Source organism: Pseudodesulfovibrio karagichevae (assembly GCF_041414475.1).
GTDB lineage: Bacteria > Desulfobacterota > Desulfovibrionia > Desulfovibrionales > Desulfovibrionaceae > Pseudodesulfovibrio > Pseudodesulfovibrio karagichevae.
In genome coordinates this window covers 1-57,671 of sequence record NZ_JBGLYH010000013.1, presented here as the reverse complement: position 1 = coordinate 57,671, position 57,671 = coordinate 1, and the positions used below count along the sequence as shown (strand labels likewise).

General features: G+C 64.0%; 44 protein-coding genes and 2 tRNA genes. 24 read left to right on the top strand and 22 right to left on the bottom strand.

Annotation, left to right across the window (positions count from 1 at the left end):
* The first annotated feature begins 22 nt into the window (after positions 1-22).
* Positions 23-98 (top strand) — tRNA-Lys (locus AB6M95_RS06730).
* A 247-nt stretch (positions 99-345) separates the two neighbouring features.
* Here the strand turns inward: AB6M95_RS06730 and mdoH are convergent.
* The 5 genes from mdoH to AB6M95_RS06705 all read right to left on the bottom strand — a co-directional run bounded on the left by mdoH (position 346) and on the right by AB6M95_RS06705 (position 6,770).
* Complete coding sequence (gene mdoH, locus AB6M95_RS06725; RefSeq protein ID WP_371385971.1) at positions 346-2,442, bottom strand: glucans biosynthesis glucosyltransferase MdoH; 2,097 nt, start codon at positions 2,440-2,442, stop codon at positions 346-348.
* An 8-nt stretch (positions 2,443-2,450) separates the two neighbouring features.
* Positions 2,451-2,822 (bottom strand): hypothetical protein, encoded by a 372-nt coding sequence (locus tag AB6M95_RS06720; protein WP_371385970.1) that lies wholly within the window; start codon positions 2,820-2,822, stop codon positions 2,451-2,453.
* Positions 2,806-4,365, bottom strand: a complete 1,560-nt coding sequence (locus tag AB6M95_RS06715; protein ID WP_371385969.1) for an OpgD/OpgG family glucan biosynthesis protein — start codon at positions 4,363-4,365, stop codon at positions 2,806-2,808. The genes AB6M95_RS06720 and AB6M95_RS06715 overlap by 17 nt, the downstream gene beginning before the upstream one ends.
* Positions 4,366-4,698: 333 nt before the next feature.
* Positions 4,699-6,072 (bottom strand): HAMP domain-containing sensor histidine kinase, encoded by a 1,374-nt coding sequence (locus AB6M95_RS06710; RefSeq protein WP_371385968.1) that lies wholly within the window; start codon positions 6,070-6,072, stop codon positions 4,699-4,701.
* On the bottom strand, positions 6,072-6,770 hold the full coding sequence (locus AB6M95_RS06705; RefSeq protein ID WP_371385967.1) for a response regulator: 699 nt from the start codon (positions 6,768-6,770) through the stop codon (positions 6,072-6,074). The genes AB6M95_RS06710 and AB6M95_RS06705 overlap by 1 nt, the downstream gene beginning before the upstream one ends.
* A gap of 148 nt (positions 6,771-6,918) precedes the next feature.
* Here AB6M95_RS06705 and AB6M95_RS06700 point away from each other — a divergent pair, with 148 nt between their 5' ends.
* From AB6M95_RS06700 to AB6M95_RS06690, 3 genes are read left to right on the top strand one after another with little or no spacing between them, the layout of a single operon-like run.
* Positions 6,919-8,370: an efflux transporter outer membrane subunit gene (locus AB6M95_RS06700; protein WP_371385966.1), complete on the top strand. Its 1,452-nt coding sequence runs from the start codon at positions 6,919-6,921 to the stop codon at positions 8,368-8,370.
* A gap of 2 nt (positions 8,371-8,372) precedes the next feature.
* Positions 8,373-9,611 carry an efflux RND transporter periplasmic adaptor subunit gene (locus AB6M95_RS06695; RefSeq protein WP_371385965.1) on the top strand — a complete coding sequence of 413 codons (1,239 nt, stop codon included), beginning with the start codon at positions 8,373-8,375 and terminating at the stop codon, positions 9,609-9,611.
* The gene (locus AB6M95_RS06690; RefSeq protein WP_371385964.1) at positions 9,604-12,777 is read left to right on the top strand and encodes an efflux RND transporter permease subunit; all 3,174 of its coding nucleotides are present in this window, start codon (positions 9,604-9,606) and stop codon (positions 12,775-12,777) included. The genes AB6M95_RS06695 and AB6M95_RS06690 overlap by 8 nt, the downstream gene beginning before the upstream one ends.
* Positions 12,778-12,843: 66 nt before the next feature.
* Here AB6M95_RS06690 and thiE read toward each other — a convergent pair whose 3' ends face one another.
* The 10 genes from thiE to fdnG all read right to left on the bottom strand — a co-directional run bounded on the left by thiE (position 12,844) and on the right by fdnG (position 28,626).
* Positions 12,844-13,482, bottom strand: coding sequence for a thiamine phosphate synthase (gene thiE, locus AB6M95_RS06685; protein WP_371385963.1), 639 nt, complete (start codon positions 13,480-13,482; stop codon positions 12,844-12,846).
* Entirely contained in the window at positions 13,479-14,294 is an 816-nt protein-coding gene (thiM, locus tag AB6M95_RS06680; RefSeq protein ID WP_371385962.1) for a hydroxyethylthiazole kinase, read from the bottom strand. The genes thiE and thiM overlap by 4 nt, the downstream gene beginning before the upstream one ends.
* Entirely contained in the window at positions 14,291-14,593 is a 303-nt protein-coding gene (locus AB6M95_RS06675; protein WP_371385961.1) for an MTH1187 family thiamine-binding protein, read from the bottom strand. The genes thiM and AB6M95_RS06675 overlap by 4 nt, the downstream gene beginning before the upstream one ends.
* Positions 14,594-14,924: 331 nt before the next feature.
* On the bottom strand, positions 14,925-18,431 hold the full coding sequence (nifJ, locus tag AB6M95_RS06670) for a pyruvate:ferredoxin (flavodoxin) oxidoreductase (RefSeq protein ID WP_371385960.1): 3,507 nt from the start codon (positions 18,429-18,431) through the stop codon (positions 14,925-14,927).
* Positions 18,432-18,810: 379 nt separating this feature from the next.
* Positions 18,811-20,193 carry a rhodanese-like domain-containing protein gene (locus AB6M95_RS06665; protein ID WP_371385959.1) on the bottom strand — a complete coding sequence of 461 codons (1,383 nt, stop codon included), beginning with the start codon at positions 20,191-20,193 and terminating at the stop codon, positions 18,811-18,813.
* A gap of 91 nt (positions 20,194-20,284) precedes the next feature.
* On the bottom strand, positions 20,285-21,331 hold the full coding sequence (locus tag AB6M95_RS06660; protein WP_371385958.1) for a hypothetical protein: 1,047 nt from the start codon (positions 21,329-21,331) through the stop codon (positions 20,285-20,287).
* Between the two features lie 367 nt (positions 21,332-21,698).
* The gene (locus tag AB6M95_RS06655) at positions 21,699-23,771 is read right to left on the bottom strand and encodes a bacteriohemerythrin (RefSeq protein WP_371385957.1); all 2,073 of its coding nucleotides are present in this window, start codon (positions 23,769-23,771) and stop codon (positions 21,699-21,701) included.
* Positions 23,772-23,932: 161 nt separating this feature from the next.
* Positions 23,933-24,730, bottom strand: a complete 798-nt coding sequence (locus AB6M95_RS06650) for a formate dehydrogenase accessory sulfurtransferase FdhD (protein WP_371385956.1) — start codon at positions 24,728-24,730, stop codon at positions 23,933-23,935.
* A 108-nt stretch (positions 24,731-24,838) separates the two neighbouring features.
* Positions 24,839-25,573 (bottom strand): 4Fe-4S dicluster domain-containing protein, encoded by a 735-nt coding sequence (locus tag AB6M95_RS06645; RefSeq protein ID WP_371385955.1) that lies wholly within the window; start codon positions 25,571-25,573, stop codon positions 24,839-24,841.
* Positions 25,574-25,584: 11 nt separating this feature from the next.
* A complete protein-coding gene (gene fdnG / locus AB6M95_RS06640; RefSeq protein WP_371385954.1) occupies positions 25,585-28,626 on the bottom strand; it encodes a formate dehydrogenase-N subunit alpha in 3,042 nt (1,013 codons plus the stop codon).
* A 578-nt stretch (positions 28,627-29,204) separates the two neighbouring features.
* Here fdnG and AB6M95_RS06635 point away from each other — a divergent pair.
* On the top strand, positions 29,205-29,537 hold the full coding sequence (locus AB6M95_RS06635) for a zinc ribbon domain-containing protein YjdM (protein ID WP_371385953.1): 333 nt from the start codon (positions 29,205-29,207) through the stop codon (positions 29,535-29,537).
* Between the two features lie 95 nt (positions 29,538-29,632).
* Here the strand turns inward: AB6M95_RS06635 and AB6M95_RS06630 are convergent, their stop codons facing one another.
* From AB6M95_RS06630 to AB6M95_RS06610, 5 genes are all read right to left on the bottom strand, one after another.
* The gene (locus AB6M95_RS06630; protein WP_371385952.1) at positions 29,633-30,922 is read right to left on the bottom strand and encodes a TRAP transporter large permease; all 1,290 of its coding nucleotides are present in this window, start codon (positions 30,920-30,922) and stop codon (positions 29,633-29,635) included.
* A gap of 4 nt (positions 30,923-30,926) precedes the next feature.
* The gene (locus AB6M95_RS06625) at positions 30,927-31,406 is read right to left on the bottom strand and encodes a TRAP transporter small permease (protein WP_371385951.1); all 480 of its coding nucleotides are present in this window, start codon (positions 31,404-31,406) and stop codon (positions 30,927-30,929) included.
* 105 nt (positions 31,407-31,511) lie between these two features.
* Positions 31,512-32,579, bottom strand: coding sequence for a DctP family TRAP transporter solute-binding subunit (locus tag AB6M95_RS06620; protein ID WP_371385950.1), 1,068 nt, complete (start codon positions 32,577-32,579; stop codon positions 31,512-31,514).
* Between the two features lie 511 nt (positions 32,580-33,090).
* Complete coding sequence (locus AB6M95_RS06615; RefSeq protein ID WP_371385949.1) at positions 33,091-33,771, bottom strand: substrate-binding periplasmic protein; 681 nt, start codon at positions 33,769-33,771, stop codon at positions 33,091-33,093.
* Between the two features lie 324 nt (positions 33,772-34,095).
* Positions 34,096-34,171: transfer RNA gene (locus AB6M95_RS06610), tRNA-Asn, on the bottom strand.
* A gap of 278 nt (positions 34,172-34,449) precedes the next feature.
* Here AB6M95_RS06610 and lysS point away from each other — a divergent pair.
* The 12 genes from lysS (at position 34,450) to AB6M95_RS06550 (ending at position 49,949) form a co-directional block, all read left to right on the top strand.
* Positions 34,450-35,958: a lysine--tRNA ligase gene (lysS, locus tag AB6M95_RS06605; protein WP_371385997.1), complete on the top strand. Its 1,509-nt coding sequence runs from the start codon at positions 34,450-34,452 to the stop codon at positions 35,956-35,958.
* Positions 35,959-35,963: 5 nt separating this feature from the next.
* Positions 35,964-37,193 (top strand): lipoprotein-releasing ABC transporter permease subunit, encoded by a 1,230-nt coding sequence (locus AB6M95_RS06600; protein WP_371385948.1) that lies wholly within the window; start codon positions 35,964-35,966, stop codon positions 37,191-37,193.
* Complete coding sequence (locus AB6M95_RS06595; RefSeq protein ID WP_371385947.1) at positions 37,186-37,869, top strand: ABC transporter ATP-binding protein; 684 nt, start codon at positions 37,186-37,188, stop codon at positions 37,867-37,869. Before AB6M95_RS06600 ends, AB6M95_RS06595 begins: the two co-directional genes overlap by 8 nt.
* Complete coding sequence (gene bamA / locus AB6M95_RS06590) at positions 37,859-40,582, top strand: outer membrane protein assembly factor BamA (RefSeq protein WP_371385946.1); 2,724 nt, start codon at positions 37,859-37,861, stop codon at positions 40,580-40,582. The genes AB6M95_RS06595 and bamA overlap by 11 nt, the downstream gene beginning before the upstream one ends.
* Positions 40,583-40,618: 36 nt before the next feature.
* Complete coding sequence (locus AB6M95_RS06585) at positions 40,619-41,134, top strand: OmpH/Skp family outer membrane protein (protein ID WP_371385945.1); 516 nt, start codon at positions 40,619-40,621, stop codon at positions 41,132-41,134.
* Between the two features lie 4 nt (positions 41,135-41,138).
* Positions 41,139-42,179 (top strand): UDP-3-O-(3-hydroxymyristoyl)glucosamine N-acyltransferase, encoded by a 1,041-nt coding sequence (gene lpxD, locus AB6M95_RS06580; protein WP_371385944.1) that lies wholly within the window; start codon positions 41,139-41,141, stop codon positions 42,177-42,179.
* The gene (gene fabZ / locus AB6M95_RS06575; RefSeq protein ID WP_371385943.1) at positions 42,172-42,630 is read left to right on the top strand and encodes a 3-hydroxyacyl-ACP dehydratase FabZ; all 459 of its coding nucleotides are present in this window, start codon (positions 42,172-42,174) and stop codon (positions 42,628-42,630) included. The genes lpxD and fabZ overlap by 8 nt, the downstream gene beginning before the upstream one ends.
* Entirely contained in the window at positions 42,630-43,439 is an 810-nt protein-coding gene (gene lpxA, locus AB6M95_RS06570) for an acyl-ACP--UDP-N-acetylglucosamine O-acyltransferase (RefSeq protein ID WP_371385942.1), read from the top strand. The genes fabZ and lpxA overlap by 1 nt, the downstream gene beginning before the upstream one ends.
* Before the next feature lie 16 nt (positions 43,440-43,455).
* Positions 43,456-44,295 (top strand): LpxI family protein, encoded by an 840-nt coding sequence (locus AB6M95_RS06565; RefSeq protein ID WP_371385941.1) that lies wholly within the window; start codon positions 43,456-43,458, stop codon positions 44,293-44,295.
* Positions 44,296-44,427: 132 nt separating this feature from the next.
* The gene (locus AB6M95_RS06560) at positions 44,428-45,327 is read left to right on the top strand and encodes a damage-control phosphatase ARMT1 family protein (protein WP_371385940.1); all 900 of its coding nucleotides are present in this window, start codon (positions 44,428-44,430) and stop codon (positions 45,325-45,327) included.
* Positions 45,320-48,475, top strand: a complete 3,156-nt coding sequence (locus AB6M95_RS06555; RefSeq protein WP_371385939.1) for an AsmA family protein — start codon at positions 45,320-45,322, stop codon at positions 48,473-48,475. Before AB6M95_RS06560 ends, AB6M95_RS06555 begins: the two co-directional genes overlap by 8 nt.
* Positions 48,476-48,560: 85 nt before the next feature.
* A complete protein-coding gene (locus AB6M95_RS06550) occupies positions 48,561-49,949 on the top strand; it encodes a YhjD/YihY/BrkB family envelope integrity protein (RefSeq protein WP_371385938.1) in 1,389 nt (462 codons plus the stop codon).
* A gap of 9 nt (positions 49,950-49,958) precedes the next feature.
* Here the strand turns inward: AB6M95_RS06550 and tgt are convergent, their stop codons facing one another.
* Both tgt and nth read right to left on the bottom strand, forming a co-directional pair.
* A complete protein-coding gene (gene tgt, locus AB6M95_RS06545) occupies positions 49,959-51,077 on the bottom strand; it encodes a tRNA guanosine(34) transglycosylase Tgt (protein ID WP_371385937.1) in 1,119 nt (372 codons plus the stop codon).
* The gene (gene nth, locus AB6M95_RS06540; protein ID WP_371385936.1) at positions 51,077-51,712 is read right to left on the bottom strand and encodes an endonuclease III; all 636 of its coding nucleotides are present in this window, start codon (positions 51,710-51,712) and stop codon (positions 51,077-51,079) included. The genes tgt and nth overlap by 1 nt, the downstream gene beginning before the upstream one ends.
* Before the next feature lie 119 nt (positions 51,713-51,831).
* Here nth and cutA point away from each other — a divergent pair, with 119 nt between their 5' ends.
* The 7 genes from cutA (at position 51,832) to AB6M95_RS06505 (ending at position 57,428) form a co-directional block, all read left to right on the top strand.
* Complete coding sequence (gene cutA / locus AB6M95_RS06535; RefSeq protein ID WP_371385935.1) at positions 51,832-52,152, top strand: divalent-cation tolerance protein CutA; 321 nt, start codon at positions 51,832-51,834, stop codon at positions 52,150-52,152.
* A gap of 71 nt (positions 52,153-52,223) precedes the next feature.
* Positions 52,224-53,159, top strand: a complete 936-nt coding sequence (locus AB6M95_RS06530) for a carbohydrate kinase family protein (protein WP_371385934.1) — start codon at positions 52,224-52,226, stop codon at positions 53,157-53,159.
* Between the two features lie 30 nt (positions 53,160-53,189).
* Positions 53,190-54,272: a phosphotransferase family protein gene (locus tag AB6M95_RS06525; protein ID WP_371385933.1), complete on the top strand. Its 1,083-nt coding sequence runs from the start codon at positions 53,190-53,192 to the stop codon at positions 54,270-54,272.
* Between the two features lie 3 nt (positions 54,273-54,275).
* Positions 54,276-54,863, top strand: coding sequence for an adenylyl-sulfate kinase (locus AB6M95_RS06520; RefSeq protein WP_371385932.1), 588 nt, complete (start codon positions 54,276-54,278; stop codon positions 54,861-54,863).
* A 72-nt stretch (positions 54,864-54,935) separates the two neighbouring features.
* Entirely contained in the window at positions 54,936-56,282 is a 1,347-nt protein-coding gene (gene miaB / locus AB6M95_RS06515; RefSeq protein WP_371385931.1) for a tRNA (N6-isopentenyl adenosine(37)-C2)-methylthiotransferase MiaB, read from the top strand.
* Positions 56,276-56,770: a bifunctional nuclease family protein gene (locus AB6M95_RS06510; protein ID WP_371385930.1), complete on the top strand. Its 495-nt coding sequence runs from the start codon at positions 56,276-56,278 to the stop codon at positions 56,768-56,770. Before miaB ends, AB6M95_RS06510 begins: the two co-directional genes overlap by 7 nt.
* A 7-nt stretch (positions 56,771-56,777) precedes the next feature.
* Complete coding sequence (locus tag AB6M95_RS06505) at positions 56,778-57,428, top strand: histidinol phosphate phosphatase domain-containing protein (RefSeq protein ID WP_371385929.1); 651 nt, start codon at positions 56,778-56,780, stop codon at positions 57,426-57,428.
* Positions 57,429-57,671 lie beyond the last annotated feature (243 nt).

Below are 57,671 nucleotides of genomic sequence, written 5' to 3'. Positions count from 1 at the left end.
ACGAACAACGCCGCGACCGAGTGGGTCACTAGCTCAATTGGCAGAGCAGCGGACTCTTAATCCGGAGGTTCAAGGTTCGATTCCTTGGTGACCCACCACTCGAAAAACACACCCCGTCAGCAATGGCGGGGTTTTTTCGTTTCGGGCCTTTTCCAAAGGCGATGCGGTGGGTTATGGCCATCGGTATTCTCGTCGTCTTGTCAGGGGTTGAACGCTTCCGGTCCCACGCAGCAGGGTGCGGACGGGCTTTTCGGCGCAACACCCATCTTACCCCACCCCGGCGTCAGGTCAATGGGATGATACTTCCTTGAGGAACGGACCGGATGATACCCGGTCCGGGATTGCTCAGGCCTGCTTCAGCCACGCCTTGCGCACGGCGTCGCCGTCGGCGGTCCAGGCGCGGGTGTGGACCTCCAGGAGGGAGTCCGGGTCGTGCAGCAGGCATTGCTTTTCGCCTGCGGACAGGGCCTTGGGTCCGGCCTCCAACACCTTTTCCACCAATCGCGCACTCCGGGCGCGGGCGGTCTCGCCCGGGTTGCGCTTGTGGCGCAGGAGCAGGGCGCGGCGCAGGCCGTTGACGCCCGGGTCGAGCAGGGCGCGCAGGAAGCCCGATTCGCGCGGCAGGTCCAGCGGCACAGGCGTCGCCTCCATCTCCGCGGTGTAGCGGACCACGTCCCGGATTTCCTGGTCCGGGAAGGTCTCTTCGGGGATGAGCAGCAGTCGCTTATCGCGCAGCCAGCGGCCCGGTCCGTCGCTGCTGGTCAGGACCGACAGGGGCATGGAGAAGACGATGGGCAGGACGATGGGCGCGATCCACCAGAAGAAGCGCGGGGCGTAGAGCAGTACGACCCCGCCCCAGAGCAGGCCGAAGAGCACGCCGGTGCCGTGGAAGCGCAGGGACTCGCCCCAGGTGGTCGCCCGGTCGTCGCGCTGCTGCGAGCCCCAGCCGATCTTGCGCCCGAGCAGGGTGATGCACACGAACTTGCTGTGGAAGAGCATGCGGATGGGGGCCAGCAAGGCGGAGAAGGCGACCTCGATGACGATGCTGCCCATCAGCCGCAGCGGTCCGCCGAACAGCCTGGAGTTGCGCGTCTTGAAGACGATCAGGAGATAGCTCAGTACCTTGGGGAAGAACAGGAGCACGCCCGTGGTGCCGAGCAGGACCAGTGCCCAGAGGGGCTGCCACACCGGCCAGGCCGGGAACAGGGAGCGAGTGGCCGCGAAATAGCTCGGCCCGACCACGGCTTGGCTCACGGCCTCGATCGAGGAGAGCATCAGGAACAGGAACCACAGCAGGGCCGAGGCGTAGCTCATGGCCCCGTTGAGAAAGAGCACCCGGTGGGCCGGGAAGAGCCCCTCGGTGAACAGCAGGCGCAGGTGTTGCAGGTTGCCCTGGCACCAGCGCCGGTCGCGCTTGAGTTCGGAGAGCAGGTTGGGCGGGCACTCCTCCCAGCTGCCGGTCAGGTCGAAGGCCAGCCAGACCTCCCAGCCCGCGCGGCGCATGAGCGCGGCCTCCACGAAGTCGTGGCTGAGGATGTCGCCGCCCAGCGGCGGCTTGCCCGACAGCCGGGGCAGTCCGCAGTGGCGCATGAACGGCTCCACGCGGATGAGGGCGTTGTGTCCCCAGTACTGGGCGTCGCCCAGCTGCCAGAAATGCAGCCCGGCCGCGAACATGGGCCCGTAGGCGCGGTTGGCGAACTGTTGCAGCCGTCCGAGCAGGGTGTCCCGGCCGAAGCAGGCGGGCGCGGTCTGCAAGATGCCGATGCGCGGCCGCCGCTCCATGATGTGGACCATGTCGTTCAGGGTGTCGCCGCGCATGACGCTGTCCGCGTCGAACACGGCCATGTACTTGTACTCCCGGCCGTGGCGGCGGCAGAAGTCGGCCACGTTGCCGCTCTTGCGTTTCAGGTTGACCTTTCTGTTGCGGTAGAAGATGCGCCCCTGTGCGCCCAGTTCCTCCACCAGCCCGGCCCAGGCGGCCTCCTCCTCCATCCATTTGTCCGCGCTGCCGGAGTCGCTCAGGATGTGGATGTCGAACTGGTCCGCCCCCGGCGTGCGTTGCAGCGAGAGATAGGTGGTCTTGACCCCGGCCATGACCCGGGGGGTGTCCTCGTTGCAGATGGGGAAGAGCACGGCCGTGCGGGCCGGTTCGCCCGGCTCAAGCGGCTCGGACAGGGCGTGGCTGGCCGCGAACCGGTCGTAGCGGCGCATGATCGTGAACCAGCCCATGATGGCGGTCCAGAACCCCACGGATATCCAGGCGAACAGGATGGAGTAGACGATGATGATGGCCAGTTCCAGCAGGGTGGATCCCTTTTCGGGCAGGACCGAGCCCACGTAGGCGCTGGCCAGGGCCGACGGGATCAGGATGAGCAGGGTCAGGACCAGGCGCCGTTTTCCGGTGGAGAATTGCAGGCGGGAATCCCGCGGGTCGCGTTGCATCGGGTGCCTCACTGGGAAATGTTCAGCAGGAGCGTCAGGGCCAGCAGGAGCCCGACCACGGCCAGCCAGCCCCACTGGGCCAGGAAGCCGCCCAGGCCGGAGCGCGGGCGGCCCAGGTACTGGCCGGGCATGTGGCTGCGCTTGATGGGCGGATGGTCCGGCGGAAACGTCTCGGGACCGGAGGCAGGCAGCCGGGAGAGCAACGCGTCCAGGGCCTGTTCCGGCGTGACTCCGGCGGGCAGTTCCCGCAGGGTTGAAAGGACCAGCTCCAGGCGCGCCTCCGTGGACATGGGGAGCTGCTCCGCGTAGGCCAGCAGGCAGCGGGCGGCCCGCTCGCGCGAGCCGTCCATGTCATGGCCTCGGTCAGGGGCGATAGGCATAGTTCCAGGTTTCCGTCAGGGTGGTGTCGTTGATCTTGAGGAACGCGCGCAGGTCCACGGGCGGCTTGCGCTTGGGCAGGACCTTTTCCAGGGCCGAGGGGGCCTGGTTGGGCCGGACCACGAAGGACAGCCGCCAGCCGCCGGTGTGCTCGTTCTTTTCCACGTGCTGTTCGGAGACGACCGCGCCCGGTCCGCAGGTGACAACGCCCTCCACCTTGGAAGGCGGCAGCAGGAGATTCAGTGCCTTGCTCCGGAAATCGACGACGAAGCGCTGACCGCCGTTTCCGGCGTCGCCGGCCCGGGTGGCCTCCACATAGCCCAGCGGCGGGTGAGTGAAGCCGCCGCTGTTCCACATCAGCTTGTACTCGTAGGTCTGCGGCACGCCCACGGGCAGGGCGTCCCTGGGGCTCCAGAAGGCCACGATGTTGTCGTGGATGTCCTGGTTCGTGGGAATGTTGATCAGCTCCACGTGGCCGAAGCCCCAGTCGCCCACGGGCTCCACCCACAGGCTCGGACGGCGCTCGTAGGCGGCTTCGAGGTCCTGGTAGTGGTTGAACTCGCGGTCCCGCTGGATGAGGCCGTAGCCGCGCACGTTGTCCGCCTGGAAGGCGTTGATGTCCAGGTTCTCGGGGTTGTCCAGGGGCCGCCAGAACCATTCGCCCGAGTCGTTCTTGATCAGCAGGCCGTCCGAGTCGTGCACCTCGGGGCGGAAATCCCGGACCTTGCGCTCGTCCGTGTTCTCGCCGAACAGGAACATGCTGGTCAGGGGGGCGATGCCTATCTTGTTCACCGGCATGCGCAGGAACAGGGTGGCGGTGACGTTCATGGTGGTGGTCTTGCCGCCCTGCACGACGAAGGTGTACGCGCCGGTCAGGCTCTTGCTGTCCAGCAGGCCGTGCACGGTCAGGCTCGCGCTCTTCCGGCCCGGCTTCTCGATCCAGAATTCCTTGAAATAGGGGAACTCCTCGCCTTCAGGCAGGGCCGTGTCCACGGCCAGGCCCCGGGCCGACAGGCCGTAGACCTGGTCGTCGGCCATGGCCCGGAAATAGCTCGCGCCCAGGAAGGTCGCGATTTCATGGAACCGCTTCGGGCCGTCGCCTGGGCCGTCGATGCGGAATCCGGCAAACCCGAACTTGGCCGGAATCTGCTCCGGCAGGGTGTGGTTGTTGCCGTAGTCGAACATCGCGAGATCAAAGGGGACCGGCTCGACCACACCCTTGTCCACGACGTTGACGGCCACCAGCCTGTCGTAAAACATGCCGGGATGGAAGAACTGCACGTTGAAGGGCAGTTTCTCCTTCTTCCACAGGGCCTTTTCCGGGCGGTAGGTGATGTCGCGCCAGGCGTCGTAGTCGAGGTCGAGCAGGGACTGGGGCACCTCGCCCTGGGCCGGGGCGAACGGGGCCTGGCTCAATTGCCGGGCCTTGTCCACCACTACCTGGCGGGTGAATCCTTCGGGTTGATCGGTCTTGGCCGGTTCCGCGTGCAACGTGCCGGGCAGGGCCTGGATGAGCAGGACAAGGACCGGAAGCAGGAGGCGCAAGCGCCGGAGTGTGTGCCTGGATGAACGTATTGTATGTGGCATGGTTGTTGGTACGTTTTTCTCTTTTTGTTTGTTCCCGGCCAGAGCTTTAACCGAGCCGCAAAGAAAAAGACAGTACGCGATGCAAATTGTATTATCAATTTTGAAGCGTCCATTTGCACAAGGTATTTTTTTTCTGAATATTCAATGTGTTGGCGAGATAAATGGCAAAATATAAATTGAATCGGCATGTGGCGCCGGGGAAAATTGATAGACGGTCTCTATGAGGGGCGGCGTGACGGCCGCGGAAAGGGACCGGCGGCCCCCGCAACGGGTGCGGCGCGTGCCGGAAAATCAGGCGAGGGGCAGCCGGATGGTCATGCGGAAGCCTTCGCTGACGCTGGCCGCGCCGATGGTCCCGCCGTGGTCCTCGACGATCTTGCGGGCAAATGCCAGACCGAGCCCGTTGCCCTCCACGTCGTCGTAGCCCAGCCGCCGGAAGGGCGCGAACAGGGCCTCCAGCTCCTCCTCGCTCAGGGCGGGGTAGGCGTTGGTCACCCGGATGGTCAGGGCTTCGCCGTCGGCCTCGCAGCGGATGTCCACCGGGCCGTTGTCCGGGCTGTACTTGACCGCGTTGGACAGGACGTTGTCCAGGACGATGCGCAGGTCCTGCCTGCGGCAGCGGTAGGGCGGAACCGGAGCAAGGCGCAGCCCGAGCCGGATGGCCCGCTCGCCCGCGAGCGGCCCGACCCGTTCGGCGGCCTCCTTGATCATCTCGTTCATGTCGACCATGTCCTCGCGCGGCGGGGGCTCCTGGAGGTCGAACTTGGACAGCCTGAGGATCTGGTCGATGAGGGAATCCATGTGGTCGATCTCCTCTTCCATGCGCCGGACGTGCTTGGCCAGGCCGTCCGTGCGGCCCGCCTCCAGCCGTTCGCGGACGATCTGCTGGGACACGCGCATGCGCGCCAGGGGGGAGCGCAGCTCGTGGGACAGGTTGGCGGTCAACTCGCGCCCGCCCCGGATCATCTTTTCCAGGCTGTTGGCCATGTGGTTGAAGGTCCGGGCCAGGGTGCCCATCTCGTCCTTGCGCCTGTCGTCCACGCGCGGGGAGAAGTCGCCCCGGGCCAGCTTTTGCGCGGACCCGGTCATCTGGACCATAGGCCGGGTTATGCGCCGCGACACCGGGATGAGCAGCAGGGCGGCCACCGTGGCCATGAGGGCCAGCCCCTCCATGAACCAGACCTCCTCGTTGTGGGTGATCCATTCGTTGAGCAGGTGCACGGTCATGGTTCCCATCGGTGTCTTGAGCGGCCCGTAGGAGTATATGGACCCCTGATCGCCCTTGCGGACGAAATAGATGTGGTCGCCTGCGGGCGTGGTCAGCCTGAGGTCCATCTCCTCCTCGCCGGTCAGGGGCATGGCCTTGTAGGAGCGGGCCACGGTCTCGCCCTGTTCGTTGGTGATCCACGCCTCGCCGTTGAAGGCGTTGGCGTAGATGCCCAGGATGCGGCCCAGGCGGTCCCGGAGCTCCGGGGAGAGCCTGTCGGCCCCGTCGATCTCCATCTCGAGAATCTGCTGGAGGGCTTCGCTGCGGTCCAGCGCGTGCCGGGCGAAGGGCGGGCGCATGTGGCCCATCTTGAGCAGCCCGCCGATGCCCACGATGGCCACCGCCTGGACGAGGACGAAGGCGAAGAGAATATTGAGGTACAACCGGCTGACTTTCATCATTCCCCCATGAACATGTAGCCCGTGCCCCAGACGGTCCTGATCCGCTTGGCGTGGGCCGGGTACGGTTTGAGCTGGGAACGCAGCTTGCTGATGTGCACGTCGATGGACCGGTCGTAGGCCGCGAAGTCCTTGTCCCAGACCATGTCCATGAGTTCGTCGCGGGTCAGGGCGCGGTCCGAGTGGGTCATGAGCGCCTGGAGCAGGCGGAACTCCGTGGGGGCCAGTTCGATCTCGTCGTGGTCGACGACCAGGACCTGCCGGGAAAGGTTCAGGATGAGGCCGCCCGCGCGGATGGCCGTGGCGTCCGCCTTGCGCTCCCCGCAGGATTCCACCCGCCGGAGCACGGCCTTGATCCGGGCCAGCAGCTCGCGCGGGTTGAACGGCTTGGCCATGTAGTCGTCGGCCCCGAGTTCGAGTCCGACGATGCGGTCCGTGTCCTCGCCCTTGGCCGTGAGCATGATCACAGGGGTGATGAATTCGGCGCGGATGTCGCGCAGAACCTCGAGCCCGTCCCTGCCCGGCATCATCACGTCCAGGATGATGACGCTCGGATTGAGCGAACGGATGGTTTCCACCGCCTTCATGCCCGAGGGCAGGGCGGCCGTTGAGAAATCGTATTCCTCCAGGTATTCCGCCACCAGTTCGCGCAGCTTCTGGTCGTCATCAATGATCAGCACCGGGCCGTTGTTCTTCATGATTTGTCCTTACCCGCATGTCCCTTTGATTGGAAAGGCTCCCGGGCCTCGTTTTACAATCTTTAACAACTTTTAGCATCCTCCCCAATATTCTGCCGAACATTTTCCCGTAGTTTCGTCTCAAGTGAAACCATCCATGGAGAGCAACGTGAAAGGCAGAACAGTAACTACGGCCGTCCCGGCCATCCTCCTTCTGGCAGTGCTCCTCGCGGCCTGCTCGCCCTTCAGGCCGGACGCCCGCACCGAACCGGCGGCTCCGCTGCCCACCGGGTACACCCTCTACTCCGCACAGCCCGTCGAGACCGGCAAGTGGTGGGAAGCCCTGGGCAACGCCGAGCTGAACCACCTGGTGGAGACCGCCCTGACCGCCAATTTCGACCTGGAGCAGGCCTGGGCCAGGCTGCGCCAGGTCCGGGCGGTGGCCGTGCAGTACTCGGCGGGCAAATATCCGACTCTGGACGCCACCGGCGACTACAAACACACCCGGTCCTACACCAAGGGCGCCAAGGACGGCGCAACGACCTCGGAGACCCACGCCGTCGGCCTGGAGGCGGGGTATGAGCTTGACCTGTGGGGCCGCGTCGAGGCCGAGGCCAAGGGCGGGGAACTGGACTACCGGGCCTCGCGCGAGGACCTGAACGCCTCGGCCATGACCGTGGCCGGGGAGGTGGTCTCCCGCTGGCTGGAGATCCAGTCTCAGCGGCGCAAGGAGCGGATCGTCGAGGAGCAGATCAAGACCAACCTGACCTATCTCGAACTCATCGAACTGCGCTTCCGCAATTCCATTTCCACGGCGCTGGACGTCTACCAGCAGCGCCAGAACCTGGCCAAGGTCAAGGCGCTGCTGCCGCCGATCAAGTCCCAGGAACAGTTGCTCCTCAATGAACTGGCCTTGCTCATGGGCAGGCCCGCCGGTTCCGTGACCCTGGCCGAGGCCGAGGTGCCGGAGCCCAGGGAACTGCCCGGCCTGGGGCTGCCCGCCGACCTGTTGGCCAATCGGCCCGACGTGCGCTCGGCCGGGCTGGCCCTGTCCTCGGCTGACTGGTCCGTCGCCGCGGCCAGGGCGGACCGGCTGCCCTCCCTGACCCTGGCCGGGACCGGACAGTTCACCGGGGCCCAGCTCGGGACCATCTTCGACAATTGGATTCTGACCCTGGCCGGGGCCGTGGTCGGGCCGATCTTCGACGGCGGCTACCGCAGGGCCGAGGTGGACAAGGCCAGGGCCGTGGTGGACGAGAAGCTCGGCGCCTACAAGTCGACCGTCTACACCGCCTTCAAGGAGGTCGAGGACGCCCTGGCCGAGGAGAAGTGGCAGAAGGAATACCTGGACGCGCTCTCGGCCCAGCTCGAGGCGTCCCGCGTGAGCCTGCGCGAGGCCGTGTCCCGTTATGCCCAGGGGCTGGACGACTACCTTCCGGTCCTGAGCGCGCTGATGTCCGTGCAGGAGCTCGAGGTGACCATGGCCACGGAGCGGACCAACCTGATGCTTTATCGCGTAGCCCTGTACCGCGCCCTGGGCGGCACCTGGACCGATTCCCTGGCCGATCCCTCGCTTGCGGCCGATGATGCAAACACCGAACAGACAGGAACCAAGGGGTAACCATGAACCTTTACTTTAACAAAATGCGCGCCATATTCAGCCTCAAGGCGCTCGTCCCTCTGGCCATCGTCGTCGCGGCCGGTGCGGGGTCGTACTTCACCCTGGTCTCCGCGCCCAAGGCCAAGATGCGGCCGTCCCAGGTCATCCGCCAGAGCGTGAAGACCAGGCCGATGGCACGGACCGACCACCGCGTGCTGGTGGACGTCATGGGCACGGTCACGGCGGCCCGCGAAATCGACCTCCAGTCCCAGGTCTCCGGCAAGGTCGTCAAGGTCAGCGACAACTTCGTGCCCGGCGGGTTCTTCGAGGCGGGCGAGGACATCCTGAACATCGACGCCAAGGACTATGAACTGGCCCTGCGTGAGGTCGAGGCCGAAGTCACCGAGGCCGAGTACGCCCTCAAGGTCGAGCAGGGATACCAGAAGGTCTCGGCCCGCGAGTGGGCCCTGTTGCAGGAGGCCGGACAGTACACCGAGGCCGAGGCGGACCTGGCCCTGCGCAAGCCGCACCTGGCCAAGGCCAATGCGGACCTGCGCGCGGCCAGGGCCAAGCTCGAACAGGCCCGCATCGACCTGTCGCGCACCCGGGTCATCGCGCCGTTCCCGGCCATGATCGAGTCCAAAGACACGGACCTGGGCGCGGCCGTGGCCGTGCAGGGGAGCCTGGCGACCCTGGTGGGCACCGATGAATTCTGGATCCAAGCCTCGGTGCCCGTGGACCGGCTGGGTTGGATCAACCTGCCGTCAGCGAACCGGCCCGAGGGATCGAAAGCCACGATCATATCCGGCGGCGGGGCGGGCGAGAGCGTGCGCGAAGGCCGGGTTGTCCGGCTGCTGCCGTCCCTCGAGGACGAGGGACGCATGGCCAGGGTGCTCATCGCGGTCAGGGACCCGCTCAACATCGAGGGCCGGCCGGGCGTGAAGCCGCTGCTGCTCGGCAGCTACGTCTCGGTCAAGATCGAGGGCGACGAGCTCAAGGGCGTGTTCGCCGTTCCCAGGGCCGCCTTCCGCGACAACAGCCAGGTCTGGGTGCTGGCCGACAACGGCGCCCTGGACATCCGGACCATCGACCCGGTCTGGAAGGACGAGGAGAACATCGTCATCAGGGAAGGGCTCGCGCCGGGCGAGAGGATCGTCATGACCGACCTGGCCGCCCCGGTCCAGGGCATGCTCCTCAAGGCCGTGGACGACGAGAGCGAAACGGCCGGGCAACTGGCCGCCGGGGAGGCCGACAATGGCTAACGCGTCGCAGGAAAACGGCAAGGGCCCCATCGCCTGGATGGCGGGCAATTCCGTGGCCGCCAACCTGCTCATGGTCGTCTTTCTGGTGGGCGGGCTCATCTTCGCCCTGCAGATCAAACAGGAGGTCTTCCCCGAGTTCTCCCTGGATACGGTATCCATCGCCATCTCCTATCCTGGGGCCAGCCCCTCGGAGGTGGAGCAGGGGTGCGTCCTGGCCATCGAGCAGGCCGTGCAGGGCCTCGACGGCGTGAAGGAGGTCACCTCCACGTCCTCGGAGGGCACCGGTAGCGTGGTGGTAGAGGCCCTGGAAGGGGCGGACCTGCAGAAGCTCACCCAGGACATCAAGACCGAGGTGGACCGCATCACCTCCTTCCCGGAGGAGGCCGAGGACCCGGTCATCTCCGAGGTCTCCCACCAGCGCCAGGTCCTGTCGGTCATGATCTCGGGCGACCAGCCCGACACCACCCTGCGCGAGCTGGCCGAACAGCTGCGCGAGGAGTTGATCAGCCACCAGGGCGTCACCCAGGCCGAACTGGCCGAGGTCAGCGACCTGCAGATATCCATTGAGGTGCCGCAGAGCCGCCTGCGGGCCCACAACCTGTCGCTGGGCGAGGTGGCCGAGCGCGTGGGCGAGGCCTCGGTGGACCTGCCCGGCGGGGCCATCAAGGCCCGGTCCGGCGAGGTCCTGGTGCGCATGAAGGACCGCCGCGACTACGGCCGCGATTTCGCCCGCATCCCGGTGGTCACCGGCAACGACGGCACCCAGGTGCGCGTGGAGGACCTCGGCAAGGTCATCGACGGGTTCGAGGACGACGACATCGTGACCACCTACAACGGCAAGCGCGCCGTGCGCGTGGACGTGTACCGCGTGGGCGACCAGACGCCCATCTCCGTGTCGGACGCGGTCAAGGACGCCCTTGAAACGTTCAAGGCGCGCCTCCCCTCGGGCGTGTCCGTGGACATTCTCAACGACATGTCCGAGGCCTACGCCCAGCGCATGGACCTGCTGCTCGGCAACGGCTACCTGGGACTGGCCCTGGTCTTCGGCTTCCTGGCCCTGTTCCTGGAGCCGAGGCTCGCCTTCTGGGTGGCCATGGGCATCCCGACCTCGTTTCTGGGCAGCTTCCTGATCCTCTCCCTGCTGGGGGTGAGCATCAACATGATCACCATGTTCGCCTTCCTCATCGCGCTGGGCATCGTGGTCGACGACGCCATCGTGGTCGGCGAGAACGTGTTCACCATGCGGCAGGAGGGCATGCCGCCGCTCCAGGCGGCCATTGCCGGGGCCAGGCGCATCGGCATGCCCGTGGTCTTCAGCGTGCTGACCAACATCGCGGCCTTCGTGCCGCTGCTGTTCATTCCCGGCGTCATGGGCAAGATATTCTGGTCCATCCCGGTGGTGGTCATCGCGGTCTTCGCCATCTCGCTCATCGAGTCCCTGTTCGTCCTGCCCGCGCACCTGTCCCATCTGGGCGGCGAGAGGAGCCGGATCATGGCCTGGGTGACCGGATACCAGGAGAAGGTGGCAAGCGGGCTGTTGCGCTTCATCCGCAACGTCTACCGCCCCTTCCTGGATTGGTGCCTGCACTGGCGCTACGTCACCGTGGCCTTGGGCGTGGCCCTGCTGCTCCTGTGCACGGCGTTCGTCATGAGCGGCAGGCTCGGCTTCACCCTCATGCCCAAGGTGGAGTCCGATTATGCCTACGCCACGGCCGAGCTGCCCTACGGTTCGCCTGTGGAAAAGACCGAGGCGGTGCGTGACCGGCTCCTGGCCGCCGCCCGCAAGGTGGCCGCCGAGAACGGCGGCGACAGGCTGGTCGTCGGCATGGACGCCAAGATCGGCGGGGCGGGAAGGGATATCTCCGGCCCGCACGTGCTCAAGATCAAGGTCTACCTGTCCGCGGCGGACATCCGTCCCGTCTCCACTCAGGAGTACGTGGACAAGTGGCGCAAGGAGGTGGGCGACATCGTCGGCCTGGAGCTCCTGTCCTTCGCCTCGGACAAGGGCGGGCCCGGCGCGGGCGACGCCCTGGAGTTCGAGCTCAGCCATTCGGACACCACGGTTCTGGAGCGGGCGGCCCGCGAATTGGCCAGCACCCTGGAGCAGTACCCAAGGGTCAAGGACGTGGACGACGGGTTTTCGCCCGGCAAGGACCAGCTCGACTTCACCATGAACCCGGCGGGCCGGGCCCTGGGCCTGACCGCCCAGGACGTGGCCAGCCAGGTGCGCGCCGCCTATTACGGCAAGGAGGTCCTGCGCCAGCAGCGCGGCCGCAACGAGGTCAAGGTGGTGGTCCGCCGTCCCGAGAGCGAGCGGGTGTCCGAGTACGATCTGGAAGAGCTGATGCTCAAGACGCCCGGTGGCAAGGAAGTGCTGCTGCGCGACGTGGTCGACGTGAAGCGGGGCAGCGCCTACACCTCCATCAACCGCACGGAAGGCCGCCGGGTGCTTTCGGTCACGGCGGACGTGGAACCGCAGGACCAGGCCACCCAGGTCATGCAGTCGGTCCTGGCCGAGGTCATCCCCAGGCTCAAGGCCGAGTATCCGGGGCTGTCCTGCCGCATGCAGGGCAAGCAGGCCGACATGACCGAGTCCACCAACACCCTGTTCAAGGGCCTGCTCCTGGCCATGCTCGCCGTGTACGCCCTGCTGGCCATCCCATTCAAGAGCTACGTCCAGCCGCTGATCATCATGGTCAGCATCCCGTTCGGCGCGGTGGGCGCGATCCTCGGGCACATGGCCTTCGGCTACTCCATCAGCCTGATGAGCCTGCTCGGCATCGTGGCGCTGTCCGGGGTGGTGGTTAACGACTCGCTGGTGCTCATCGACTGCGCCAACGAGTTTGCGAGGGCGGGCAAGTGCGCCCACGACGCGGTGCTCGACGCGGGCACGGCCCGGTTCCGGCCCATCCTGCTGACCACCCTGACCACCTTCAGCGGCCTGGCCCCGATGATCCTGGAGACCTCCCGGCAGGCCCGGTTCCTCATCCCCATGGCCCTGTCGCTTGGCTTCGGCATCCTGTTCGCCACCCTGATCACTCTGATCCTGGTCCCGTCCCTGTACATGATCCTGGAGGACATCCAGCGCAAGCTGCATATCCTGGCCTTCAGGCGGCCGCCGTCGGCGACCCGTGAGGCACCGAGGGAGCTGGCCGAACAAGAATGACGCGGCCCCCCGAGGGAGGCCGCGCATACACCCCGATATGCGGGGTGCAAGTGAAGGGGGGCGGTCCTACCGCGCCCCTTCCTTCATGGCGTAGACCAGTTCCCGCGCGGCCTCGGCGGGCGAGGGCGCGGAGCAGATGGCCGAGACCACGGCGACGCCGGACACGCCCGAACCGGCCACGGCCCGGACGTTGTCGCGCTGCACGCCGCCTATGGCCACCAGCGGTATGGAGGACAGCCCCATGGCGCGCCGGAGTCCGTCCGGCCCCCACGGCGAGCCATGGACGTCCTTCTTGGTCCGGGTCGGGTAGACCGGACCGATGCCGATGTAGTCCACCGGACGGTTCTGGGCGTCCAGGAGTTCGGCCTCTGTCTCCACGGACAGGCCGAGAATGGCGTCCGGACCCATGATCCGGCGGACGTCCTCGGGGAGCATGTCCGACTGGCCCACGTGCACGCCCTCGACCCCGGCGGCCAGGGCCACGTCCACGCGGTCGTTGATGAGCAGGGGGATGGACAGGGGCTTGAGCAGCCTGTGCAGGGCTCGGGCGAGCTCCACGAACTCGCCGGTGTCTGCCTCCTTCTCGCGCAGCTGGACCATGGTGCAGCCGCCCTCGGCGGCCTGGGCCACGACCTTTTCCAGGGACCGGCCCATACAGAGGCTGCGGTCGGTCACGAGATAGACGAGCAGATCCTGCGGTCTCATGATCTCACCACCTTGAGCCGCGCCCGCACTGTGGCTTCGTCCAGGAGATAGAGGGCGTCGTGGAGGTGCATCTGGAGGCTGCCGGGGCCGGGCGAGACCTCGGCGGCCTGTTCCCCGGCCATGTTCATGACTGCGGCGGTGTCCACGGCGGCCTGGAAATAGTCGTGCTGGACCGCGGCGAACGCCCCGGCCAGGGCGGAGCAGGTGCAGCCGAGCCCGGTCACGCGCGGCATCATGGCCGATCCTCCGGCCAGGCGCATTTCGCGGCCTTCGCCGATCACCAGGTCGGTCTCGCCGCTGACCAGGACCACGCAGCCGTAGCGCTCGTTCAGGTCCTTGGCCGCGTCCTCGGCCTCGTCCACGCCCATGGAGGTGTCCACGCCCTTGGGACGGCCGTCCTCACCGGCCAGGGCCATGATTTCCGAGGCGTTCCCCCGGACGATGTCCGGGTGGTACTTCTCGAGAAATTCCAGGCAGGTGTCCGTGCGCAGCCGGTTCACTCCGGCGGCCACGGGGTCGAGCACGATGGGCATGTTCATGTCATTGGCCTGGGCCATGGCCACGTGCATGCCGACCACGTAATCGTCGGCCAGGGTGCCGATGTTGACCACCAGGGCCCCGGCCAGGTCCACCAGGCCGGGCAGGTCCTCGGCCACGTGGTTCATGGCCGGGGAGGCTCCCAGGGCGAGCAGGGAGTTGGCCGTGTTGTTGGTGACCACGTAGTTGGTGATGTTGACGATCAGCGGCGCCTGCTTGCGGACCGCCTGGATGTCCTTCCAGACCTTGCGGATCAATGTCTCGGGAGCGCTCATTTCAGCAGCTCCCCGACGCTGTCCACCTTGCCGCGCATGCGCCCGGCCCCGCCTTCCCTGGAGTCCACGGTCAGGTTCAGGTAGACCCGGCCGCATTCCTTGCGCATGTCGTCGTGGCACTGCTTGATGGTCCGCACGATCTCGTCGAATTCGCCTTCGAGCACGGTGCCCATGGCCCCGAGTTCATAGGGCAGCCCGGATTCCCGGACGATCTCGATGGTCCGGGCCACATAGGGAGCGAAGGAGCCCTGGTCGGGCCGCTCCAAGGGAAACAGGCTGAAGGTGGCTACACAGCTCATGACATTACTTCCTTGTTGATGCGTTCAATAAAGGCCGCTCTGGGGCGGCCGACAGGGCCAGGATTGACCCATTCATGCATAACGTCAATGCCCGAAGCCCGGTAATTTCCCATTCCATGATCACGAAGCCCTGATTATCGCGTCCGCATCCCGCGAATGCGGCCTCAAAAAGTTTAGGAAGTAAAGGGGTATAGGGTCCTGGAGAAGGGGGATCGCTGCTATCCTCATCCGTAAGATTCGAAGACTCGCCAACGGCTTGGAGGCCCGGAGGCAAAAAAAGGCCGGAGCGTTCGCTCCGGCCTTTTTATTGATTGCGATGAACGCGGGTCGGCTATTCCTTGCAGTCTTCGCCTGCCATGTGCTTGAGGGTCTCGTAGCGCTTGTTGTAGCTGGCTTCGATCTCTGCCCGGTATTCCTTGGAGAACTCGGGGTAGAACCGCTCCAGCATGGCGTAGCGGTTTTCGCCGGACAGGAACTCCTGGAGGGTGCCGTCGGGCGCCTTGGATTCCAGGATGAACGGGTTCTTGCCCTCGTCGGCCAGCTGCGGGTTGTAGCGGTAGAGCGGCCAGTAGCCGGAATCCACGGCCAGCTTCTGTTCCATCTGGGTCTTGCCCATGCCCTTCTTGATGCCCTGGTTGATGCACGGGGCGTAGGCGATGATCAGGGACGGGCCGGGGTAGGCCTCAGCCTCCTTGACGGCCTTGAGGAACTGCTGCTTGTTGGCGCCCATGGACACGGAGGCCACGTAGACGTAGCCGTAGGTCATGGCCATGCGTCCCAGGTCCTTCTTGTTGGTCGTCTTGCCGGCCGCCGCGAACTTGGCGATGGAGCCGAGCGGGGTGGCCTTGGAGGACTGGCCGCCGGTGTTGGAGTACACTTCGGTGTCGAGGACCAGGACGTTGATGTCCTTGCCGGAAGCCAGCACGTGGTCCAGGCCGCCGTAGCCGATGTCGTAGGCCCAGCCGTCGCCGCCGAACACCCAGATGGACTGCTTGGTGAACAGGTCGGACATGTCCAGGATTTCCTTGAGGGCCTTTTTGCGCGTGCCCTTGAGGGCCTTTTTGAGGGCCTCGCCGGCGGCCTTGGATTCCTCGGGGTCGTCCATGACCTTGGCCCACTTGTTCAGCTTGGTCTTGAGCGCGCCTGTCTCGGCCTTGGCGGCCTCCTTGCAGAGCGCGGCCAGGTGGGTGCGGCGCTGGTCCGTGGCCATCTCGATGCCGTAGCCGAACTCGGCCGCGTCCTCGAACAGGGAGTTGCCCCAGGCCGGGCCGTGGCCGTCGGGATTGACGCAGTACGGAGCGGTGGGGGCGGAAGCGCCCCAGATGGACGAACAGCCGGTGGCGTTGGCGATGACCATGCGCTCACCGAAGAGCTGGGTGATGACCTTGACGTACGGGGTCTCGCCGCAGCCCGCGCAGGCCCCGGAGAACTCCATCAGCGACTTGCGGAACTGGGAGCCCTTGACCGTGTCGCGGCCAAAGACGTCCTTGTAGGAGACGGTGTCCGAGAAGTCGAAGTTGGGCACCTGGACCTCGGTCTGGGTGGCTATGGGCTTCATGACCAGGGCCTTTTCCTTGGCCGGGCAGATGTCGGCGCAGTTGCCGCAGCCCAGGCAGTCCAGGGAGTTGACCTGGAGGCGGAAGTGCATGCCCTTGATGTCCTTGCCCACCGCGTCGATGGTCTCATAGGTGGCCGGGGCCTTCTTCATCTCCTCGTCGGTGGCCAGCACGGCGCGCAGGGCGGAGTGCGGGCAGACAAAGGCGCACTGGTTGCACTGGATGCAGTTTTCCTTGATCCACTCGGGCACCAGGATGGCCACGCCGCGCTTCTCGTATTTGGAGGTGGCCGAAGGCATGGTGCCGTCGTGGGAGAAGACCGACACGGGCAGGGAATCGCCCTTCTGGGCCAGGACCGGGCGCATGACGTTCTTGACGTAGTCCGGCTCGCGGCGGTTGGGGGCCTTGTCGTCCTTGAGGGTCTTCCAGGCGTCGGGCACCGGAATCTCGACGATGGCGTCGGCGGCCGCGTCCACGGCGGCGCAGTTCATGTCCACGATCTTCTGGCCCTTCTTTCCGTAGGCCTTGTCGATGCCGTCCTTGAGCAGGGCCACGGCCTTCTTGAAGGGGATGACGTCGGCCAGCTTGAAGAAGGCGGTCTGCATGACCATGTTGATGCGTCCGCCGAGGCCCGCCTCGCCCGCGATTTTGACCGCGTCCACGGTGTAGAACTTCAGGCCCTTTTCGGCGATGGTCCGGCGCATGGCGGCGGGCAGTTTCTTGTCCATCTCCTCGGCGGTCCAGGGACAGTTGAGCACGAAGGTGCCGCCGTCCTTGATGCCTTCGAGCACGTCATAGAGGTTCACGTAGCTCGGGTTGTGGCAGGCGATGTAGTCCGCGTTCTGGACCAGGTAGGTGGACTGGATGGGCTTCTTTCCGAAGCGCAGATGGGAGATGGTGATGCCGCCCGACTTCTTGGAGTCGTAGGCGAAATAGCCCTGGGCGTAGAGGTTCGTGTTGTCGCCGATGATCTTGATGGCCTGCTTGTTCGCGCCCACGGTGCCGTCGGAGCCCAGGCCCCAGAACTTGCACTGGACCGTGCCTTCGGGGGTGGTGTCCACGCAGTCGCAGTCGAACAGCGAGGTCATGGTCACATCGTCGGTGATGCCGACCGTGAAGCCGTTCCTCGGCCGGTTCAGGGAGTTGTAGACCGACTCGACCTGGGCCGGGGTGAAGTCCTTGGAGCCCAGCCCGTAGCGGCCGCCCACGATGACCGGGGCGTTGCGCTTGCCCGCGTAGGCGGCGCAGATGTCGAGGTACAGGGGATCGCCCAGGGAACCGGGTTCCTTGGTGCGGTCCAGGACCGCGATCTTCTTGACGGTCTTGGGGATGGCGGCGAGCAGGTGCTTGACCGAGAAGGGCCGGTACAGCCGGACCTTGACCAGGCCGACCTTCTTGCCCTGCGCGTTGAGGTAGTTGACGGTCTCCTCGATGGTCTCGCAGCCGGAGCCCATGGCGATGATGATGCGGTCCGCCTTGGGATGGCCCACGTAGTCGAACAGCTTGTAGCGGCGGCCGGTGATCTTGCCGACCTGCTTCATGGCGTTGGTGACGATGTCGGGGATGGCGTCGTAATAGGTGTTGGTCGCCTCGCGGCCCTGGAAGTAGATGTCCGGGTTCTGGGCCGTGCCGCGAACGTCCGGGTGCTCGGGGTTCATGGCCCGTTTGCGGAACGCGGCGACCTTGTCCATGTTCAGCAGGGGCAACATGTCCTCGTAGTCGATGACCGCGATCTTCTGGATCTCGTGGGAGGTGCGGAAGCCGTCGAACACGGAGAGGAACGGGACGGACGCCTCCACGGCGGACAGGTGGGCCACCAGGGAGAGGTCCATGACCTCCTGGACGGAGTTGGAGAAGAGCATGGCGAAGCCGGTCTGGCGGGTGGCCATGACGTCCTGGTGGTCGCCGAAGATGGACAGGGCGTGGGCCGCGATGGCGCGGGCGGACACGTGGAAGACGCCGGGCAGCAGTTCGCCGGAAATCTTGTACATGTTCGGGATCATCAGGAGCAGCCCCTGGGAGGCGGTGAAGGTGGTGGTCAGCGCGCCCCCGGCCAGGGAGCCGTGTACCGCGCCCGCCGCGCCCGCTTCGGACTGCATCTGGCGGATCTGCACGGTCTGGCCGAAAATGTTTTTCCGTCCATGGGCCGCCCATTCATCGGCGATCTCGCCCATGGGCGTGGACGGGGTGATGGGGTAGATGGCGGCCGTCTCGCTCATGGCGTAGGCCACGTGCGCGGCAGCGGTATTGCCGTCCATTGTTTTCATGGTCTTCTTGGGCATTTGCTTCTCCAAGTGTTTTGATTTGACCTGTATCTGCCTGGGGACATATTGCGGGTCTCGACGCTCGATTCCCGTGCGGTCCATGCGGACCGGATCATGCATGAATATTCACGCTCCATCATAGTTGTTTCGCGATTTATGAAGCCGGGGTCAAGTCCTTTGCCCTCCGTTCCCCGAGCAATCGACGCCATTTACCGAATATTCGGGGCCGCCGCAGGACGGATGCCGGTTTTATGATAGAATTCATAGCGTTGGCCGGTGGGGTTTCATGGCGCTCGATCGGGTGCTTTGGCAATCGCATACCCGGGCGCGTGTCACAGCGGGAGACGGCCGAAAAAAAGGCCCCGGTGTTTCGGGGCCTTTTTCCTCTTTTTCGGCATTATTTTTCGGTTTTGAATCCGGCGCGGCTCCAGGCGATGTAGCCGCCGGCCAGGCTGCGGACGTCCCAGTAGCCGTGCTTCTGCAGGTAGGAGGCGGCGATGTTGGCGCGATAACCCGCCGCGCAGTAAAGCAGGTGGTGGGTGTCCTCGTCGAGATCGAACTTGCCGTCCAGAATATCCACGAGCGGGATATGCCTTGCGCCGGGGATGTGGCCGTTCTCCCACTCGACCGGGGTGCGCACGTCGATCAGGCTGATCGCCTTGCCTTGCTCCTGGACGTTTTGCAGGACCTGGGCCGAGTCGATGGCCAGGGAATCCACCGCGCGGCCGCTGTAGACCCAGGCCTGGATGCCGCCGGACAGGTAGCCCAGGATGTTGTCGTAGCCGATGCGGTGCAGTTCCACGCGCATGCGCTCGTAGTCGTCGCGGGTGTCCACCACCAGGAGGATGTCCGCGTCCGGCTCCACGGTCATGCCCACCCAGTTGGCCAGGCTCGGCTCGAAGCCGATGTTCAGGGAGCCGGGGATGTGGTACCCGGCGTAGGCCGCCGCGTCGCGCACGTCGATGACCACCGCGCCGTCCTGCATCTTCTCCTCGAACTTGTACGGGTTCATGGCCAGGTCCAGGGGGCAGCGTTCGAGCAGGGGCGCGCCCGAGGCGTTGGTGGAGATGATGTGGGTGAAGGACTTGGGCCGGGCCGGGAAGTTCTGGCTCATGGCCAAGTGGAAGTCCTCGAATTTGTCGAAGCCGAGCATGGGATTGTGGCGGCGTTCGAAGCCCAGGGTGGAGCTCGGTTTGGAGGACATGCCGCGCCCGCACAGGGACCCCGCTCCGTGGGCCGGGAAGACCTCCAGGCTGTCCGGGAACTGGGCGAACTTGACGTACAGGGAGTTCCAGAGGTTCTCGACCTGCTCGTAGAGCCTGGCCCCGCCCACCAGGTCGGGCCGCCCGATGTCGCCCACGAACAGCACGTCGCCGGTCAGCAGCATCCACGGCTCGTCGCCGCGCGTGGTGTCCGTGACCAGCAGGGACAGGGCGTCCGGGGTGTGGCCGGGGGTGAAAAGCACCTCGAGTTTGGCGTTGCCCACGGTCAACTGCTGGCCTTCCACCAGGGGGGTGAATTCGTAGTCCACCGGGGAGGTTTCGTAGACCATGATGTCGCAGCCGGTCTGCGACTTCAGTTCCTGCGCGCCGGACACGTGGTCCGCGTGCACGTGGGTATCGATGACGTGGACTATCCTCATGCCTTCCTCGCGGGAGATGTCCAGGTAGTCCTGCACGTCCCGCTTGGGGTCCACAACAACCATCTCACCGGCGGCGGGGCAGCCGATGACGTAGGAAAAGCAACCAAGTCCGGGGGTGGTGATCTGTTTGAAGTACATTGAGAGCTCCTTGGTGAATTCTCTTCTTGCTACGGCAAGGATAAGCACAAAGAATGTTCAATGCAACATGTGATCAAGTATTCGGGTACTCCTACTTGAGCTCCTCGGCCTTGGCCCGGAAGCGTCCGGCCAGGTCGTCCATCAGGTCGGCGGCGGTGCCGAACGCCTTCAGCTTCTCCTCGGGTTGGCCCAGCGTGCGGCGGTAGGCCCACTGGGAGAGATAGAAGAGCTCGGACTCGGGGCACGACTGGCAGACCTGCCTGAGGTGGGTGACGATCTCGGCCCGGGTCCGCTCGCGGAACAGGATGGCCTGCTTGAGTCGGTCGCTGGCCTCGCCCGTGGCCTTGCCGTCGGCCATGGCGGCCTGGAGCTGGCCGTTGGCCCGTTCCACGGCCTTGGCCGCGCGGCGGTACTTGCCCGCCATCTCGACGATGGACGGATCGTCGGCAAAGGCGTGGAAGACCTCGGCGGTGCCCTCAATGCGGCGGGCGTTGAGCCGGAGCATGACCTTGATCTCGTCGGTGGTCAGGGTCCGGTTCTCGGTGGTCTTGCCGACCACGTATTCGCGCTCGGTGTTGGCCGCGGTGTCCACCAGGTGGACCATGAAGGCCGGGGCGTAGATATCGTACAGGGTCTTGAGCATGGTCGGCGTGAAGGCGTAGTCGTAGACCGCCTTGCGCGAGCCATTGATGTCGTTGCCGGATACGGCGAAGCCGTCCAGCTCGCGGCCGTAGTAGCGGTTCAGGGCCACGGCCGTGGCCAGGGAGTCGGGCTTGCCGTTGGGGCCGCGCGGCTGGAAGCGATGCAGCAGGAAGTCGGCCAGGGATTCCACGAAGGTGAAGGTGACCACCTTGTCCTCGGAGACCTCGATGGTCTTGGGCTCCTGGGGCTTCTCGGGTTCGGCGGCGGGCGGCGGCGTGACCGTCTCGGGCTTGGCCGTGGAGGCCGAATAGTCGGGCTTGGCCTCCTGGCCCTTGTCCACCCAGTCGGGGGCCTTGGCGGGCTCGGTCGCGGGTTCGGCGACCTCCTGCCGCACGGCGGAGGGTTCTTCATTGTTCCGGTTCAGGATGAAAAAGGCGCCGACGGCGAGCAGTACGGCGCAGGCGATGAGTATGAGGGCGGTCCGGTTCTGTTTCATGACCATGCCTCCCGGCAGGGGGTGTTGGTTGGCCTTCGTGGGTAAGGCGTACTCGATGTCCTTGTCGGCGCGGGCCGATGCCGTTTCGACGGGAACCCGCCCCGTCGAGCCCAAGGCTACCCCGAGCGCCCGTTTTGGGCAATGCCTCTTTGGGCCCGGCGGCCCGACCTTCAGACGGTCCGGGCCGGAGCCATGAGGGGACGGCCTGCCCCTTCCTCGCTGCGGACGTCACGGCGCGACAGGTTGCGATCTCTGGCAACCTCTTGATCTTTAAGAGTATAGTTTTGGATAAGGCGACGGCATGATGGAAGAAGGCCGTCGGCTCCGGACCACCATGGGCGGCCCGGAGCCTTCGGCCAAGGATGGGCTAGGTGTCGTTCTCCATGGCTTCCTTGAGGAAGGGGACGTAGCGGTGGTCCACGCCCTTGATGTGGTTGGTCAGCCAGTCCTTGAGGAAGAAGAACAGGTCGCGGCTCATGCCGGTCTGTCCCGCCTTGAATTGTTCGATGAACGCCGTGGTGTCGCTCAGCAGCTTCCGGTGCACGGCCTTGTGCTGATCGGTCTCGGGGTAGCCGTACTTGTCGAACAGGGTCTCCTCCTGTTCGAAATGGAAGACGGCATAGTGGCCCAGTTCGTCCAGTATTTCGCCGAGCACGGCCTTGCCCTTGCCCTGCTGCATGGCGCTGTTGAGGCGGTTGATCAGGCCGATCAGTTCCTGGTGCTGTTCATCAATGAGTTCGATGCCGGTGGCGATGGAATCGTCCCAGACAATGAGCGGCGGGGTCTCGTCGAGTTCCACGGGGGCTCCGCGCAGCGGCCGGGCCGGTTTGAGGGCGGCCGCCACGGCGGGTTTGGGCGCGGGTCCCTTGACCGCCCGGGGGGCCTCCCCGGCGGGCCTGTAGGCCGGTTCGGCCGGGGGCAGGGGCTCCCTGCGCGGCTTGAACACCCGGGGCGGCGCCGGGCATTCTTTGTCGCCCTCGGTCCTGAAGAACAGCAGCTCCTGGCGGAGGCCGGACGCTTCGCCGGACAGCTCCTCGGTGGTCTCGGACAGTTGGCGGGCCATCCGCGCGGTGTCCTGGATGCCTGAATCCAGGTCCCGGACGGCCTTGCCGACCATCTCGGTGTCGCGGTGCTGCTCGGAGCTGGAGGCGTTGATCTCCTCGATCATGGCGGCGGTCTTTTCGATGTCGGGCACCAGCAGCTTGAGCAGGTCGCCCGCCTGGTTGGAGATGTCCACGGTGTCGGCGGAGAGCTCGCCGATCTCCTTGGCCGCCTGGCCGGACCGCTCGGCCAGCTTGCGCACCTCGGAGGCGACCACGGCGAACCCCTTGCCGTGCTCCCCGGCCCGGGCCGCTTCGATGGCCGCGTTCAGGGCCAGGAGGTTGGTCTGCCGGGCGATTTCCTCGATGACCGTGATCTTGCCCGCGATGGTCGTGATGGCCTCCAGGGCCGTGCCCACGGATTCCCCGCTCTGCCGGGCGTCCGTGGCCGCCTTCATGGCCAGATGGTGGGTCTCCATGGAATTGCTGGCCGTGGTGGCGATGTTGGTGCGCATCCCCTCCATCAGGGAGGCGATCTCGCTGACCGAACCGGCCTGGCGCGTGGCGTTCTGGGCCAGGGTGGCGGCCATATCGTTCAGCCCGGCACTTCGTTCGGCCATGGTCACGGTGGAGTCCTTGGCCTGGCTGACCACGTCCTTGAGCCGTTCCTCCATGGAGGTCAGGGCGCGGGCCACCAGCCCGATCTCGTCATTCTGGTCGTTGACGCAGACCTGGGTCAGGTCGCCCTTGCAGATGATGTCCATGGCCGAACTGAAGGTGTGCAGCGGCCGGACGAGCTTGCGCTGGATGGCCAGGAAGCTGATCAGCGTGGTCAGGAGCATGATGGCGATGCCGATGACCTGCGACAGGAGCAGGACGTTTACGCGGCTTTCCGACTCCGCCTGCATCATGGTCACGGCCTGGTTCATGTTGACCAGCACGGCCAGGCTCTGCTTGTTGAAGTCGCCGCCCAGAGTCTGGTGCTCCAGTATGGCGTCAATGGCGGCGCTGTATGGTTCCCACAGCGCCTGCACCTTGAGCAGCTGGGTCCTGACGGCTTCGGACGGGGAGGGCAGGTCCCGCTTCTCGCCGTCCGGGTCGGCGGTGACCGGGGCCGGGCCCGAGTCGGCCAGGGCGGCCAGGGTCTCCCGGAACAGGCGGGAGGTGGCCTTCACCTGTTTGCCGATCTCAGCGCCGTCCCGGCCCGCGCGCCGCTCTTCGAGATAGAGCAGGGCCTCCTTGGCCATCTTCTGGCTGAGCATGCGCTGGCGGCCCGCCAGGTTGATGACCAGCCCGTCGTGATTCTGGGCCGAGGTGATGACCACGGTGGCCACGAACATGGCCAGGCCAACGGCCAGGAGCAGCCCGATGGCCGAATACAGCTTGACTCGTAGACTCATCCTTTCCTCCTGTGGCAAACGGCCGGCGAAATGCCGGTTGCCTGCCTGATCATGGATTTAGGATAGAACGCTACCAGAAGAATATCGGTTGTGTGATTATAATTCCCGTAGCGGGAAAGCGGGAAATTTGGATGGGCGGGAGAAGGGAGCGGGAGGGGGCGTCAGGGACGGAGCCGCCAGCCGTTGGCGTAGACCGTGAAGCCGTGCGCGCTGATGCGCCCGATGAGGGTGATGCCGTGTTTTTCGGCCAGTTCCATGCCCGCGCTGGTGGCTGCGGAAAAGCCGCACAGGACCGGAATCCGGGCCGTGGCCGCCTTGTCCGCCAGGTCCGAGGCCAGCCGGGAGGTGAGCATGGCGATTTCCACCCCGGCCAGGAGGCGGTTCTCCAGGGCCAGGCCCACGGCCTTGTCGAAGGCGCAGTGGCGGCTGACATCCTCGCCGTAGGCCAGCAGTTCGCCGTCCGCCCTGAACAGGGCCGCCGCATGGGTGGCCCGGGTGCTGTGGTACAGCCGCTGGCGCTGCTCGAACCGGTCGCGGAGCCGGAAGATCCGCTCGGGGTCGATGCGCGGGCCGTCCGGCAGCGGGCCGAGGCCGCGCCGGGATTTCACCGGCCTGAGCCTGACAACGGCGCGGCCCGGATCGTTGTCCGGAAAGGCCATGCCGAGGATGTCGGCCGGTGTGCGGATGAGCCCCAGGGAGAAGAGGTGCCCGGCGATCAGGTGCGCGTCGTCGCCCGGAGTGCGCGACAGGAGGATGTCCTCGAGGCCGGACACGGTGATGCGCAAGGTTTCCTCCACGGCCACCATGGCCGTGCGGCCGTGCAGTGAGCCGTCGCAATAGTATTCCAGGGAGGTCCCGCGAACCAGTTCGCGCGCCTGGCCCGGCGTTTCGGGACGAGGCGTGGCGCTTTCGCGGGAGGGCTGGGTGCGGACGCTCAGGGAGAACTGTGTGGAGGGCATCGGCTGTCCTTGTCGGTTCGTTTTCGCGCAGCGCGCTCGTCCCGGTCCCGGACCGGGCGGCCGGAGCGTCGCGGGGACGCTCCGGCCCGGTTCCGGAGGCGGGACGGTTTAGGCCTTCATCGCCTTGATCGGGCTCGCCAGTTTGGCGAACAACTGCTTCTTGGTCATGGGGCCGACCTGTTTGGCCTCGGCCACCGCGTACTTGTGGTAGGTGTCGGGCGTGTCGGTCATCAGGTAGATGACGTTGACGTCCTCGGGGTCGGCCAGGGAGGCCTTGGGCCATTTCTTCTTCAGGAGCGCGAGCCGCTCCTTGGCCAGTTTGAGCATGTCGGCGCGTTCGCCGAAGTTCATGGTCCCGGTGGGACAGGCCCGGACGCAGGACGGGGGCAGGCCGTTGTGGATGCGGTCGTTGCACATGGTGCACTTGGACAGCAGCCCGGTCTGCGCGTTGCGCCGGGGGATGTTGTACGGGCACGCCTCGCGCACTTCTTCGGCCTGCTCCGGGGTGAACTGCGCGGTCTTCTCGGTGTAGAGCACCGCGCCGGTCTTTTCGTCCTTGAGGATGGCGCCGTCGATGTACACGTCGCCCACTTCCTTGCAGGGCGGAACCTCGCAGTGGCGGCACTGGTCCGGGAAGAAGTTCCAGCGGATGGTGCCGGTCGAGTCCATGTAGTCGTGGAAGCGGACCAGCTTGTAGTTGTTGGGATTCAGGTCCGGCGGATTCTGGTGGCTCCCCCATTGCAGGGTCTTGTTGGCGGGAAGCCCGTGCCATTCCTTGCAGGCCAGTTGGCAGCCGCGGCACGCGGTGCAGCGGGATGTGTCTATCAGGAACGTTTTGGACATGACAGTCTCCTCTACCGTGCCAGTTCGGTGATCTTGTCCGCCTTGCGGATGTTCACGCAGCACGCTTTGTATTCCGGGATGGTGGTGTTCGGGTCGCCCACCGAAGGCGTCAGCCGGTTGGTGGAGTCGCCGCTGCCGGGCGTGGTCCAGCCGAAGCAGTAGGGCATGCCGATCTCGTGGATGATCCGGCCGTGCACCTTGAGCGGACGCATGCGCACCGTGACCATGGCGATGGCCTGGACCTTGCCCCGGATGGATTCGATGATCACGCCGTCTCCGTTCTCGATGCCCTTTTCCTTGGCCAGTTCCGGGCTCATCTCCACATAGAGCTGCGGCTCGGCCTCGAGCAGGTTGGGCACGTTGCGGGTCTCGCCGCCGCCGCACCAGTGCTCGGTCAGGCTGTAGGTGGTCAGCACGATCGGGTAATTGGGATCGGCGGGCTTGGCCAGGACGTCGGGCGCGCTGGTGGTGAACTTGTAGACCGGGCTCGAGAGCTGCTTGGAGAACAGGTTCTTGTCCACCGGGGTCTCGGCGGGTTCGTAATGCTCGGGGAACGGGCCGTCCATGCGGCCGGGGCCGAACAGGTGGCCGAGGCCGTGCGTCTGCATGATGAACGGCAGCTTGCCCTTGCCGGAGGACAGGGGCGGCCATCCGCCGTCGGGCACGTCGCCCACCCACTTGCCGTCCTGCCACTCTATGACCGCCTTGGCCTTGTTGTACGGCTTGCCGTTCAGGTCCACGGAGGCGCGGTTGTAGAGGATGCGGCGGTTGACCGGCCAGGACCAGGACCAGTTGGGATACAGGGCGATCTTGGCCTGCATGGGGGTCTGCTCCGGGGAGCGGCGCAGGGACTTGTTGCCGTCTTCCTCGGTCCAGCTGCCACAGTACAGCCAGTTCAGGCTGGACGTGGAGCCGTCGGCGTTGAGCGCCGTGAAGGACGGTACCTGTTGGCCCTTCTTGTACATCTTGCCCTTGACCTCGGTGTCCTTGTGGAAGCGGCCGTTGATGCGCTGGCAGAGGTCATCGGGATCGAACTTCTCGGGCCAGTCCTGGTTCAGGATGGGCGCGGCGAAGGTGCCGCCCTCGTTGCGGTACATCTCGCGGATGATGTTGAACAGCGGGACGTACATCTCGCCGAAGGGCCGGGTCTGGAACTGCGGGTCCACACACTTGTGGTGCCACAGGACCCAGCGGCCGGAGTTGGTCACCGAGCCGGATTTCTCCATGCGGTGGGCCGAGGGCAACAGGAACATCTCGGTCTTGACCGTCTTCGGGTCCACGTCCGGGCGGTGCCAGTTCTCCGTGGTCTCGGAGTTGTGCAGCTCGGCGCAGACGCACCAGTCGAGGTTGTCCATGGCCTTGCGGATCTTGTGCGTGTTGGGCACCGAGTTCATGGGATTGAGGCCCATGAAGAAGCCGCCCTTGATCTCGCCCTTGTACATGCGGTCGAAGAGGAACAGGTACGAGTAGTCGTGTCCCTTCTCGATCTTGGGCAGCAGGTTGTAGCAGAAGTCGTTCTGCGCGGTGGCGTTGTCGCCGAACCAGGCCTTGAGCAGGCTGGTCATGTATTCGGGCTTGTGCTGCCACCAGTTGGCCGACTCGGGATCGTGGCTGACCGGGGTGTTGGCCTTGTTGTACAGTTCGAGCGTCTGCCACGGGGCTGCGGGCATGGCCATGTAGCCCGGCAGGATGTGGTAGAGCATGGCGTGGTCCGTGGACCCCTGGACGTTGGGCTCGCCGCGCAGGGCGTTGATGCCGCCGCCCGCCACGCCTATGTTGCCCAGCAGCAGCTGGATGATGCCCGAGGTGCGGATGTTCTGCACGCCCACGGTGTGCTGGGTCCAGCCGAGCGCGTACATGACCGTGCCCGCCTTGTCCGGGCGGCCGGTGGCCGAGAAGGTTTTGTAGACCCTTTCCAGGATCTTGGGGGCCACGCCCGTGGTCTTGGAGACCTTATCGATGTCGTAGCGGTCGTAGTGTTTCTTCAGCAGTTGGAAGACGCAGTTCGGGTCCTTCAGGCTCTTGTCCTTCTTGGGCACGCCGTTCTCGTCCATCTGGTAGTTCCAGGTGGACTTGTCGTAGGAGCGGGTCATGACGTCGTAGCCGGTGAACAGTCCGTCCTTGAAGCCGAACTTCGGGTCCACCAGCAGGGAGGCGTTGGTGTACTCGGTGACGTACTCGTGGAAGAAGCGCTTGTTCTCGATGATGTATTTGATCATGCCGCCCAGGAAGGCGATGTCCGTGCCCGAGCGCAGGGGTACGTGGAAGTCGGACCGGGCCGAGGTCCGGGAGAACTTCGGGTCCACATGCATGACCGTGGCGCCCTTGTCCTTGGCGCGCAGGACGAACTTGAAGGAAATGGGGTGGTGCTCGGCCGCGTTGCTGCCCATGATCAGGATGGAGTCGGCGTTGGCGATGTCGGTCCAGTGGTTGGTCATGGCCCCGCGTCCGAAGGACTCGCCCAGGGCGGACACGGTGGAGCTGTGGCAGACGCGCGCCTGGTGATCCATGTAGACCAGGCCCAGGGCCCGGGCGAACTGGTGGGTCAGGGCGCATTCCTCGTTGGAGGCGTGGGAGGTGCCGAGCAGGAACATGGACTCGATGCGGTTGACGGCAAGGCCGTCCTGGTTGCGCAGGATGAAGTCCTTGTCGCGGGTATCCTTGACCCGCTTGGCGATCTGGTTGAGGGTCCAATCCCAGCTCTTCTCCTCCCATTTGTCGCTGTACGGAGCCCGGTACATGGGCCTTTGCAGCCGGTTGTGCTCGGTGGTCATGGACAGCATGGCCGCGCCCTTGGCGCACAGCGAGCCCTCATTGACCGGATAGTCCGGGTCGCCTTCGGAACTGACCAGCTTGCCGTCCTTGACGTAGCCGATGACGTTGCAGCTCACGGAACAGAAGGGACAGACGGTCAGGATTTCCTTGGCGCCGCTGATCTTGAGTTGCGCGGCGTACGCCTTGACGGGAGCAAGGTCGAAACCCAACTGCCCCAGCGTCATGCACGCAGCTCCCGTCCCTGCGAGCTTGAGAAAGTTTCGGCGATCCAATTTCATGAGGATGCCTCCTTGAGTTTTGCCGTACCGCTCACCGCACGGGCATTGGATAGAAGTTTATGTTGAGCGATTTTGTAATTACCATTAAAAAGTTCATGATTTCATTATGTTCATTTGAACAAGGCCCGGTTTGGAGACCCTTTTTAGTGTCAAACCGTTATGGTGAGCAGGCTTGATTAAATATAGATATCGCAAATGACAAATATTTATAAATCTGATTCGTTATTTTCAACACGTCAAAATCATGGGATTTATTCACGGTGCCAAATCCTTGTTGAGTCTTTTGGACGCCAAATGAGGGAAATAAGGCAGAATCGCGACGCCATGGGTGGTTGGGGGCGGTTCGGACGGTGCGGGGGGCGAGAGGTCCGGTGCCGCTGCGAGGGAATGAAAAAGGGGGTCGTTACAGTCGGAAACCAGCCGGGCAACAGGGCCGATCAGGAAAGAAAAGGTGGGGGGACGGCCGAACGAAACGGGAATTTTCCGGTTCGTTTGGCATTGCTTCGGTGGCGGCTATTCGGTATTGCCCAATCCGGCTCGGACCCGAGACAGGAACAACAAACCCAATTTGGAGACTCATGGAAAATCTACCCGATTGCCCCAAGTGCCGGTGCGAGTATGTGTATTCCGACGGCACCGTTCTCATCTGCCCCGAGTGCGGATTTGAATTTCAAGCCGAAGACGCGCAGGGAAAGGTTTACAAGGACGCCAACGGCAATGTCCTGGTCGACGGAGACACCGTCATCGTGACGCAGGATTTGAAGGTGAAGGGCGCGTCCTCGATCAAGAAGGGGACCAAGGTCAAGAACATCAGGCTGATAGAGCCGGAAGACGGCGTCCACGACATCTCCTGCAGGATTCCGGGATATGGCGTCATGTTCCTGAAGACTTCGGTGGTGAAGAAACTGTAGGCGGGACGTGGTGTCCGGCCGTACGCACGACAAGAACAAGCCCTTGCGATGTCTCGCAAGGGCTTGTTTTTTTGCGTCCGGACTTTGTTCGGTTGTTACGGCGTGTAGAGCCCGGCCCATTGGGGCAGGAAGAGGGACAGCGCCGGGATGAGCGAGATGATGATCAGGACCACGAAGTCCATGGCCACGTAGGGGATGGCCTCCTTGGCGATCTCGTCCACCTCGCAGCCGACCAGGTTGGCCGCGGTGAACAGGTTGACGCCCACGGGCGGCGTGGCCTGTCCGATGGCCAGGGCCGAGATGAAGATGACCCCGTAGAAGACCGGGTCCACGTGGAAGGCCGACAGGACCGGGATGAGGATCGGCATGAGCAGGTACGAGATCGAGATGGCGTCGAGGATCATGCCCAGGGCGAACAGCAGGATGTTGACCAGCACGATCATGACCACGGCGTTGGGGGATATCCGGATGATGAAGTCCGCCAGGGTGTCGATGACCCCGGTGACCGAGGCCGCCCAGGTGAAGATGCCCGCGAATGCCACGATGAACATGATCACGGAGCTGGTCACCGCCGACTCCACCAGGATTTCGATCAGGTCGCGCCAGCCGATGGACCGGTAGATGACCACGGCCACGAACAGGCTGTAGAACACCGCCACCACGGCCGCCTCGGTGGGCGTGAAGATGCCGGTGTAGATGCCGCCCAGGATGACCACCGGGGCCAGGAGCGCCCAGAACGACTGACGCAGGGCCTTGAGCAGGTCCTTCATGCAGCCTCGGCAGACCAGGCCCCGGTAGCCGCGCCGGTAGGAGATGTACCAGGCCACGAGCATGGTGGCCACGCCGGTCAGCAGGCCGGGGATGATGCCTGCCACGAACAGGGCGGAGACCGACACCGAGGTGATGTTGCCGTAGATGATGAACGCGATGGACGGCGGGATGATGATGGACAGGTCCGAGGCGTTGGCGATGGTTGCCCCGGAAAAGGCTTTGCCGTAGCCGTTGCTGAGCATGGGGGTGAGCAGGATCATGCCCACGGCGGCCGTGGTGGCCGGGCCGGAGCCGGACATGGCCCCCCAGAACATGCAGGTCAGCACGGCCACGATGGACAGGCCGCCGGTCGCGCGCCCCACGAGCAACTCGAAGAAGTTGGCTATGTGCGCGGCGATGCCCGCCCGTTGCAGGATGACGCCCGCCAGGACGAAGAACGGGATGGCCAGCAGCGGGAACGAGGCGATGCCCGAGGCGAAGTTGACCCCGAGCATCTCCGCGCCGAGGTTGAAGTACAGGATGGTGGCCACGGCCGAGACGCCCAGGGAGGTCCCGATGGGCGCGCCGATAACCATCAGGATCAGGAAGAGGGCGAGGATGAGCAGAAATTCCATGGCGCTAATCCTCCTTCCGTTCGGCCAGCTTGGTCATGGCGTCCCTGTAGATGCCCTTGAAGACGAAGACGGACAGGACCGGCAACCCCAGGTAGTAGATCCACACCGGGATATCCAGGGCTGCGGAACGGGCCTGGAACAGGGTGATCTCGTCGTAGATGGCCTGGATTATGTAATAGTCCAGGACCACGAAGAGACCGGCGGCGAGCACCGAATAGATGATGATCCAAATTTTCTGCAGAGCGCGGGGGAACATGTTGAAGAAGGTCACCATGCCCATGTGGCCGCCGCGCTCGAACGCGATGCCGATGCCGATGACGGTCATCCAGACGAAAAGATTGATGGTTATTTCCTCGGTCGCGGCCAGCGAGAAGTGGAAGATGTACCGGCTCAGGATGTTGAGGAAGGCGATCACGACCATGGCGGCCATGCAGATGGCCACCAGCCAGTGACCGAGAGGGAACCCGAATAATAACTTTTTCACACACTTGCTCCATGCTTCGGATTCCGTACGCGGAATCCCATGATAGAACCTGCCCCGGAAAGCTGCTTTCCGGGGCAGGACGCGGTCGTCACGAAGGGATCGGGGTTACTGGGCGATGTCGGCCTTGGCCTTCTCGTAAACCTCGGGCCCGATCTCCTGAATCCACTTGTCGTAGACAGGGCGCGTGGCCTGGGCGAAGGCTTCCCGTTCTTCGTCGGTAAGCATGTGGATTTCCATGCCCTTGCTCTTCATGAAGGCAATGGGGTCCGGAACTTCCATGGTGTAGTTGAATTCGTCCTTCAGGATGTTGATGGACTTGTCGCCGTCCAGGCCCGCGCGGCTCAGGGCGGTTTCGAACCGGCCCGCTTCCTTGGCGGCCTCGAGGATGGCGCTCTGGATGTCCTTGGGGAAGGCGTTCCATTCCTGCTGGTTCCAGTAGATGATCAGGGGATCCACCACGTAATTCCACATGGTTGCGTACTTGTGGTACTGGTAGATCTGGATGGGGATGAGGACGCCGACCGGGTTTTCCTGGCCGTCCACGACGCCCTGCTGGAAACCGGCGACCGCGTCGCCCCAGTTCATGTTCACCGGGTCGGCGCCGAGCGCGCGGAAGGTGTCGATGAACAGCGGGTTGCCCACCACGCGGATGCGCAAGCCCTTCATGTCGGCCGGGGTCTTGACCGCGACCTTGGAGTTGGTCAGCTGGCGGAAGCCGTTCTCGGCCCAGCCGAGGGGTTCGATCCGCTTGGCCCGCATGGCCGCGAACACGGCCTCGCCAGCCTGGCCGAACTTCACCTTGTCCAGGGTTTCGAAGTTGTTAAGGAAGAACGGAAGATGGAAAATGTTGGCCTCGGGAATGACCGGGCTGATGTTGATGGTCGAATCGATGGCGCAGTCGATGACGCCCTTGGCGACCATCTGCGAGCTCTTCAGCTGCGCTCCTTTGAGCAGGGCGGAGCCGAAGTAGGGCTTGACGTTGATCTGCCCGTTGGTCTTTTCCTTGACCAGTTCGGCGAACTTGGTGGCGCCCATGCCCCAGTACAGCTTCGGGCCGACCGTCACCTGCATCTTGTATTCTTTCTTGAATCCGGCGTTGGCGGTGATGACCGCCATGAGAACGAACACGGCCGCGAACACGACCGCCTTTTTGAGCAGTTTGAAATTCGACATTACCAACTCTCCACAGCAAAAAATGAATGCCGAAGCCGCATGCCCCGGTGCGATGCAAACGACCGGGAGCGGGCATGCTCCGACAAAAGCTATATGTAAACAAAGGGTGCCGTGCCATCTCCGATCCCGCGCGGCTCGAAAACCGCCGCCGCACGGGATGAAAACGGTGCCTGTCAACAGCGCATTTCCGCGAATATCGCCGGAAGGATATGCCGTATCCGGCCTGCGGGTCTCCCCCTTGAACAACCCACGGACGAAACCCGAAGCAACAGGCCCCCCAAGCTCCGATTGCATCCGTAGGGATACGGATTCACGCGACTTATGGCCGCGCGCCGTGAAAGTTGAAGGATATCAGCACAGGTGTTTGCAAAAGTCCACCCTCGGCAGGCGCTTCGCGGGTGCGTCGGACAGAGGGTAATCCGTAAAAGGGGAGGGCAGCCGTCTTCGGATTCTCAGGAAGGTCGGCGCCGGGTTCATCGGTCATGAATGGGCTTGCGTCCCGGCCGGTCCGCTAGTGCTTGCGGGCCTCGCGGATGTATTCGTCGACGATCCGCTGGAAGGCCCCCTCGCGCTGGAGATCGGCCATGACCGCGTTGAATTCGTCCAGCCGGTCGGCCAGGGGGGATTTTCTGGACAGGACTACGTAGACGTTTTGCTTTTTCCGATAGATGTACGGGGCCTTGACCACGGTGTCCTGCAGGTCGAGCATGCGGATTTCGTAATCGCCGGTCATCTCGGTGTTGACGACGGCGTCGACGCGGTTTGCGACGAGCATGCGCAGATTGAGTTCGAACGAGCGGGCCGCGATCTTGTCGATCTTGGGATCGTGGTCGAATTCCGGAAAGTATCTGGTGCCGATCTGCGTGCCGATCCGCAGAACATGCAGGTCATCGTACGTTCGCAGCAGGCGGCCGCGCCCGCGGAGCAAGTAGAAGGCCTTGTCGCTGTGATCCTTGTACGGCGGTTCGAGATAGTACAGGTAGGCTTCGCGGTCCTTGCGGCGCAACACGCCGGACATCATGTCGGCGTCGCCGTATTCCAGCAGATAGAGGGCGCGGCTGAACGGATACATGGCGTATTCGACCTTCAGGCCCATGCGCCGGGCGAGCATGTCGATCAACTCCACGTCCATGCCGCACGGCTCGCCGAGCTCGTTCTGGTATTTCCACGGGGGAAAGGGGTCCAGGGCCACGCGCAATACGCCGTCTTCCGCCGGGGAGGGGATCGGAGAGAGGACGGAGAGGCACAGGAGGATTGACGCAACACGCCGTAAAAATTTCATTTGCCGTTGTTTCCCTGTGATCGAGGCCGGTACGCGTTCCGTGCGGCGGCCATACCTACCGGCTCCCGGATCGCGTTTACCGGATTATGTATTACGCTCCGCCCCGCGCAAAGTGAAGTGTCTTAGCTGTGCGAAGGAACGGCAGTGTCACTGCGTTCAATGGGATGGGTGGGGATGGTCGGGCGCGACAAAAGAAAAAGCCCTTACGATTTCTCGTAAGGGCCTTGTTCTCTTTGGCTCCCCAGCACGGACTTGAACCGCGAACCTAGTGATTAACAGTCACCCGCTCTGCCAATTGAGCTACTGGGGAACATTTTTTCGTCGAAGCGAGAGAGTGTTTAAACAAATCGTTTCGGGGGGTCAAGCAAAAAGCGTAGACTTTTTCAGGAAAATGCAAATAAGGTTTTACCGGGGGCTAAGGTTCCCATTTTCTTGACGGCATCCATTATATGGCTTACGGATTCAACGTCTCTCGCATTTATCTAGATTTACAGGGAGACAGGGAACAAAATTTTGGGACAAGACACTAAGAATACAAAGAAAATCAAGCTCGCAACCAAGTCGCCCCACGCGGCCCGGTTCATGCCCATGCTCGAGGCCCTCGAGGCCAAGGACGAACTCAATTCCGTCATCAAGACGCGCGTGGAAAAGGCGTGTCTTCTCCTGGACAACGACATTGACCTGTATCCCAATAATTTCCGGCGGGATACGGAAATCCAGTCGGTCTGGGACCAGTATGGCGAGACGGACGGCGAAGTCCTCGAAAAAACGGAACTGGCGTTCACCATTGCCGGGCGGGTGGTTTCCTACCGTTCCTTCGGCAAGGTCACCTTCTTCCACATGCAGGACCGCAGCGGCAGCATTCAGGTCTACGCCGCCCGTGACGAACTGGGCACCGACGAATACCAGCTGTTCAAGAAGACGGACATCGGCGACATCGTCGGCGTGACCGGCTCCCTGTTCCGGACCAAGACCGGCGAGCTGACCGTCAAGACCAGGCATTTCCAGCTGGTGACCAAGTCCATGCGTCCGCTGCCCGAGAAATACCACGGGCTCAAGGACGTGGAGACCCGGTACCGCCAGCGCTACGTGGACCTCATCGTCACGCCCCGGACCAAGGAGATTTTCCTGGCCCGCACGGCGATCATCCGCGAGTTGCGGAACATCCTGGACGAGAAGGGGTTCATGGAAGTGGAAACGCCGATGATGCAGGCCATCCCCGGCGGCGCTTCGGCCAAGCCCTTCGAGACCCATCACAACGCCCTGGACATGAAGCTCTACATGCGCATCGCGCCCGAGCTCTACCTGAAGCGCCTCCTGGTGGGCGGGTTCGAGCGGGTCTACGAGATCAACCGCAACTTCCGCAACGAAGGCATCGACACCCAGCACAACCCCGAGTTCACCATGCTCGAGTTCTATTGGGCCTACGCCACCTTCGAGGACCTCATGGACCTGACCGAGGAGATGTTCTCGCGCATCGCCAAGAAGGTCACCGGTTCGACCGTGGTTCCGTACCAGGGAGAGATGATCGACCTGACCCAGGGCACCTGGACGCGCCTTCCCTTCCACGAGTCGCTGGAGAAGATCGGCGGCGTTTCCCCGGAGATCTACACCGACTACGACAAGTGCGCGGCCATGGTCCGGGAGAAGGGCGAGAAGGTCGTCACGGGCGAGAAGCTCGGCAAGCTCCAGGCCAAGCTCTTCGACATCCTGGTCGAGCCCAAGCTGGTGCAGCCCCATTTCATCTATCATTACCCGACGGATATTTCGCCGTTGTCCCGCAGAAACGAGGACAATCCCGATATCACCGACCGTTACGAGCTGTTCATGACCGGCCGTGAACTGGCCAACGCCTTTTCCGAACTGAACGATCCCGTTGACCAGCGGGGCCGTTTCGAGATCCAGGTTCAGGAGAAGGAGGCCGGCGACGAAGAGGCCCATTTCATGGATGAGGACTATGTCCGCGCCCTGGAGTACGGCATGCCCCCGGCCGCCGGACAGGGCATCGGCATCGACCGCCTGGCCATGCTGCTCACGGACTCCGCCTCCATCCGCGAGGTCATCCTCTTTCCGCTGCTCAGGCCGGAGGCCGGGTAGGGTCTATGCGGTTTGAGACCTTTGTCGCACTGAGATACCTGTTCGCCCTGCGGAAGCAGTCGTTCATTTCCGTCATATCGCTCTTCGCCATCTGCGGCGTGGCCATCGGCGTGGGGGCGCTCATCGTGGTCATCGGGGTGATGAACGGATTTTCGACCGATCTGCGGGACAAGATTCTCGGCGTCAACGCGCATATCCTGATCACGTCCATGCGCGGCGGCATCAGCGACTACCAGGAACTGGCCGACGAGGCGAAAAAGGTTCCGGGCGTCACGGGTGTGACGCCCTTCGTCTATTCCGAGGTCATGCTTTCCACCCGCACCGGGGTCAAGGGCGTGGTCCTGCGCGGCATCGACCCGGCCACTTCATCCTCGGTCCTGTCCCTGTCCAAGGACATGATCAGCGGCAGCGTGTCCCGCCTGAACGACGACGGGGACTTCCCCGGGATCATCATCGGTTCGGAACTGGCCAAGCGGCTGGGCCTGACCGAGGGGTCCCTGGTCAACCTGTTGTCGCCGTCGGGCCGGTCCAGTTCGGCCGGGTTCACGCCCAAGGTGCGCCGTTTCACCGTGGCCGGCATCTTCCGCACCGGCATGTTCGAATACGACTCCTCCATGGGCTACGTCAGCATCCCGGCCGCGCGCCAGTTACTCGGCTTCAAGGGCGACGTGGTTTCCGGGCTCGAGATCAGTGTGAACGACGTCTACAACGTGAAGGAGATCTCCCGCGAACTGCGCGACAAGATTTCGTCGTTCACGGTCTATGTGCGCAACTGGCAGGAGATGAACGCCAATCTTTTCGCCGCATTGGAGCTTGAGAAGACGGCCATGTTCATTATTCTGGCCATGATCGTCCTGGTGGGCTCCTTCTCCATCGTCACCACCCTGGTCATGCTGGTCATCCAGAAGACCAAGGACATCGCCGTGCTCATGTCGCTGGGTGCGGACAAGAAGAGCATCCGCAACATCTTCATGTTCCAGGGGACGTTCATCGGCCTGGCCGGGACGTTCATCGGCTTCCTCATCGGAGTGCCGCTCAGCCTGCTGCTCAAGGAATATCAGTTCATCAAGCTGCCGAGCAACGTCTACCCCGTGGACTACCTGCCCGTCCGGCTGGAGGCGCTCGACCTCTTCACCATCGGCGCCGCCGCGTTCCTGCTCTGTTTCGTGGCCACCATTTATCCCGCCCGGCGGGCGGCGGGCCTGAGTCCGTCGGAGGCCTTGCGTTATGAGTAGGGAGGCGATATACCAACTGATTGACGTCAGCAAGGAGTTCGACGGGCCGTCCGAAGTGGTCCGCGTGCTCCGCGGAGTCGACCTGGAGATTCCCCGCGGGGAGTCCCTGGCCATCCTGGGGGCGTCGGGGTCCGGAAAGACCACGCTGCTGCACATGCTCGGCACGCTGGACACCGTGACCAGCGGAAAGATTTACTTGAACGGTGTCGACCTCGGCACCCTGGGAGACAGGGAGCGGGCGGAACTGCGGAACAAGGAAATAGGCTTCGTGTTCCAGTTTCATCATCTTCTGCCCGAGTTCTCCACGCTGGAGAACGTGGCGATGCCCGCCTTCATTGCCGGGAAGGGGCGCAACCAGGGGTTGCGCATGGCAAGGGAGGCCCTCGACATGGTAGGACTTGCGCACAGGCTCGAACACAAGGTAACGACCCTTTCAGGCGGCGAGAGGCAGCGGGCGGCCATAGCCAGGGCCATCCTCCTTCGCCCCAAGGTCCTCCTTGCCGACGAGCCCACGGGCAACCTCGACGAGGAAAACGGCTCCAGGATCGGCAAGCTGCTGACCTCACTAAATAATGAATTAGGTATGACCTTTATCGTCGTGACACATAATCCGGAACTCGCAGCGATGATGCATCGGCGCTTCGAACTGCGTTCAGGAGAACTCTATGCTCAGTAATCTCGCTCGCGGTCTGGCGATGGGGATGATCGCCGTCCTCTTTCTGCTGGCCGCCGGAACGGGCCATGCCGCCGAAAAGCTCAACCAGGACATTTCCGTCGCCGTGCTGCCTTTCGAGGTCAATGCCGGCGATGACCTGAGCTATCTGAAGGACAGCCTGCCCGAGTTGCTGACCGACCGCCTGAAGGAGGCCGGATTCAAGGTCATCGCGCCCGAAGAGGTCGCCCGGATGGTGACTGACAAGGGGTACACCCAATTCGACCTGGACAAGGCACGCGAGATAGCCCTGTTGGCCGGGGCGCAATTTTCCGTCTACGGCTCCCTGAACCAGATCGGGGAGAACCTGACCATCGACGCCCGGTTGGTCGACGCCTACGCCAAGGACCCGGGCAAGAAAATTTCCGTCACCAAGAAGGGGCTGATCAACCTGCTGCCTGCGGTGGACGCCCTGGTGGACCGCATGCGCATGGACCTCCTGCGCCTGGATATCGTTTCCGAGATCGACGTGGAGGGCACCAAGGTCCTGGACAAGGACGTGGTCCTCATGCGCATGACCATGCAGAAAGGTGACATGATCACCGCCAAATCCATCAACACGGCGTTAAAGAACGTCTATGACCTCGGCTACTTCGATGACGTCCGCGTCAGGGTCGAGGACGTCGACGACGGTAAGAAGGTCGTCTTCGTGGTCAAGGAGAAACCGCGCATCCAGGCCATCGGCGTGCGCGGGGCCAAGGAGATCGACTCCGCCGACATCCTCGAGGCCGTTTCCACCAAGAAGGGCAGCGTCGTCAACCCCAAGGTCCTGGCCGACGACATCCGCGTCATCCGCGAGATGTACCGCAAGGAAGGCTATTACAAGGCCAACGTCACCCAGGAGATCGAGGACGCGGGCACCGGCATCGCCCGCCTGACCTTCGCCATCGACGAGGGCCCGCAGCTCTACATCGAGCACGTCATCATCGACGGCGCCAAGCAGCTCGATCCCGAAGACATCAAGGGCGTCCTGGCCCTGAAGGAGCGCGGCTGGCTTTCCTGGATCGACGACTCGGGCGTGCTCAAGGAGGAGCTCCTTGACCGCGACGCCGCCGCCATCATGGCCTACTATCAGTCCAAGGGCTTCTTGACCGCCAAGGTCGGCCAGCCCGAGGTGCAGATCAAGGACGACGGCATTGATGTCATCTACAAGGTCTGGGAGGGCGACCGCTACAAGATGGGCACGACCTCCTTCACCGGGGACCTTATCGACGACCCGTCCAAGCTCATGCAGGTGACCAAGATCGACGAACTCAGGCAGGAGGACCAGTACTTCGACCGGCTCATCCTCAGGGAGGACGTCTCGGCCCTGACCGCCTATTACAATAATTACGGCTACGCTTACGCTGATGTGGGCGTGCAGCTCGACGACAACCCCGAGACCAAGATCGTCAACGTCGTCTATACGATCAGCAAGCACCAGCGCGTCCATATCCGCCGTGTGCTCATCGAAGGCAACATGGTCACCCGCGACAACGTCATCCTGCGCGAGATGCGTCTGGCCGACGGCGACCAGTTCAGCGGCGAGAAGCTCAAGCGCTCCAGCCAGCGGCTGACCAACCTCGACTTCTTCGAGAAGGTGGACATCGCCCCGGTGCCCACGGGCAATCCCGAGGAAATGGACCTGGTGGTCAAGGTCAAGGACAAGGCCACCGGCAAGATCAGCGGCGGCGTGGGCTACTCCACCTATGACGGCGTCTTCTTCGGCGGTGAAATCTCCGAGAAGAACCTTTTCGGCCGTGGCTACGACGTGGGCTTCAATGGTCAGATCGGCGGGTCCAGCACCAAGTACGTGCTGCATTTCACCAACCCGCACATCAACGACACCGACCTCGGTTTCGGCGCCAAGCTCTACAGCCGGTCCACGGACTACACGCAGTACACCATCTCCGGTAACGGCGGCGTGATGGACCTCGTTTACCCCATCGGGGAATATACCAAGCTCAAGTGGGACTACAACCTCGAGGCCTACGAAATCAAGGATGTCACCAGCAGGGCTTCCAACAAGATCAAGAATGACGAGGGATCGCACCTGGCCTCCGTCGTGGGCGGCACGGTCACACGGGACACCCGCGACGATTTCCGTAGCACCACCACGGGCACCAGAACGAAACTGAGCATTCGCTTCGGCGGCGGCCCCATCGGCGGCACCGATAATTTCATCAAGTACACCGGTGAGTTCGAATGGTGGCATCCGGTGTTTGAGCAGGTCGTCTTCCATTCCAAATTCTGGGCCGGTTACCTGCAAAAGAACTTGGGCGACGACGAAGTGCCCGCTGCACAGCGGTTTGACCTCGGCGGCGCGTACACGGTTCGCGGCTATTCCAACTACCTGATTACGCCTACCGAGGGACCGAACTCCGACGCTGCTGTCGGCGGCAACAAGGCCTTCTACACGAACATCGAACTCAAGCGTCCCATCAGCAACGAGCTCGGCATCGTGGCGCTGGGCTTCTTCGACGCAGGTAACTCCTGGAAGGAAGACGAGGAGTGGTTCGAGTCCGTGGAGCGCGGCAGTGTGGGCGAGCCCTCGTTCGGCCTTTACAAGAGCGTCGGCGTCGGCGTGAACTGGTATTCCCCCATTGGTCCGGTGGGCCTGATCTACGCATACGCCCTGGACGATCTGGCCGACTCGAAGCAGCACACCATCGAGTTGATGATGGGCCAGCAATTTTAACCCGACATCGTTTTCAATCAGTTAAGGAGTCATACAATGAAAAAGATCTGTCTGTTTGCCGTTTGCTTTCTCTTCCTGTTCCAGGCCGTGGCCTTCGCCGAAACCAAGATTGCGGTCTTCAGCACCAAAGAAGTCATGCAGAAATCCGCTTATGGCCAGGAGGTGCGCGACAAGCTCGACGCCAAGTTCACCGCTCGCGGCGAGCAGCTCAAGAAGGAGCGCGAGGATCTCGAAAAGCTGAAAATGCAGATCGACAGCAACGCCTTCCAGGGCAAGGTCCTGCAAGACAAGGTCACCGAGATGCGCCGTCGCGGCCGTGACTGGAACGAGGACTTCTCCGTGTACCAGAAGGCCATTCAGGCCGAGCAGAACGAGCTGGGCAAGCCCGTGCTCAAGATGCTCGAAAAGGTCGTCCTGGATTACTGCAAGTCCCACGGCTACACCCTGGCTTTCGACAAGCAGACCCCCGGCCTGGCCTATATCGCCGACGGCCTGGACATCTCCGACGCGCTCGTCAAGGAACTCGACAAGACCCATAAAGCCGGAAAGTAAGTGAATGACCATCAAGCTGTCCGCCCTGGCCGCAAAGCTCGGCCTGGAATACACCGGCGCGGATAGGGATATCGCCGGGGTGAACACCCTGGAAAAGGCCGGTCCCGACGACCTGTCGTTCCTGGTCAATCCCAAGTATCTGCACCAGCTGGAAACCACCAAGGCCGGATGTGTCCTCACATCCGGCTCTTATGCCGCCAAGGTTCCGTGCGCTCTCCTCAGCGAGAATGTGTACATGGACTTGGCCCGGGTGGCGAACGTGTTCGCGCGTCCGCAGGGCTGCCTTGAAGGCGTGCACACGCTGGCCTTTGTCCATCCGGACGCCGACGTGGCCGAAACCGCCACCATCTATCCCTTCGCCTTCGTGGGCGAGGGTGCCGTGGTCGGTTCGGACACCGTGATCTTCGCCGGGGCCTACGTGGGTGAGGGAACCGTCATCGGGAAGGGGTGCATCCTCTATCCCAACTGCGTGGTCATGGGCGGGCTGACGCTGGGCGACAACGTCATCCTTCAGCCCGGCGCGGTGCTCGGCGGAGACGGCTACGGCTATGCCCAGACCCCGTTCGGCCACATGAAGATCCCGCAGATCGGCACCGTGGCCGTGGGGGACGACGTGGAGATCGGCTCCAATACGGCCATCGACCGCGCCGCCCTGGACACCACCCGCATCGGACGCGGCACCAAGATCGATAACCTGGTCCAGATCGGCCACAACGTCGAGATCGGCGAACACTGTCTGATCATCGGTCAGACCGGCATCGGCGGTTCCTCGGTGATCGGCAACGGCGTGGTCCTGGCGGGCCAGACCGGCGTGCCGGACAACGTCAGGATCGGCGACGGCGCCATGGTCGCCGCCCAGAGCGGCATCCTCGGCGACGTCGAGCCCGGCGCCAAGCTGGCGGGCAGCCCGGCCATCCCGGCCAAGGCCTACTTCAAGGCCGTGGGCGTGTGTACGCCCAAGCTGCCCGAGCTGTTCAAGCGGGTGAAGAACATGGAAAAAGAACTGGCCGCCCTGAAAGCGGCCGCCGGAGTGAGCGATGAGTAATCAATTCCCACTTGATATACGCAAGATCATGGAGATGCTCCCGCATCGCTATCCCTTCCTGCTGGTGGACCGAGTGCTCGAATATGAACCGGGCGTCCGCCTCAAGGCCATGAAGAACGTGACCATGAACGAGGAGTTCTTTCAGGGGCACTTCCCCGGCCTGCCCGTCATGCCGGGTGTGCTGCAGCTGGAGGCCCTGGCCCAGACCGGCGCGATCTTCGTCATGAATTCCTTTGACGAGCCTTTGGGTGACAAGGTCTTCCTGTTCACCGGGCTCAACAAGGTCAAGTTCCGCAGGCCCGTGGTTCCTGGCGACCAATTGATCATGAATGTGCATTTTGAAAAACAAAAATTGAACATCTGGAAGATGCGCGGCATCGCCGAAGTGGACGGGCAAGTGACCTGTCAGGGCGAATTCTCGGCCGCCATCGCCAATAAGGGGGACATGTAATGTCCAGTCAGATTCATCCCAGCGCCATCATCCATCCTTCGGCAGAGCTGGGAGCCGATGTCCGCATCGACCCGTACGTCGTGGTGGGAGCCGATACCAAGATCGGCGACGGCTCTTTCCTGGAGACGCATTGCGTCATCCAGTCCAACACGGAAATCGGCAAGAACAACCACATCCACCCGCACGCCGTCATCGGCGGCGAGCCGCAGCATTCGGCCTACAAGGGTGAGACGACCTATACGCGCATCGGCGACAACAACATCATCCGCGAGTGCGTGACCATCCACCGCGGCACGGTGCAGGGCGTGCAGGAGACCGTCATCGGTTCGGGCTGCATGTTCATGGCCTATTCGCACATCGCCCATGACTGCAAGATCGGCGACCACGTCATTCTGGCCAACGCCGTGCAACTGGCGGGGCACGTGGAGGTGGGCCGCAACGTGACCATCTCCGGCATGTCCGCCGTGCAGCAGTTCATCCGCATCGGCGAGTATTCCTTCCTGGGCGGCGCCAGCGGCTACAAGCTCGACGTGCCTCCGTTCATGCTGGCCCACGGCGTGCGCGGCATGCTCTTCGGCCCCAACCTCATCGGGCTCAAGCGCAACGGCTTCGACTCCGCCGACTGCAAGGCGCTCAAGAAGGCCTACAAGATCATCTTCCGTTCCGGGCTGACCAAGGAACAGAGCCTGGCTCAGGTGGAAGAGGAGATCAAGGGCATCCCTCATGTGGACCGTCTCGTCTCGTTCATCCGCGAGAGCAAGAACGGCGTGGTGCCCGATCACAAGCAGCGCTGCGCCAACGGCCACTAACCCTTTGCGGAGCGGCATGACCGAGCCCATCAGCACCATCGGCCTCATTGCCGGAGGCAAGCAGTTTCCCGTCCTGGTGGCCCGTGGCGTCAAAGCCAGGGGCCACCGGCTCGTGGTGGCCGGGTTTTCCGGCCACACCAACATGGACGTGGCCCCCCTGGCCGATGTCTTCCGCGAGCTCAAGCTCGGCAAGCTCAACCAGCTGATCAGCTTCCTCAAGGACGAGAAGGTGGACAAGGTCATCATGGCCGGAACCATCGAGAAGCCCAAGGTCATGGACATCCGCCACCTGGACATGCGGGCCATCAAGCTCATCCTCGGCCGCAAGGACAAAGGCGACTCCGCGCTTCTCGGCATCATCGCCCGCGAGTTCGAGAAGGAGGGCATGACCGTGGTTCCGGCCCACGAGTACATGCCGGATTTGCTCTCCCCCGAGGGGGTCATGACCCGCCGCGAGCCGAACGAGCGCGAGTGGGGCGATCTCCGGTTTGCCTGGAACATCGCCAAGGAACTCGGCCGGTTGGACGTGGGCCAGTGCGTAGTCGTCCGCGAGGGCATCGTGGCCGCCGTTGAGGCCCTGGAGGGCACGGACGAGACCCTGCGCCGTGGTTTTTCCTACGGCGGCCCGGAGTGCACGGTGGTCAAGGTCTTCAAACCCGGCCAGCAGAAAGAGGTGGACCTGCCGAGCCTCGGCCTGGACACCATCAAGCTGATGGCCGAGGGCAAGGCCACCTGCCTGGGCGTGGAAGCGGGCAAGAGCCTGTTCTTCGACCGCGAGGCGGCCATTGAGTTCGCCGACAAGGCGGGCATCACCGTGGTCGGCCTGACCCCGGATTCCTTTCCCGCATCTTCCTGACATCTTCCAAATGATTCCATCCGGCGCCTTGCCAATGGCGGGGCGTTGTGCGATTACTCTTTGAAGTCATGGAGTTATGGTTGGCCATAACTTTCATGGCGCCTTTGTTGTCTTTTCACGGACGGATTTTTGATGGATACAGCCCTCGAATGCATGCCCTGTTTCAGGCGGATGGCGGTCCGGGAGGCGGAGATCGCCTGCCCCGACGACCCGGCCCTCCGGGAAGAGATCGTGGCCCGGTGGGAAGCGCTTCTTCCCCGGCTGGACATGGACGAGCCCCCGCCTGCCATAGCCCGCAGGCTGGCCGAACTGGTCCGCGAGATTTCCGGCTGCACCGACCTGTACGCCGAGGATAAGCGGGCGGCCAACGCCTTCGTCATCAATCTGCTCCCGTCCCTCGAGGAGCGGGTGGAGGCCCAGCGGCGCGCGGGCGATCCCTTGGGGCTGGCCCTGGAGCTGGCCATCATCGGCAACTACATCGACCGGGGCGTGGAGCTCCAGTTCGATCTGGAAAAGGAACTGGCCGAGGTGGCCGATTCCGTGTCCCCGGACGTGCTGGCGGATTTTCGCGGCCGGGTCTGCGGCGGCGCGTCCGTGCTCATCCTGGGCGACAACACCGGCGAGATCGTCCTGGACACCCTGCTGGTCCGCGAACTGACCCGTCTCGGCTGCGAGGTGACCTACGCGGTCCGCTCCCGGCCCGTGCTCAACGACGCCACCATGGCGGACGCCGAAGCCGTGGGCATGACCCGATTGTGCCCCGTGGTCGAGTCCGGTGCGGACACGCCTGGCACGGTCCTGAACCGCTGCACCGCGGAATTCATCGAGCGCATGCGGCGCAGCGACGTCATTCTGAGCAAGGGGCAGGGCAACTTCGAGGCCCTGGACGGAATCTGGCCCGGCGTGTTCTGCGCCTTCAAGGTCAAGTGCCCGCGCATCGCCCGCAAGACCGGCCTCAGGTTCGGGGCCAGCGCCCTGTGCATGAGCGTCCGTGAACGAAAGGACGGCGGAGACGGGAAAGAGCATGCTTAAACGGATGCCGCGCATACTCGTCGAATGCCTGGTGGCCGTCATCCTGGTTTGCACCGGCATGCTCCTGTGGGCGTCCTACTACATCGACACCGGCGAGTTCCGGTCGCGTTTCACCCAGACCCTGGAGGCCGTCCTGGCCCGTCACGTCGAGCTGGGCGGGGAGTTGGACATCGCGGTCTGGCCCCGGCTGGCCCTAACCGTGGAGAATCTGGCCATCGGCGAGGCCCCGGGCTTTGGCGACGGCCAGGCGGCCCGGTTCAGGAACATCAGCATCAGCGTGCGGATCATTCCGCTCCTTTCCCATCGCTTCGAAGTGGAGTCCCTGGAATTAAACGGGGTTCACGGAGTCGTCGTCCGTAACAAGGCGGGCGTCTTCAACTGGCAATCCCTGGTGGAGCGGAGCGGGGAGAAGGGGGCCGGCGCCCCCCTGGACCAGGGGTGGACCTTTGCCGTGGACAGCGTGGAGATCACGGCCGCCGACATAGCGTTCCGCGACGAGATGGGGGCCACCGAGTACAAACTTTCCGGCATCGACATCCACACCGGGACCGTGACCATGGGCGAGGACGTGCCGTTCTCCCTGAAGAGCGGATTCTCCTGGGCCGACCAGGGGATTGTGGCGGACCTCGTTCTCAAAGGCATGGTCCGGGTCATGGATGACGGCACCCCGCCGGTCTTCTCTCAGACCAGCGTGCAGGCCAAGGTGTATGGGGACTTCCTGCCCGACAATGCCGAACCCGGCGAATTCATCGCCAAGGTGTACCTGGACTGGGACAAGCGAACCGTGACCTTCGACGATTTCAAGGCCAGCCTGTTCGGCCTGCTCGCGGAGGGGGACGTGACCAGCGGCGACCTGGACAAGGGGCTGGACTTCAGGGGCCACGTCACCGTGCACCCCTTCGTCCCGCGCAAGCTCATCGCCCGGTACGCCCCGGACCTGCCGATCAAGGACGTGGACGGGCTGGACAGCAGCGCCGTGGCCTCCTTCGTGCGTGTCACCGAGGACGGCGCGAGCTTCGAGAACCTGATCCTGACCCTGGACGACATCACCGTGCGCGGCCAATGCGGCTTCACGGGGTGGACCAAACCGGTCTTCGACTTCGCCCTGCGCGCCGACACCATCGACCTGGACCGCTATCTTCCCCTGTTCCGCACCGGCACTCCGTTCATCTGGGACGATTTCAGTCTGCCGTTCTTCCGGGCCTTCCGGGGCGGCGGCACGGTCCGGGCGGACGGGTTCAAGGTCCTCGACACCCTGGTTTCGGACATCCGCCTGAAGGTGGCCGCCACGGACAAGGGCATCGCCTTCGACGCCGGGGCCATCCGTGAGGGCATGGCCTCCCTGGGCGGGGGCATGACCGTTGCCTTGGGCACGGACAAGAAGGGCGCGCCGACCCTGGCCCTGAACGGCGTGGTGGACGCCGAATCCCAGCGGCGCGGCTTCAAGTTCCTGCACCGGGCCCCGCTGAACGTGGCCGGGCCGGGCAAGATCCACCTGGAGATTTCGGTCCCGGCCATGTCCTGTCCGCCCGAGGAACGTTCCATCTACATCGTACGGCATCTCGGCGGGCTCGTCCGCCTCTCCCTGGGCGAGGGCAGGACCTCGGTCGAGCGCGGAGAGGGCGGCCCCCTTTCCCTGGCCTATACCAAGGCCGACCTGGAACTGAAGGTCCGCCCCAACGGGGCGGGTGGCAAGGGGCTCTGGAATTCGATCCTGTCGGCGGGCTTGAAGCTGCGCAGCGGCGGCAACCTGGAAATGGTCAACGCCACGGTGGAAGGACCGCTCACCTCGGCCATAGACGAGCTCCGCGCCAGGAGCCCGGGTATGGCCGTCAACGGCTACCTGACCTCGCCCCTGTTGCCCAAGGAGGCCAAGCGGCTGACCTTCGGCGGCACCGTGGCCTTCGACTCCAAGGACGGCAGCGCCTCCCTCGCCGACGGCGTGCTCCAGTTCATGGAAACCACGCTCAAGGGCGACGCCCGGCTGGCCGGGTCGGCCAAGGACCGGCGGGTGGAGGGCAGCCTGGCCCTGGCCCAGGCCGACCCCAAGCGCATCATTTATCTCCTGACCGGCACGAACATCCGCACCAAGGATGCCGACGCCCTGCGCAATGCGTCCGTGCAGGCCCAGTTCAAGGCCGACGGCGAAGGGTTCACCCTGAGCGAATTGAGCGGTGAGCTGGACGGCACGCCGGTCAAGGGCCACGTGGTCGGCACCGGCTACAGACAGCCCTTGTTCGCCTTTTCCCTGGCCGCCGGGGCCTTCAACCTGGACCGTTATCTGACGCCCGCACCGGCCCCCACGCTGGGCGACATCCGTGCGGGCAGGGAGCCGGAGTCCACGCCCACGGAGCTGCCCCTGAAGTTTCTTCGCTCCCTCAAGCTGAACGGCAAGGTCTTTTTCCAGGAGTTCACCCTGGCCCGCATCCGCAGCGAATCGCTGGAAGGATTTGTCCGCGCCAACGAGGGGCTCATCCATCTGTCCAAGATGCGCGGCAAGCTCCATGACGGGGACCTCAAGGCGGACCTGGAGGCCAAGGCGGGCGAGAAGGCCCTGGATCTGCACCTGGTCCTGGACGTGAAGGGCATGCAGGCCGGTCCGCTCATGCAGGACATGGCCGAGCGCGAATACCTGCGGGGCGAGACGGACATCAAGGCGGACCTGAGCAGCGCGGGGCGGACCGACGACGACATCCTGGCGAACCTGAACGGCACGGCCTCGGTCCGGATCACCAACGGTTCGTTCAAGTTCACCGGCTGGGACCTGCAACCCAAACCGGCCGACTCGGGCCGGGGCGCGCAGATCGGCGCGAATATGCAGCGCAAGACCAACGGGCGCACGGTTTTCCGCCGGGCGAATTGTGAGGCCGTGGTCAAGCAGGGCGTGTTCACGCTCGATAATTTCCGGCTGGAGGCCCCGCCCGTGTTGCAGGCTTACGGCGAAGGCAGTTTCAGCCTGCCCGCCAACTCCATCAACGTGTCCATCCGCAACGATTTCGTGGCCGTCCCGAGCGTGACCCTGCGCTTGACGGGCAAGTTGACCGACCCCAAGGTGGAGGTGCCCACGGGCAGGATTCTCAACGACACGGTGCTGAACATCCTGAGCCTGCCCAAGAAGTCCTTCGAATTTCTGCGGGATCTGTTCTGATCAGGGCGCGGCCGGCTTGCCTGCGCGCCCGCCATGAGTGTAAGCGACAAACAGGGTTGAACCCTTATTCCCACGTGGAGCGGTCATGAGTCTGGCGCGGAAGGTCATACAGCTGAAGAGGCAATTGGTGGAGGGCATCTGGGAGCGCAACACCCCGGATACCCCGTATCTGCTACGCACCTGGCGGGGCGCCTGCCGCATGCTCTATCTGGTGGGCTTCAGTTTCGTGAAGGACCAGATCATCATCCGCGCGGCGGCTCTGACTTTCACCACCATCCTGTCCATCGTTCCGTTCCTGGCCGTGGCCTTCTCCATTTCCAAGGGGTTCGGCTTCCAGAACACCGGCAAGATGCGTGACTTGATCCTGCACCTGACCACGGGGCAGCCCGAGGTGGCGGACAAGATCATCGAATACATCGACCGGACCAACGTCCAGGCCCTGGGCTGGGTCGGCGTGGTCACGCTGCTCTTCACCGTCCTCTCCCTGGTGGGGACCATCGAGAAGGCCTTCAACGTCATCTGGAGCGTGGACAAGGGGCGGTCCGCCTGGCGCAGGATCACGGACTTCTTCCCGATCATCCTCTTCGGCCCGATCTTCCTGTTCATCGCCTCGAGCTTCAACTTCAGCCTGCAGAACCAGGACTTCATCGCCAGACTGATGAGCCTCAAGGCCATCGGCTACCTGGAGACCGTGTTCCTCAAGGCCGTGCCGTACCTGCTGATCATCATGGCCTTTTCCATGATGTACGCCTTCATCCCCAACACCCGCGTGCGCGTCCGGGCCGCGTTCATCGGCGGCGTGGTCGGCGGCGTCCTGTGGCAGATGGCCCAGTGGCTGTACATCAACTGGCAGATCGGGGCGGTCAAGTACAACGCCATCTATGGCAGCTTCGCCCAGCTGCCCCTGCTCCTGGTCTGGATTTATTTGAGCTGGGTCATCGTCCTGCTCGGGGCCCAGGTCAGCCACGCCTGGCAGAACATCAACTCCTTCGTGAAGCAGCGCTATTTCGGCACGGCCACGCCCTACGAGCGGCAGAAGATCGCGGTGCTGATGATGGTCGTGCTGGCCAAGCGGTTCCACGAGGGCAGCCCGCTGCCGTCCGTGGAGGAGATCTCCGACGGCCTCATGGCCCCGGCCTCCCTGGTCTCGGACCTGTTCCGGGTGTTGCAGCACGCGGGATACACCGTGCAGGCCGAGGTGCCGGGTTGCGAGGTCTACGCCCCGGCCCGCGAGCTGTCGGACGTGCGCGTGCTCGACGTCATTCGGGCGGTGAACATGGAGGGGGAGCAGCGGGTCTTCGCCGAGTTCGACCAGAAGTACGGCTTTCTGGACCGTGTCCTGGGCAGCCTCGGCAAGGTCATGGCCGAGAGCGAGGCCAACCTGACCCTGCTGCAATGCGCCGAGGAGTACCCCGGCGCCATCTTCAACATCGTCCCCGAAGAAGAGTCGGGCCGCTGCCCGCAGCGCGTCTGATCCCGGCCGCTACCGCTGGCCGTAGGCCGCTTCGTACTTCGCCTTGAGCTCCCGGAAGGTCCCGTCCTCGATGGCCTTCCTGATCTGCTTCATCAGGTCCAGGTAGAAGTACAGGTTGTGGTAGGTGTTCAGCCGGTAGGAGAGCAGCTCCTTGGCCATGTACAGGTGGCGCAGGTACGCCTTGGTGAAGTTTCGGCAGGTGTAGCAGCCGCAGTTCGGGTCGAGCGGCGAGTCGTCCTCGGCGTATTCGGCCCGCTTGATGTTGACCTTGCCCGTGGAGGTGAACAGGGTCCCGTTGCGGGCGTTGCGCGAGGGCAGGACGCAGTCGAACATGTCCACGCCCGCCGAGACCCCTTCCAGGATGTCCAGCGGGGTGCCCACGCCCATGAGGTAGCGCGGCTTTTCATGAGGCAGCTTGGGCGCGATGTGGTGCAGGATGTCGTACATCTCCTCGGTGGACTCGCCCACGGACAGGCCGCCGATGGCGAACCCCTCGAAGTCGATTCCGCGCAGCTGTTCCAGGCTGCGGTCCCTGAGGTCCTTGTAGAACCCGCCCTGGACGATGCCGAACATGATCTGGTCGCCGCTGCCCTTGGGGTAGTGGTCGCGGCAGCGCTGCGCCCAGCGCGTGGTCATCTCCAGGGACTTCTCGGTGTAGGCCCGGTCGTTGCCGTAGCCCACGCACTCGTCGAGCACCATCATGATGTCCGAGCCGAGATTCATCTGGATGTCGATGGCCTTTTCCGGGGAGAAGAAGTGCTTGGACCCGTCGATGTAAGAGCGGAACTCCACGCCTTCCTCGGACAGCTTGCGGATGCCCTCCAGGCTGAAGACCTGGAACCCGCCGGAGTCGGTCAGGATGGGCCGTTTCCAGTTGGCGAATTTGTGCAGGCCGCCGCGCCGGGCCACCAGCTCGTCGCCGGGCCGCAGATACAGATGATAGGTGTTGCCCAGGATGATCTGGGCCTCCATCTCCTCCAGGTCCAGCGGGGTCAGGCTCTTGACCGTGCCCTGGGTGCCGACCGGCATGAAGATGGGCGTCTGGATGTCGCCGTGGGCCGTGCTGAGGGTGGCCCGCCGGGCCAGGTTGTCGGTGGCGTGGATGGTGAAATCGCCGGGCTTGGTCACTATTTGACTCCCTTTTTCGGGCAGATGTCGTTGAGTTCGCAGACGTCGCACTGGGGCTTGCGCGCCGGGCAGACCTCCCGGCCGAAGAAGACCAGGAGATGGTTGACGTCGCCCCAGGTTTCCTGCGGAAAGAGCGGCATGAGGTCCTTCTCGATCCGGATCGGGTCGGTCTTGGCGGTCAGCCCCATGCGGAAGGCCAGGCGCTTCACGTGGGTGTCCACGGCGATGCCCTCGTTCACGCCAAACGCGTTGGCCAGCACGATGCTCGCCGTCTTGCGGGCCACGCCGCCGAGCGTGATCAGCTCGGCCATGGTCCGGGGCACCTCGCCGTCGTAAACCTCCATGATGCGGGTCGCGGCGGCCTTGATGTTCTTGGCCTTGTTGCGGAAGAAGCCCGTGGAGCGGACCACGTCCTCGATCTCGGCCACGTCGGCCCCGGCCGCGTCCTGTATCGTCGGCCAGCGCTCGAAGAAGACCGGGGTGACCTTGTTGACCCGCTCGTCCGTGCACTGGGCGGACAGGGCCGTGGCCACCAGCAGTTCCCAGGCCGAGGTGTAGTCCAGGGCCGGTTTGGGAGAGGGGTACCGTTTCGAGAGACGGTCGAATATTTCGGCTGCGCGTTCTTTCTTGTTCATGTGTACTCCGTGTCGAAGGGTTGTTAGCACCTGCGGCCGCTCGGCTCAAGCGCCAAACATTCCACCACCCGGTTGCGTCCTTTGACGAACCATGTATCATCCCTAAAACGGAGGCATCCATGTCCGAGTCGTTCATCTACATGACCTGCGCAAGCTTGGAGGAGGCCGGGGCCATCGGGGAAATGCTCGTGGAGCGGCGGCTGGCGGCCTGCGCGAACATCCTGCCCGGCATGCGTTCCATCTACTGGTGGCGGGGCAAGGTGGAGCGGGCCGAGGAGGCGGTGCTCATCGCCAAGACCCGGGACGACCTGGTGGAACCGCTGACCGAGGCCGTCAAGGCGGCCCACGGCTACGAGGTCCCGTGCGTGGTCGCCCTGCCCATCACCGGAGGCAACCCGGATTTCCTGGCCTGGATCCGGTCGGAGACGGTCGGGGAGTAAGGGCTCCCGTTGACAGGGAGACGGGCATGCAAGTAGGTTCCGGTCAACCGAATCTGTTTCAAGGAGTATTCATGCAGATCTACATTTCCGGGTCGCTGGCCTTCGACCGCATCATGACCTTCCCCGACAAGTTTTCCAATCACATCTTGCCGGACAAGATACATATTCTCAATGTCTCCTTCCTGGTGGACGGGCTGGTCGAGCGTTTCGGCGGCACGGCCGGCAACATCGCCTACAACCTGTCCCTGCTGGGCGAGAAATCCACCATCCTGAGCCAGGTGGGCAAGGACTTCGGTCCCTACGACGAGCGGCTCCAGCAGTACGGCATCGCCCTGGACGGCATCCGGACCATTGAGCAGGAGTTCACCGCCGGGTGCTACATCACCACCGACATGTCCGACAACCAGATCAACGGGTTCAACCCCGGGGCCATGAAATACCCCAGCCAGTACGACATGAGCCGCATCGACCCGTCCGAGGCCATCGGCATCATCGCCCCGGGCAACATCAACGACATGGTCGATCACCCGAAATATTACCGTGAAAACGGCATCCCCTACATCTTCGACCCGGGCCAGCAGATTCCGGCCCTGGGCGGCGACAACCTCAAGGCGGCCATCAACGGCGCCGAGATCCTGATAGTCAACGACTACGAACTGGAGATGGTCATGAAGTCCACGGGCATGACCAAGGAGGACATCGTCGGCCAGGTGGGCTATCTTATCACCACCCTGGGCGAAAAGGGCTCCATGGTCAGCTGTGAGGACGGCGACACCGTTATCGGCGTGGTCCCGGCCAGGGAAGTACTCGACCCCACCGGTGCCGGGGACGCCTTCCGCGCCGGGCTGCTCAAGGGGCTGGCCATGGGCAAGACCGTGGCCGACGCCTGCAAGCTGGGCGCGACCTGCGCCACCTACGCGGTGGAGTTCAAGGGCACCCAGGAACATTCCTTCACCATGGAGGAATTCACCGAGCGCTACGAGTCGGTCTTCGGCCCGCTCGAATAGCGCAGGCCCGACAAGGCCGGGGAGGGCGACATGATCGAACTCAAGGTCCAGGCCATTGAAACGTATCTGCGGCGCGTGTACGGCGACGACGCCCGGCTTTTGGGCGCGGGCGACATCGGCAGCCTCGACGCGCAGGGCATGAAGGGGTTCGGCTACGGCAAACCCCTTCTCGTCCGCTTCGAAACCGGCGGCGAAGCCCGCGAGGCCGTGTTCTCGGTCATGAAGGGCGACAAGTACGGCCACCAGTTCTATTGGGACCGCGCGGCCATCCTCATGTTCCAGTACGAGACCTCGGCCCGTATGGAGCGGCATGTCCACCCCCTCGGGCTCGGCTATGTGAACGGCTCGGACGCCCTCGTCCCGGTGGAGGACCCCAAGGAGTTCTTCATCGTCAACGAGAAGCTTGAGGGGCACGACTATTTCCTGGACCTGGAGCGCATCCGGGCGCACGGCCCGCTCGACCGGGACCTGGAAACGGCCCGCGAGTTCGCCCGCTGGCTGGCCCGCGTGCATGCCGAAAAGCTCGACGACCCGCCCCTGTATTCCCGGCGCATCCGCAACCTGCTCGGGGCCAGCGAGTGCATCCTCGGGTTGGTGGACGAGGCTTTTCCCCGGAATTACGCATTCTTCGGCGGGGACCGCTTCCAGGCCCTGGAAAAGCGGCTCATCGACTGGCGCTGGAAGCTCAAGGGATATGCCCACCGGCTGAGCGCGGTGCACGGCGATTTCCACCCGTGGAACGTGCTCGTCACCGACGACGGGGAGTTCTCGGTGCTCGACCGCAGCCGGGGCGAGTGGGGCGAACCGGGCGGCGACCTGGCCTCCATGGCCGTCAACTACCTGCTCTGGTCCCTGTATGACCATGAGAAGCTGGCCGGTCCCTTCCGGGAGCTCTACCTGGCCTATTTCGGCGAGTACCTGGATCGCACCGGGGACATCGAGATCCTGGAGGTCCTGGCCCCGTTCTGCGTCTTTCGCGGCCTGGTCATCGCCTCGCCCGAATGGTATCCCGACCACCCCGAGCCGGTGCGCCGCCGCCTGTTCAACTTCGTGGCCAACGTCCTCGAAGACGACGTCTTCGACTGGGAGCACGTCAACCGGTACCTGGAGTAGCGTATGGCCGAGCGAAGCGGGGACGGCTGGGCGGTCTGGGTGGTGGGGTTGCCCGGCAGCGGCAAGTCCACCCTGGCGCGCGGCCTGCGCGACGCCCTCGGGGAGCGGGGCGTGGACGTGGTCCTGTTGCAGATGGACGAGCGGCGCAAGGCCTATTTCCCCGAACCGGAATACACCGGGGAGGAGCGTGAGGCGGCCTACCGGATGTTCGCCGAGGAGGCCGCCGGGCTCACCTGTGAAGGGCGCAACGTGATCATGGACGGCTCGGCCCATCGGGTGTCCATGCGTCGCATCGCGCGTGAAAAAATTTCTCGATTCGCCGAAATATTCGTTGCATGCGACCTGGAAACGGCCATGGCGCGGGAGGCCGCCCGGCCCGCCGGAAAGGTCATGGCCGACCTCTATCGCAAGGCCCTGCTGCGCAAGGAAACAGGCCGTGAATTCGATGGGTTGGGTGCGGTGATCGGGGTGGACGCGCCCTTTGAGTTGGACCCTCTGGCCGAGTTCGTCATCGACAACAGCGGACTGAGCAAGGAAGAGACGTTGGGAAAAACCTTGCACTTTGTAGACACATGGCTCGCCAGTGTTTAAATGCCCGACTTAACCGTGCCGAAACATCGGCCTGAAAAAAGGACCGGCCACGCTGTGGCCGGATGAACGAATATGAAATTTCACATCACCACCTTCGGGTGCCAGATGAACGTCCACGACTCGCAGTGGTTGGCCCGCGCCCTGGAAAGCAGGGGGTGGGAGGAGACCGGTGACGAGGACGCCCAGGTATACATCCTGAACACGTGCAGCGTGCGCGACAAGCCGGAGCAGAAGGTCTACAGCGAACTCGGCCGGGTGGCCGCGCACCTCAACCGCGACGAGAACGTCTTCGCGGCCGTGGGCGGTTGCGTGGCCCAGCAGGTGGGGCGCGGCTTTTTCGAGCGCTTCCCCTTCGTCAAGCTGGTCTTCGGCTCGGACGGCATCGCGGGTGCGCCCAACGCGCTTGAGCGCATCGCGGCGGGCAAGGAAGACCGCGCGGCCCTGCTCGATTTCGTGACTTTGTACGAGGAGCGCGAGCAGCCCGACGCCCCGGTGGCCGCCGACGAGTCCCGCCAGGCCTTCGTCAACATCATGCAGGGGTGCGACAACTTCTGCGCCTACTGCATCGTGCCCTATACCCGGGGCCGCCAGAAATCCCGCACCCCGGACGCCATCCTGGACGAGTGCCGCGCTCTGGTGGAGGGCGGCGTGCGCGAGATCACTCTGCTCGGGCAGAACGTCAACAGCTTCGGCCTGGACAAGGGCGGGGTGGGCGTCAGCTTCGCCGAGCTCCTGCGTTCCGTGGCCGCCATCCCCGGCCTGGACCGGCTGCGCTTCACCACCTCGCATCCCAAGGACATCGCCGAGGAGGTCATCCGGGCCTTCGGCGAGCTGCCCAACCTGTGCCCGTCGCTCCACCTGCCCATGCAGGCCGGATCGGACCGCGTGCTCAAGGCCATGCGCCGCAAGTACGACATACAACGCTACCTCTCCATCGTGGACGGGCTGCGCGCGGCCAGGCCGGACATCAGCCTGACCACGGACCTCATCGTGGGCTTCCCCGGCGAGACCGAGGAGGATTTCCGGCAGACCCTGGACATGGTCGAGCGGGTCGGATTCGAATCGAGCTTTTCCTTCAAGTATTCCGACCGGCCCGGCGTGGCGGCCGTGAACATGGAGCCCAAGGTCCCGGCCGAAGAGGCTTCGGAGCGGTTGCTGCGCTTGCAGACTCTGCAAAATAATATTACTAGAGATTGTCTAAAGAATCTTGTGGGCGCGCAAACCGACGCGTTCATCGAAGGGTTGAGCCGCATGCAGGACGGGGATGCCGTCTCGTGGAAGGGGCGCGACCCGGCCGGGCGGATCGTCAACGTCTCCATGGCGGAGACCGCCGGATTGACCGGCAAGATGGTCCCGGTGAAGATTGTGGAAGCCAAGAAACACTCCCTGGTGGGAAAGAGGACGGGCGAACCGTGGTAAAGGTCGAGATTTTCGGACTGGCAGTGGACGAGGCGGGCAAATCCCCGATCATCGTCCTCAAGGACGAGGAAGAGACCAAGGTCCTGCCCATCTGGATCGGGGCCATGGAGGCCATGGCCATTTCCATGGCCATCAACAAGGTGCCGTTTCCCCGGCCCATGACCCACGATCTCCTGCTCAACACCATCCGCACCATGGGCGGCGCCGTCAACCGCGTGGAGATCACCGACATCGAGAACGGGACCTTCTTCGCCGAGATCGTGGTCTCGGCCGGGGAGGAGACCCTGCGCCTGGACAGCCGCCCCTCGGACGCCATCGCCCTGGCCGTGCGCGCCGAATGCCCCATATTGGTGGGCGAGGCGGTCCTGGCGGAGGCGGGGGGCGCGTTCCCGGACCATCCCCAGACGGTCATCAAGACCGAGGACGCCGACAAATGGCAGGAGGAGCTGGACAAGCTCTCCGAAGACGACATCAAATACAAGATGTAGGCCCACCATGATCGATCTGCATACCCATACCATTTTCAGCGACGGGGAACTGATCCCCGCCGAACTGGTCCGCCGGGCCGAAGTGCTGGGTTACAAGGCCCTGTGCATGACCGACCATGCGGACGAGGCGACCACCTACCACATCCTCGAGAACGTGCTCCGTTTCGTCAGGAAACACGGGCACTTTTTTGACATCAACGTCCTGGCCGGGGTCGAGTTGACCCACGTGCCGCCCGCGCTCATCGCCGAGATGGTCAAGAGCGCGCGGGACGCCGGGGCGCAGGTGGTGGTCATGCACGGTGAGACCCCGGTGGAGCCTGTGGCCCCCGGCACCAACCTGGCGGCCATCGAGGCGGGCGTGGACATCCTGGCCCACCCCGGCCTGATCACCGACGAGGAGGTCAAGCTGGCCGTGGAGCGGGGCGTCGCGCTCGAGATCACCACGCGCGGCGGTCACAGCTACACCAACGGCCACGTGGCCGCCATGGCCCGAAAGCATGGGGCCCGGCTTGTGGTCAACAACGACGCTCACGCCCCGCGCGATCTGGTCGGCAAGGAGCTGCGCAAGACCATCGCCCTGGGGGCGGGCCTGACCCTGGATGAATACCGGCAGACCGAGGCCAACGCCTGGAAGATCGTGCAGCGATGCATGAAATGATGTTTCCGATCCGTCGCAGAGTAGTGACCAAGAAGGCGTAGACACGTACAGGTATACAGAAAAGCCGTGGCTTGCTTGAGGCCCGGCTTTCTTCGCATGAAGCGGGCCCGACGGCCCATAGACCCGAAAAGGTACAACCAATGAACTTTCTGCCCGACAACTCCATCCTGACCCTGCTCGCCGGGGCGACCCTGGCGGTCAAGATGGTCATGCTCTTCCTGGGGTGCATGTCCCTGTGGAGCT

What these genes read in the sequence shown, in the direction of transcription:
- mdoH (WP_371385971.1), bottom strand. Translation starts at nt 2,442, where the DNA reads ATGCAACGCGACCCGCGGGATTCCCGCCTGCAATTCTCCACCGGAAAA.
- AB6M95_RS06720 (WP_371385970.1), bottom strand. Translation starts at nt 2,822, where the DNA reads ATGCCTATCGCCCCTGACCGAGGCCATGACATGGACGGCTCGCGCGAG.
- AB6M95_RS06710 (WP_371385968.1), bottom strand. Translation starts at nt 6,072, where the DNA reads ATGAAAGTCAGCCGGTTGTACCTCAATATTCTCTTCGCCTTCGTCCTC.
- AB6M95_RS06705 (WP_371385967.1), bottom strand. Translation starts at nt 6,770, where the DNA reads ATGAAGAACAACGGCCCGGTGCTGATCATTGATGACGACCAGAAGCTG.
- AB6M95_RS06695 (WP_371385965.1), top strand. Translation starts at nt 8,373, where the DNA reads ATGAACCTTTACTTTAACAAAATGCGCGCCATATTCAGCCTCAAGGCG.
- AB6M95_RS06690 (WP_371385964.1), top strand. Translation starts at nt 9,604, where the DNA reads ATGGCTAACGCGTCGCAGGAAAACGGCAAGGGCCCCATCGCCTGGATG.
- thiE (WP_371385963.1), bottom strand. Translation starts at nt 13,482, where the DNA reads ATGAGACCGCAGGATCTGCTCGTCTATCTCGTGACCGACCGCAGCCTC.
- thiM (WP_371385962.1), bottom strand. Translation starts at nt 14,294, where the DNA reads ATGAGCGCTCCCGAGACATTGATCCGCAAGGTCTGGAAGGACATCCAG.
- AB6M95_RS06675 (WP_371385961.1), bottom strand. Translation starts at nt 14,593, where the DNA reads ATGAGCTGTGTAGCCACCTTCAGCCTGTTTCCCTTGGAGCGGCCCGAC.
- nifJ (WP_371385960.1), bottom strand. Translation starts at nt 18,431, where the DNA reads ATGCCCAAGAAGACCATGAAAACAATGGACGGCAATACCGCTGCCGCG.
- AB6M95_RS06665 (WP_371385959.1), bottom strand. Translation starts at nt 20,193, where the DNA reads ATGTACTTCAAACAGATCACCACCCCCGGACTTGGTTGCTTTTCCTAC.
- AB6M95_RS06660 (WP_371385958.1), bottom strand. Translation starts at nt 21,331, where the DNA reads ATGAAACAGAACCGGACCGCCCTCATACTCATCGCCTGCGCCGTACTG.
- AB6M95_RS06655 (WP_371385957.1), bottom strand. Translation starts at nt 23,771, where the DNA reads ATGAGTCTACGAGTCAAGCTGTATTCGGCCATCGGGCTGCTCCTGGCC.
- AB6M95_RS06650 (WP_371385956.1), bottom strand. Translation starts at nt 24,730, where the DNA reads ATGCCCTCCACACAGTTCTCCCTGAGCGTCCGCACCCAGCCCTCCCGC.
- AB6M95_RS06645 (WP_371385955.1), bottom strand. Translation starts at nt 25,573, where the DNA reads ATGTCCAAAACGTTCCTGATAGACACATCCCGCTGCACCGCGTGCCGC.
- fdnG (WP_371385954.1), bottom strand. Translation starts at nt 28,626, where the DNA reads ATGAAATTGGATCGCCGAAACTTTCTCAAGCTCGCAGGGACGGGAGCT.
- AB6M95_RS06635 (WP_371385953.1), top strand. Translation starts at nt 29,205, where the DNA reads ATGGAAAATCTACCCGATTGCCCCAAGTGCCGGTGCGAGTATGTGTAT.
- AB6M95_RS06630 (WP_371385952.1), bottom strand. Translation starts at nt 30,922, where the DNA reads ATGGAATTTCTGCTCATCCTCGCCCTCTTCCTGATCCTGATGGTTATC.
- AB6M95_RS06620 (WP_371385950.1), bottom strand. Translation starts at nt 32,579, where the DNA reads ATGTCGAATTTCAAACTGCTCAAAAAGGCGGTCGTGTTCGCGGCCGTG.
- lysS (WP_371385997.1), top strand. Translation starts at nt 34,450, where the DNA reads ATGCTCGAGGCCCTCGAGGCCAAGGACGAACTCAATTCCGTCATCAAG.
- AB6M95_RS06600 (WP_371385948.1), top strand. Translation starts at nt 35,964, where the DNA reads ATGCGGTTTGAGACCTTTGTCGCACTGAGATACCTGTTCGCCCTGCGG.
- AB6M95_RS06595 (WP_371385947.1), top strand. Translation starts at nt 37,186, where the DNA reads ATGAGTAGGGAGGCGATATACCAACTGATTGACGTCAGCAAGGAGTTC.
- bamA (WP_371385946.1), top strand. Translation starts at nt 37,859, where the DNA reads ATGCTCAGTAATCTCGCTCGCGGTCTGGCGATGGGGATGATCGCCGTC.
- AB6M95_RS06585 (WP_371385945.1), top strand. Translation starts at nt 40,619, where the DNA reads ATGAAAAAGATCTGTCTGTTTGCCGTTTGCTTTCTCTTCCTGTTCCAG.
- lpxD (WP_371385944.1), top strand. Translation starts at nt 41,139, where the DNA reads ATGACCATCAAGCTGTCCGCCCTGGCCGCAAAGCTCGGCCTGGAATAC.
- fabZ (WP_371385943.1), top strand. Translation starts at nt 42,172, where the DNA reads ATGAGTAATCAATTCCCACTTGATATACGCAAGATCATGGAGATGCTC.
- lpxA (WP_371385942.1), top strand. Translation starts at nt 42,630, where the DNA reads ATGTCCAGTCAGATTCATCCCAGCGCCATCATCCATCCTTCGGCAGAG.
- AB6M95_RS06565 (WP_371385941.1), top strand. Translation starts at nt 43,456, where the DNA reads ATGACCGAGCCCATCAGCACCATCGGCCTCATTGCCGGAGGCAAGCAG.
- AB6M95_RS06560 (WP_371385940.1), top strand. Translation starts at nt 44,428, where the DNA reads ATGGATACAGCCCTCGAATGCATGCCCTGTTTCAGGCGGATGGCGGTC.
- AB6M95_RS06555 (WP_371385939.1), top strand. Translation starts at nt 45,320, where the DNA reads ATGCTTAAACGGATGCCGCGCATACTCGTCGAATGCCTGGTGGCCGTC.
- AB6M95_RS06550 (WP_371385938.1), top strand. Translation starts at nt 48,561, where the DNA reads ATGAGTCTGGCGCGGAAGGTCATACAGCTGAAGAGGCAATTGGTGGAG.
- nth (WP_371385936.1), bottom strand. Translation starts at nt 51,712, where the DNA reads ATGAACAAGAAAGAACGCGCAGCCGAAATATTCGACCGTCTCTCGAAA.
- cutA (WP_371385935.1), top strand. Translation starts at nt 51,832, where the DNA reads ATGTCCGAGTCGTTCATCTACATGACCTGCGCAAGCTTGGAGGAGGCC.
- AB6M95_RS06530 (WP_371385934.1), top strand. Translation starts at nt 52,224, where the DNA reads ATGCAGATCTACATTTCCGGGTCGCTGGCCTTCGACCGCATCATGACC.
- AB6M95_RS06525 (WP_371385933.1), top strand. Translation starts at nt 53,190, where the DNA reads ATGATCGAACTCAAGGTCCAGGCCATTGAAACGTATCTGCGGCGCGTG.
- AB6M95_RS06520 (WP_371385932.1), top strand. Translation starts at nt 54,276, where the DNA reads ATGGCCGAGCGAAGCGGGGACGGCTGGGCGGTCTGGGTGGTGGGGTTG.
- miaB (WP_371385931.1), top strand. Translation starts at nt 54,936, where the DNA reads ATGAAATTTCACATCACCACCTTCGGGTGCCAGATGAACGTCCACGAC.
- AB6M95_RS06505 (WP_371385929.1), top strand. Translation starts at nt 56,778, where the DNA reads ATGATCGATCTGCATACCCATACCATTTTCAGCGACGGGGAACTGATC.